At 74.7% G+C, this 55,570-nt stretch carries 54 protein-coding genes and 1 pseudogene (2 of these 55 running past the window's edge); 26 read left to right on the top strand and 29 right to left on the bottom strand.

Annotated elements, in window-relative coordinates:
- Together OU787_RS06475 and aroA are read left to right on the top strand one after the other, a co-directional pair.
- Positions 1-529, top strand: partial view of an ABC-F family ATP-binding cassette domain-containing protein gene (locus tag OU787_RS06475; protein ID WP_268658813.1) — the 3' end only. Its footprint begins 1,088 nt before the window's first position; only the last 529 of its 1,617 coding nucleotides appear in the window; its start codon lies off the left edge, out of view; it ends in the stop codon at positions 527-529.
- 170 nt (positions 530-699) lie between these two features.
- Positions 700-1,932 carry a 3-phosphoshikimate 1-carboxyvinyltransferase gene (gene aroA, locus OU787_RS06470; RefSeq protein ID WP_268658812.1) on the top strand — a complete coding sequence of 411 codons (1,233 nt, stop codon included), beginning with the start codon at positions 700-702 and terminating at the stop codon, positions 1,930-1,932.
- A 47-nt stretch (positions 1,933-1,979) separates the two neighbouring features.
- Here the strand turns inward: aroA and OU787_RS06465 are convergent, their stop codons facing one another.
- Genes OU787_RS06465 through OU787_RS06455 form a run of 3 tightly spaced genes read right to left on the bottom strand, consistent with a single transcriptional unit; the run spans position 1,980 to position 5,156 of the window.
- A complete protein-coding gene (locus OU787_RS06465; protein WP_442788427.1) occupies positions 1,980-2,852 on the bottom strand; it encodes a carbohydrate ABC transporter permease in 873 nt (290 codons plus the stop codon).
- A complete protein-coding gene (locus OU787_RS06460; protein ID WP_268658811.1) occupies positions 2,849-3,826 on the bottom strand; it encodes a carbohydrate ABC transporter permease in 978 nt (325 codons plus the stop codon). The genes OU787_RS06465 and OU787_RS06460 overlap by 4 nt, the downstream gene beginning before the upstream one ends.
- A gap of 31 nt (positions 3,827-3,857) precedes the next feature.
- Positions 3,858-5,156, bottom strand: a complete 1,299-nt coding sequence (locus OU787_RS06455; protein WP_268661817.1) for a sugar ABC transporter substrate-binding protein — start codon at positions 5,154-5,156, stop codon at positions 3,858-3,860.
- Between the two features lie 203 nt (positions 5,157-5,359).
- On the opposite strand from OU787_RS06455, the gene OU787_RS06450 reads away from it, so the two are divergent.
- Positions 5,360-6,172 (top strand): IclR family transcriptional regulator, encoded by an 813-nt coding sequence (locus OU787_RS06450; RefSeq protein ID WP_268658810.1) that lies wholly within the window; start codon positions 5,360-5,362, stop codon positions 6,170-6,172.
- 12 nt (positions 6,173-6,184) lie between these two features.
- On the opposite strand, the gene OU787_RS06445 is transcribed toward OU787_RS06450, so the two are convergent.
- The 6 genes from OU787_RS06445 to OU787_RS06420 form a co-directional block, all read right to left on the bottom strand.
- Positions 6,185-6,598 carry a DNA-binding protein gene (locus OU787_RS06445; protein WP_268658809.1) on the bottom strand — a complete coding sequence of 138 codons (414 nt, stop codon included), beginning with the start codon at positions 6,596-6,598 and terminating at the stop codon, positions 6,185-6,187.
- On the bottom strand, positions 6,580-6,864 hold the full coding sequence (locus tag OU787_RS06440; protein ID WP_268658808.1) for a hypothetical protein: 285 nt from the start codon (positions 6,862-6,864) through the stop codon (positions 6,580-6,582). The genes OU787_RS06445 and OU787_RS06440 overlap by 19 nt, the downstream gene beginning before the upstream one ends.
- A gap of 217 nt (positions 6,865-7,081) precedes the next feature.
- Complete coding sequence (locus OU787_RS06435; protein ID WP_268658807.1) at positions 7,082-7,735, bottom strand: Pr6Pr family membrane protein; 654 nt, start codon at positions 7,733-7,735, stop codon at positions 7,082-7,084.
- Between the two features lie 123 nt (positions 7,736-7,858).
- Entirely contained in the window at positions 7,859-8,122 is a 264-nt protein-coding gene (locus tag OU787_RS06430) for a DUF1876 domain-containing protein (protein ID WP_030462434.1), read from the bottom strand.
- 122 nt (positions 8,123-8,244) lie between these two features.
- Entirely contained in the window at positions 8,245-9,750 is a 1,506-nt protein-coding gene (locus tag OU787_RS06425; protein WP_268658806.1) for a flavin-containing monooxygenase, read from the bottom strand.
- 180 nt (positions 9,751-9,930) lie between these two features.
- Positions 9,931-10,638, bottom strand: a complete 708-nt coding sequence (locus OU787_RS06420; protein WP_268658805.1) for a GNAT family N-acetyltransferase — start codon at positions 10,636-10,638, stop codon at positions 9,931-9,933.
- 197 nt (positions 10,639-10,835) lie between these two features.
- Between OU787_RS06420 and OU787_RS06415 the strand changes: the two genes are divergently transcribed.
- From OU787_RS06415 to OU787_RS06395, 5 genes are all read left to right on the top strand, one after another.
- A complete protein-coding gene (locus tag OU787_RS06415; RefSeq protein WP_268658804.1) occupies positions 10,836-11,978 on the top strand; it encodes a CaiB/BaiF CoA transferase family protein in 1,143 nt (380 codons plus the stop codon).
- A 53-nt stretch (positions 11,979-12,031) separates the two neighbouring features.
- Positions 12,032-13,174: an acyl-CoA dehydrogenase family protein gene (locus tag OU787_RS06410; RefSeq protein ID WP_030461962.1), complete on the top strand. Its 1,143-nt coding sequence runs from the start codon at positions 12,032-12,034 to the stop codon at positions 13,172-13,174.
- A gap of 59 nt (positions 13,175-13,233) precedes the next feature.
- A complete protein-coding gene (locus tag OU787_RS06405) occupies positions 13,234-14,454 on the top strand; it encodes an acetyl-CoA C-acetyltransferase (protein WP_030461961.1) in 1,221 nt (406 codons plus the stop codon).
- Positions 14,455-14,495: 41 nt separating this feature from the next.
- Positions 14,496-16,664 (top strand): 3-hydroxyacyl-CoA dehydrogenase NAD-binding domain-containing protein, encoded by a 2,169-nt coding sequence (locus OU787_RS06400; protein WP_268658803.1) that lies wholly within the window; start codon positions 14,496-14,498, stop codon positions 16,662-16,664.
- A gap of 151 nt (positions 16,665-16,815) precedes the next feature.
- Positions 16,816-19,761, top strand: coding sequence for a helix-turn-helix transcriptional regulator (locus tag OU787_RS06395; protein WP_268658802.1), 2,946 nt, complete (start codon positions 16,816-16,818; stop codon positions 19,759-19,761).
- Positions 19,762-19,835: 74 nt separating this feature from the next.
- Here OU787_RS06395 and OU787_RS06390 read toward each other — a convergent pair whose 3' ends face one another.
- The gene (locus OU787_RS06390) at positions 19,836-22,094 is read right to left on the bottom strand and encodes a peptidase domain-containing ABC transporter (RefSeq protein ID WP_268658801.1); all 2,259 of its coding nucleotides are present in this window, start codon (positions 22,092-22,094) and stop codon (positions 19,836-19,838) included.
- A gap of 218 nt (positions 22,095-22,312) precedes the next feature.
- Here OU787_RS06390 and OU787_RS06385 point away from each other — a divergent pair, with 218 nt between their 5' ends.
- The 3 genes from OU787_RS06385 (at position 22,313) to OU787_RS06375 (ending at position 24,826) form a co-directional block, all read left to right on the top strand.
- The gene (locus tag OU787_RS06385) at positions 22,313-22,498 is read left to right on the top strand and encodes an LxmA leader domain family RiPP (RefSeq protein WP_030461957.1); all 186 of its coding nucleotides are present in this window, start codon (positions 22,313-22,315) and stop codon (positions 22,496-22,498) included.
- A 124-nt stretch (positions 22,499-22,622) separates the two neighbouring features.
- Positions 22,623-23,759 carry a class V lanthionine synthetase subunit LxmK gene (lxmK, locus tag OU787_RS06380; RefSeq protein WP_030461956.1) on the top strand — a complete coding sequence of 379 codons (1,137 nt, stop codon included), beginning with the start codon at positions 22,623-22,625 and terminating at the stop codon, positions 23,757-23,759.
- Positions 23,759-24,826, top strand: coding sequence for a T3SS effector HopA1 family protein (locus tag OU787_RS06375; RefSeq protein ID WP_051817283.1), 1,068 nt, complete (start codon positions 23,759-23,761; stop codon positions 24,824-24,826). The genes lxmK and OU787_RS06375 overlap by 1 nt, the downstream gene beginning before the upstream one ends.
- Positions 24,827-24,869: 43 nt before the next feature.
- Here the strand turns inward: OU787_RS06375 and OU787_RS06370 are convergent, their stop codons facing one another.
- The 5 genes from OU787_RS06370 to OU787_RS06355 form a co-directional block, all read right to left on the bottom strand.
- A complete protein-coding gene (locus OU787_RS06370; RefSeq protein ID WP_030461954.1) occupies positions 24,870-25,583 on the bottom strand; it encodes a MerR family transcriptional regulator in 714 nt (237 codons plus the stop codon).
- A gap of 108 nt (positions 25,584-25,691) precedes the next feature.
- Entirely contained in the window at positions 25,692-26,708 is a 1,017-nt protein-coding gene (locus tag OU787_RS06365) for an isopenicillin N synthase family dioxygenase (protein WP_030461953.1), read from the bottom strand.
- A 122-nt stretch (positions 26,709-26,830) separates the two neighbouring features.
- A complete protein-coding gene (locus OU787_RS34785; RefSeq protein WP_354644872.1) occupies positions 26,831-26,905 on the bottom strand; it encodes a putative leader peptide in 75 nt (24 codons plus the stop codon).
- Between the two features lie 64 nt (positions 26,906-26,969).
- Positions 26,970-27,527, bottom strand: coding sequence for a DinB family protein (locus OU787_RS06360; RefSeq protein WP_030461952.1), 558 nt, complete (start codon positions 27,525-27,527; stop codon positions 26,970-26,972).
- A gap of 170 nt (positions 27,528-27,697) precedes the next feature.
- Entirely contained in the window at positions 27,698-28,747 is a 1,050-nt protein-coding gene (locus OU787_RS06355; protein WP_030461951.1) for a zinc-binding alcohol dehydrogenase family protein, read from the bottom strand.
- A gap of 110 nt (positions 28,748-28,857) precedes the next feature.
- On the opposite strand from OU787_RS06355, the gene OU787_RS06350 reads away from it, so the two are divergent.
- The gene (locus tag OU787_RS06350) at positions 28,858-29,487 is read left to right on the top strand and encodes a TetR/AcrR family transcriptional regulator (RefSeq protein WP_030461950.1); all 630 of its coding nucleotides are present in this window, start codon (positions 28,858-28,860) and stop codon (positions 29,485-29,487) included.
- Between the two features lie 18 nt (positions 29,488-29,505).
- Here the strand turns inward: OU787_RS06350 and OU787_RS06345 are convergent, their stop codons facing one another.
- Positions 29,506-29,751: a hypothetical protein gene (locus tag OU787_RS06345; RefSeq protein WP_268658800.1), complete on the bottom strand. Its 246-nt coding sequence runs from the start codon at positions 29,749-29,751 to the stop codon at positions 29,506-29,508.
- A gap of 172 nt (positions 29,752-29,923) precedes the next feature.
- Entirely contained in the window at positions 29,924-30,565 is a 642-nt protein-coding gene (locus OU787_RS06340) for an NAD(P)-dependent oxidoreductase (RefSeq protein WP_268658799.1), read from the bottom strand.
- A gap of 96 nt (positions 30,566-30,661) precedes the next feature.
- Here OU787_RS06340 and OU787_RS06335 point away from each other — a divergent pair, with 96 nt between their 5' ends.
- Positions 30,662-30,994: a winged helix-turn-helix transcriptional regulator gene (locus OU787_RS06335; RefSeq protein ID WP_030461947.1), complete on the top strand. Its 333-nt coding sequence runs from the start codon at positions 30,662-30,664 to the stop codon at positions 30,992-30,994.
- Positions 30,995-31,022: 28 nt separating this feature from the next.
- On the opposite strand, the pseudogene OU787_RS06330 reads toward OU787_RS06335, so the two are convergent.
- Positions 31,023-31,580, bottom strand: a pseudogene (locus OU787_RS06330) (GNAT family N-acetyltransferase); the annotation flags it as partial.
- 65 nt (positions 31,581-31,645) lie between these two features.
- On the opposite strand from OU787_RS06330, the gene OU787_RS06325 reads away from it, so the two are divergent.
- Both OU787_RS06325 and OU787_RS06320 read left to right on the top strand, forming a co-directional pair.
- Positions 31,646-32,692: an MDR family NADP-dependent oxidoreductase gene (locus OU787_RS06325; RefSeq protein WP_268658798.1), complete on the top strand. Its 1,047-nt coding sequence runs from the start codon at positions 31,646-31,648 to the stop codon at positions 32,690-32,692.
- 106 nt (positions 32,693-32,798) lie between these two features.
- Complete coding sequence (locus OU787_RS06320) at positions 32,799-33,161, top strand: MerR family transcriptional regulator (protein WP_030461943.1); 363 nt, start codon at positions 32,799-32,801, stop codon at positions 33,159-33,161.
- A gap of 49 nt (positions 33,162-33,210) precedes the next feature.
- On the opposite strand, the gene OU787_RS06315 is transcribed toward OU787_RS06320, so the two are convergent.
- Both OU787_RS06315 and OU787_RS06310 read right to left on the bottom strand, forming a co-directional pair.
- Entirely contained in the window at positions 33,211-34,062 is an 852-nt protein-coding gene (locus OU787_RS06315; RefSeq protein ID WP_030461942.1) for a hypothetical protein, read from the bottom strand.
- A 255-nt stretch (positions 34,063-34,317) separates the two neighbouring features.
- Positions 34,318-36,741 carry an excinuclease ABC subunit UvrA gene (locus OU787_RS06310; RefSeq protein WP_268658797.1) on the bottom strand — a complete coding sequence of 808 codons (2,424 nt, stop codon included), beginning with the start codon at positions 36,739-36,741 and terminating at the stop codon, positions 34,318-34,320.
- Between the two features lie 136 nt (positions 36,742-36,877).
- On the opposite strand from OU787_RS06310, the gene OU787_RS06305 reads away from it, so the two are divergent.
- Together OU787_RS06305 and OU787_RS06300 are read left to right on the top strand one after the other, a co-directional pair.
- Positions 36,878-39,283: a hypothetical protein gene (locus tag OU787_RS06305; protein WP_268658796.1), complete on the top strand. Its 2,406-nt coding sequence runs from the start codon at positions 36,878-36,880 to the stop codon at positions 39,281-39,283.
- Entirely contained in the window at positions 39,273-40,658 is a 1,386-nt protein-coding gene (locus OU787_RS06300; RefSeq protein ID WP_268658795.1) for a hypothetical protein, read from the top strand. Before OU787_RS06305 ends, OU787_RS06300 begins: the two co-directional genes overlap by 11 nt.
- 69 nt (positions 40,659-40,727) lie before the next feature.
- Here OU787_RS06300 and OU787_RS06295 read toward each other — a convergent pair whose 3' ends face one another.
- Both OU787_RS06295 and OU787_RS06290 read right to left on the bottom strand, forming a co-directional pair.
- Positions 40,728-40,976 carry a DUF397 domain-containing protein gene (locus OU787_RS06295; protein WP_268658794.1) on the bottom strand — a complete coding sequence of 83 codons (249 nt, stop codon included), beginning with the start codon at positions 40,974-40,976 and terminating at the stop codon, positions 40,728-40,730.
- Complete coding sequence (locus OU787_RS06290) at positions 40,973-41,764, bottom strand: helix-turn-helix domain-containing protein (RefSeq protein WP_268658793.1); 792 nt, start codon at positions 41,762-41,764, stop codon at positions 40,973-40,975. Before OU787_RS06290 ends, OU787_RS06295 begins: the two co-directional genes overlap by 4 nt.
- A gap of 164 nt (positions 41,765-41,928) precedes the next feature.
- On the opposite strand from OU787_RS06290, the gene OU787_RS06285 reads away from it, so the two are divergent.
- Positions 41,929-42,129 (top strand): hypothetical protein, encoded by a 201-nt coding sequence (locus OU787_RS06285; RefSeq protein ID WP_268658792.1) that lies wholly within the window; start codon positions 41,929-41,931, stop codon positions 42,127-42,129.
- Positions 42,130-42,168: 39 nt separating this feature from the next.
- On the top strand, positions 42,169-42,528 hold the full coding sequence (locus OU787_RS06280; RefSeq protein ID WP_268658791.1) for a hypothetical protein: 360 nt from the start codon (positions 42,169-42,171) through the stop codon (positions 42,526-42,528).
- Positions 42,529-42,556: 28 nt separating this feature from the next.
- On the opposite strand, the gene OU787_RS06275 is transcribed toward OU787_RS06280, so the two are convergent.
- The gene (locus OU787_RS06275; RefSeq protein ID WP_268658790.1) at positions 42,557-44,017 is read right to left on the bottom strand and encodes a multicopper oxidase family protein; all 1,461 of its coding nucleotides are present in this window, start codon (positions 44,015-44,017) and stop codon (positions 42,557-42,559) included.
- 331 nt (positions 44,018-44,348) lie between these two features.
- Entirely contained in the window at positions 44,349-45,122 is a 774-nt protein-coding gene (locus OU787_RS06270) for a TIGR03084 family metal-binding protein (protein ID WP_268658789.1), read from the bottom strand.
- A gap of 464 nt (positions 45,123-45,586) precedes the next feature.
- On the opposite strand from OU787_RS06270, the gene OU787_RS06265 reads away from it, so the two are divergent.
- Complete coding sequence (locus OU787_RS06265; protein ID WP_268658788.1) at positions 45,587-46,228, top strand: NAD(P)-dependent oxidoreductase; 642 nt, start codon at positions 45,587-45,589, stop codon at positions 46,226-46,228.
- Between the two features lie 431 nt (positions 46,229-46,659).
- Here OU787_RS06265 and OU787_RS06260 read toward each other — a convergent pair whose 3' ends face one another.
- The 3 genes from OU787_RS06260 to OU787_RS06250 form a co-directional block, all read right to left on the bottom strand.
- Positions 46,660-47,922: an amidase domain-containing protein gene (locus tag OU787_RS06260; protein ID WP_268658787.1), complete on the bottom strand. Its 1,263-nt coding sequence runs from the start codon at positions 47,920-47,922 to the stop codon at positions 46,660-46,662.
- 3 nt (positions 47,923-47,925) lie between these two features.
- Complete coding sequence (locus tag OU787_RS06255; protein ID WP_268658786.1) at positions 47,926-48,246, bottom strand: type VII secretion target; 321 nt, start codon at positions 48,244-48,246, stop codon at positions 47,926-47,928.
- Positions 48,247-48,400: 154 nt separating this feature from the next.
- Positions 48,401-49,183 (bottom strand): dioxygenase family protein, encoded by a 783-nt coding sequence (locus tag OU787_RS06250; RefSeq protein ID WP_123818926.1) that lies wholly within the window; start codon positions 49,181-49,183, stop codon positions 48,401-48,403.
- A 120-nt stretch (positions 49,184-49,303) separates the two neighbouring features.
- Between OU787_RS06250 and OU787_RS06245 the strand changes: the two genes are divergently transcribed.
- Positions 49,304-49,768, top strand: coding sequence for a MarR family winged helix-turn-helix transcriptional regulator (locus OU787_RS06245; RefSeq protein ID WP_268658785.1), 465 nt, complete (start codon positions 49,304-49,306; stop codon positions 49,766-49,768).
- 36 nt (positions 49,769-49,804) lie between these two features.
- On the opposite strand, the gene OU787_RS06240 is transcribed toward OU787_RS06245, so the two are convergent.
- Positions 49,805-50,908: a WD40/YVTN/BNR-like repeat-containing protein gene (locus tag OU787_RS06240; protein ID WP_030460475.1), complete on the bottom strand. Its 1,104-nt coding sequence runs from the start codon at positions 50,906-50,908 to the stop codon at positions 49,805-49,807.
- A gap of 179 nt (positions 50,909-51,087) precedes the next feature.
- Here OU787_RS06240 and OU787_RS06235 point away from each other — a divergent pair, with 179 nt between their 5' ends.
- A complete protein-coding gene (locus OU787_RS06235; protein WP_030460474.1) occupies positions 51,088-51,843 on the top strand; it encodes a pirin family protein in 756 nt (251 codons plus the stop codon).
- Between the two features lie 114 nt (positions 51,844-51,957).
- Entirely contained in the window at positions 51,958-53,097 is a 1,140-nt protein-coding gene (locus OU787_RS06230; protein ID WP_268658784.1) for a Fic family protein, read from the top strand.
- Between the two features lie 150 nt (positions 53,098-53,247).
- On the opposite strand, the gene trxA is transcribed toward OU787_RS06230, so the two are convergent.
- Positions 53,248-53,631: a thioredoxin gene (gene trxA / locus OU787_RS06225; RefSeq protein WP_078914469.1), complete on the bottom strand. Its 384-nt coding sequence runs from the start codon at positions 53,629-53,631 to the stop codon at positions 53,248-53,250.
- A gap of 203 nt (positions 53,632-53,834) precedes the next feature.
- On the opposite strand from trxA, the gene OU787_RS06220 reads away from it, so the two are divergent.
- From OU787_RS06220 to OU787_RS06210, 3 genes are all read left to right on the top strand, one after another.
- Entirely contained in the window at positions 53,835-54,395 is a 561-nt protein-coding gene (locus OU787_RS06220; protein WP_268658783.1) for a hypothetical protein, read from the top strand.
- 383 nt (positions 54,396-54,778) lie between these two features.
- Positions 54,779-55,285 (top strand): sigma-70 family RNA polymerase sigma factor, encoded by a 507-nt coding sequence (locus OU787_RS06215; protein WP_030460471.1) that lies wholly within the window; start codon positions 54,779-54,781, stop codon positions 55,283-55,285.
- Positions 55,282-55,570 carry the start of an anti-sigma factor family protein gene (locus tag OU787_RS06210; protein WP_268658782.1) on the top strand. Its footprint extends 428 nt past the window's final position, so only the first 289 of its 717 coding nucleotides appear in the window; its start codon is at positions 55,282-55,284; its stop codon lies off the right edge, out of view. Before OU787_RS06215 ends, OU787_RS06210 begins: the two co-directional genes overlap by 4 nt.

Raw genomic sequence — 55,570 nt, 5'->3', positions numbered from 1 at the left:
CGGCCCCGAACGGGTCGCCCTGCTCGGCCGCAACGGCTCCGGCAAGAGCGCGCTGCTGCGCACCGTCGCCGGTGAACTCGCCCCCGCCGAGGGCATGGTCACCACCCCGGTGCAACTGCGGTACCTGCCACAGCGGTTGGACGTACTGGACGACGAGCAGACGGTCTTCCGGAACGTCAAGGCGCACGCCCCCGCCGCCACCGACAACGAGGTCCGGGCCCGGCTGGCCCGCTTCCTGTTCCGCGGCGCCCGCGCCGACCAGCCGGCCGGCACGCTCTCCGGCGGCGAGCGCTTCCGGGCCACCCTGGCCGCCCTGCTGCTGGCCGACCCGCCGCCGCAGCTCCTGCTGCTCGACGAACCCACCAACAACCTCGACTTGGCCAGCGTCCGCCAGCTCACCCAGGCCCTGGCCGGCTACCGGGGCACGCTGATCGTCGCCAGCCACGACTACCCCTTCCTCCGGGAGATCGGCATCACCCGCTGGCTGGAGTGGGACGGGGGTGACCTCCGCCCGACCGACCCGCGCTGACCGGCCCGCGCCGACCGGCCCTCGCGCACCACCGCGCCCCGCCGCCCAGGCCCGTCCGTCCCATTCCGGTGTCCGTACCGTGGGACGGCCGGGCCCGGGCGCCCGGCGGGAGGGCAGGATCGGGGGCGGTCCTGTTGTCGGTCTGTCGTTGTCCCGCTGGAGGGTGTGCCGTGGCGCTGGTCGAGATCCCCGGTTCGAAGTCGGTCACGGCGCGCGCGCTGTTCCTGGCCGCCGCGGCGGACGGGGTGACCACCCTGGTGCGGCCGCTGGTGTCGGACGACACCGAGGGCTTCGCCGAGGGCCTGCGCACGCTCGGGTACCGGGTGGAGCGCGAGCAGCGGGAGTGGCGGATCACCGGCCGCCCGCAGGGGCCGGGCGCCGACGGCGCCTCGGTGTTCTGCCGGGACGGCGCCACCACCGCGCGCTTCCTGCCGACGCTGGCCGCCGCCGGGCACGGCACCTTCCACTTCGACGCCTCCGAGCAGATGCGCCGCCGCCCGCTGGGCCCGCTCACCGCCGCGCTGCGCGACCTCGGCGTCGACCTGGAGCACCACGGCGCCGAGGGCCACCACCCGCTGAGCGTCCGCGCGGCCGGGGTCGAGGGCGGCGAGGTGGTGCTCGACGCCGGGCTGTCCTCGCAGTACCTGACGGCGCTGCTGCTGCTCGGCCCGCTCACCCGCACCGGCCTGCGGATCCGCGTCACCGACCTGGTCTCCGCGCCGTACGTCGAGATCACCCTCGCCATGATGCGCAGCTTCGGCGTCGAGGTGGCCCGCGAGGGGAACGTGTTCGACGTCCCGGCCGGCGGCTACACCGCCGCCCGGTACCCGGTCGAGCCGGACGCCTCCACCGCCTCGTACTTCTTCGCCGCCGCCGCGCTGACCGGCCGCGAGGTGACCGTCCCGGGCCTGGGTCGCGGCGCGCTCCAGGGCGACCTGAAGTTCGTCGAGGTGCTGGAGCGGCTCGGCGCGAAGGTCGAGATCGGGGCGGACGCCACCACCGTCACCGGCGGCACGCTCACCGGCGGCACCGTCAACATGCGCGACATCTCCGACACCATGCCGACGCTGGCGGCCATCGCCCCGTTCGCCTCCGGCCCGATCCGGATCGAGGACGTCTACAACACCCGGATCAAGGAGTGCGACCGGCTCGACGCCTGCGCGGAGAACCTGCGCCGCCAGGGCGTCGACGTCGCCACCGGCCGGGACTGGATCGAGATCCGCCCCGGCACCCCGAAGCCGGTCGAGATCGAGACCCACGGCGACCACCGGATCGTGATGTCCTTCGCCGTCGCCGGGCTGCGCACCCCCGGCACGACCTACGACGACCCGGGCTGCGTGCGCAAGACCTTCCCCGGCTTCCACGACGCGTTCGCCGCCTGGGCCGCCCAGCCGGAGGGCTGAGCCGCACGCAGACGGCGAACGGGGACGGGGGTGGTGCGGGGGAGGGGTCAGTCCTTCACCGCGCCGCCCAGGCCCGACACCATGTGCCGCTGGACCAGCACGAAGAAGACCAGCACCGGCACCGTCATCAGGGTCGAGGCCGCCATGATGCCGCCCCAGTCGTTCTCGTCCGGCTTGAAGAACACCATCAGCGCGGCGGGCAGCGTCTGGTGGTCGGTGTCCAGGATCAGCGTCTTCGCGAACACGAAGTCGTTCCACGCCGTGATGAAGGAGAACACGCTGGTCGCCGCCAGGCCGGGGGCGACCAGCGGGAACAGGATCCGCCACAGGATGGTGAACCGGCTCGCCCCGTCGATCCGGGCCGCCTCCTCCAGCGACTCCGGCACCGCGGCGACGAACCCGCGCAGCATCCACACCGCGAACGGCAGCGAGAACGCCAGGTTCACCAGCATCAGCGAGCCCAGCGAGGACAGGCCGAAGCCCGGCGCGACCGAGCCGATGTCCCGGACCAGGAAGAACAGCGGGATGGTCAGCGCCTCGACCGGCACCATCTGCGCCACCAGGAACATGATCAGGATGGTGGTCTTGAACCGGAACTTGAACCGGGACAGCGCCACCGCCGCCAGGAACGCGATCGCGGCCGACACCACCACCACGACCACCGCCACCGCCAGGCTGTTCAGGAAGTACCGCCCGAAGCCGGACACCCCCAGCGCGTTGCGGAAGTTCTCCAGCGTCGGCGCGAACGTCCACGGCCGCGGGTGCGCCGAGGTGATCTCGCCCTTCGGCTTCAGCGCCGACAGCACCATCCAGTACAGCGGGAACACCGTCAGCAGGGCCAGCACCACGGCGACGGTGTTCGCACCCTGCCGCAGCACCCGGTTGTCGCGGCGCCCGGCGGTGAAGGGCTTGCTGATCACAGTTCCTCCCCGGAGCGGCGCAGGCTGCGGACGTAGACGGCGGTGACGCCCAGCAGGATCAGCGTCATCAGGACGCCGATCGCGGCGCCCAGGCTGTAGTTCTCGGCGACGAACGCCTTCTGGTAGGCGTAGACGTTGAGGACCAGGTTCTGGCCGGCGATGCCGCCGCCCCCGGTCATCACGTAGATCTGGGTGAAGACCTTGAAGTCCCAGATGATCGACTGGATCACCACGATCACCAGCAGCGGCCGCAGCATCGGCAGCATGATCTTGCGGAAGACCGTGACCGTGCCGGCGCCGTCCAGGCGGGCGGCCTCCACCACGGAGTCCGGGATGGCCTGGATGCCCGCGTAGAGGGTGATCATCACGAACGGGAAGCTGTGCCAGACCACGACCACGGCGACCATCGCGAACGCCGACCACTTGTCGTACATCCAGTTGTGGCCCTGGGTGCCGAGGACCTCGTTGACCAGGCCGGAGTTGGTGTCCAGCAGGAACATCCACACCGTGGAGCCGGTCATCGCGGGCGCCGCCCAGGCGCCCAGCGCGCCGAACATCAGCATCAGCCGCGGCCACCTGCCGACCCGGGTCAGCAGCACCGCGCAGGTCGCGCCGACCGCCAGGGTGGCCAGCACGCAGAACGCGGCGAACGCCAGGGTCTGGCCGAGCACCGTCCAGAACTGGGCGTCGCCCAGCACGTCGGTGTAGTTCGACAGGCCGACGAACTCGGTCGGCACGCCGCCGGACGCCTGCGGCTGCCCGAACTTGAGCACCGACAGCAGGCCCAGCTGGTACAGCGGGTAGCCGAACAGCGGGATCAGCACCAGGGCGGCCGGCAGCAGCAGCCACAGCGGGACGGGGATCCGGGCCAGGAGCCCGGGGCGGCGGCGGGCCCCGGCGGGGGCGCCGCCCGCCGGGCGGACCGGGGAGGAGTCCCCGTGGTCCGCCCGGGCGGTGACGGTCGTGGCAGGCATCGACAACTTCCGGTTCTTCTACGGGACCTGGCTACTTGCCGCTGAACGAGGCGTTCATCGCGGCCGCGGCCTCCTTGGTGGCACCGGCCACGTCGGACTTGCCGGTGATGACCTTCTGCAGCATCGTCGGCACCACGTTCTGGGCGTCGATCTTGGCCCAGGCGGCGTCCTTCGGGACGAACTTGGTGCCCGCCGCGATGGTGTCGGTGAACGGCTTCAGCCACGGCTGCTTCTGCACCACCTCGGCGCGCGCCGAGGACAGCGTCGGCAGGTTGCCCATCGCGTCGAACAGCGCCAGCTGGTTCTTCTTCGACGCCAGCTCCTTCATGAAGTCGACCGCCAGGCTGCGGTGCTGGGTCGACTTCATGACGCCCAGGTCGTTGCCGCCGGAGAACGCCGGGGCGATCTTCCCGGCCGCGGTGCCCGGCAGCGGCACGATCGCGTACTTGCCCTTCGCCGCGCCCGCCTCCACCGCGCTGCGCGAGGAGTTCGGCAGGATCGCCATGCCGGCCTTGCCCGCCGCGAACGCCTCCACGGTCTTGCCGCCGGTCAGGTCGGCGCACTGCTGCGCCGGGCAGATCGCGTCCGTGAACAGGTCGGTGTACTGCTTCACGCCCGCCTGCGACTGCGCCGAGTCGATCGCCGAGGTGTACGCCGAGCCGCTCTGCGCGGCCAGGTCGCCGCCGTTGGCCCACACGAACGGCAGCGCGCCGAAGGTGTACTTGCCGCCGACCGCGATGCCCAGCAGGTCGCCGTGCGCGGCCCGGACCTTCTCCGCCGCCGACTTCAGCTCGTCGTACGTGGTCGGCGCCTGCAGGCCCAGCTCGGTGAACACGTCGGTGCGGTAGTACAGCGCGCGCACGCCCAGCCACCACGGCAGGCCGTACGTCTTGCCGTCGACCACCGCGGTGTCCTTCAGGTCCTGCGGCAGGTCCTTGCCCTCCTCCCAGCCGGACAGGTCGGAGGTGATGTCGGCCAGGCCGCCCGAGGCGGTGTAGCCGAACAGGTCGGTGTTGCCGAACTCCACCACGTCCGGCGCCGAGGACGGGTCGTTGAACGCGCCCTTCATCTTCTCGGCGCGCGGACCGGCGTCGGTCGGGATGTACGACACCTCGACCTCGACGCCCGCGTGCTTCGCCTTGAAGTCGGCGACGGCCTGCGCCACCACCTGCTCCTTCGGCGCCCGGTTCGCCTCGTCGTACAGCCAGACCTTCACGGTGCCGGTCTGCTTGTCCGCGGACGTCGCGGTCTTCGCGGTGCCCGGCGCGCACGCCGTGGCCACGGTGCCGGCCAGCACGGCAAGGGCGGCACCACGGGCCAGCTTCTTCATGCTCAACGTCATCTCCTCGCCGCAGCGGGACGCACCTGCGCGCCCCGGGACGAACCGGGACATGCAGTGGGGGGATCGGTGTGAGCGGGACGTTAGGAACTCGCCGGGCACGGCGACAAGAGCAGACCGCGAAAGTTCTGCACTGCAAAACGATGTGCTGCGGAACTGGCACCGGGGCGCTCCCCGCCGTAGCGTCACACCCCATGACCAGCACCGCCGCCGAGAGCCGGACCCCCGAGGGCCGGCCGGAACGCAACCAGTCCGCGTCGCTGCGCCGCGCCCTCGCGGTGCTCGAACACGTCCGGGACCACGCGGCGGCCGGCACCGACCTCAGCCTCACCGCGCTCGCCGACGGCCTGGAGATGTCCAAGTCCACCGTGCTGCGCCTGGCCGCCCCGCTGGTCGACGCCCAACTCCTCGCCCGCGACCGCGACAGCGGCCACTTCCGGCTCGGCCCCGGCGCCCTCCGGCTCGGCCAGGCCTACCTCGCCACCCTCGACCTGCGCACCGCCGCCTCCGAGGAGGCCCACCAGCTGATGCGCGAGGTCGGCGGCACCGTCCACCTGTGCGTCCCCGACGCCCCGTACGTCGTCTACGTCGACAAGGTCGAGAACGAGACCGCCGTCCGGATGGCCTCCCGGATCGGCAGCCGCGCCCCCATGTACTGCACCGCCGTCGGCAAGGCCATGCTCGCCTGGATGCCCGAGGACGCCTTCGCCACCGTCGTCGCCGACGGCCTCCCCGCCATCACCACCCGCACCCTCACCTCCGCCGCCGCCCTGCGCACCGAACTCACCCGGATCCGCACCCGCGGCTACGCCGTCGACGACCGCGAGAACGAACCCGAGGTCCGCTGCATCGCCGCCCCCGTCTTCGACCACAACAACACCGTCATCGGCGCCATCTCCACCTCCGCCCTCACCTCCCGCATCACCGCCGCCCGCGCCCGCGAACTCGGCCCCGTCGTCGCCGCCACCGCCGCCCGCGTCTCCCGCACCATGGGCTCCACCCGCTGACGCCGCCGCGGGCTACACGGCGACCAGCCGGACCCCGCCGCCGCAGAGCTTGGTGAGATCGTCGACGTCCGAGGTCAGCACCACCACCGGCCGCTGTTGCCGGAGGGCGAGTTCGGCCACCGCGGCGTCGATCGCGTACTTGTGCCCGTGCAGGCCGGCCGCGAGCAGCAGGGCGGACGCGGCCTTGGCCTCCTCGTCGCCCACAGGAGCGATCCGCAGGCCGGAGAGGAGCCAGCGCAGCCGGGCCCGGTCGGTACGGGGGTGGACCGCCTCGATGATGGTCAGTGCGCTGATCACCACCTCCATACCCCGGGCACGGGCCTCCGCGACCAGCGCGACCACGGGCTCGCGGTCGGCCAGCAGTTGGGAGAGGCCCTCGGAGTCCAGGACCAGGGTGCCTTCGTGGCTCAGCTTGCGGCGGGCCATTCGCTCTCCCCGGCGAACACCTCGTCGAACACCTCGCGGGCACGGTCCTGCGCGGCTGCCGCGACCGGCCCGTTGCGACGCTCGTAGTCGGCCAGATACTCGTCCAGTATCCGGCCGCGGAGTTCGCGTTCGACGGCCGCGGTGATGAACGCCGAGAACTCGCGCTTCCCGACCCGCTCCCGGATCGCGGCCGCGGTGCCCTCGGGCAGCGAGAGACTGACCCGGGTGGCCGGGCCGTCGCCGATGTTGTACGCGCTCTCGGTCATGGAACGAGATTATCAAGGAAGTGGGAAACCGGCTCCCGACACCTCCGCGCCGGGCCCGGAGCCCGCGCCTCCGGGCCCCGCTTCCCGACGGACGGTCAACTCCGTTCGCACAGGCGGAACTCGTCACGCGAGACCGCGTCGAGCAGCCAGGGGCCGGGGTGCGCGCGGTGCGCCAGGGCCGACTCGTCGGCCATCGCGTCGGCTCCCCTCCGTCCGGTCAGGCCTCGGCGGTCTTGGCCGTCGGGGTGCGGCGGAGTTTGGTGCCGAGGCGGTCGAGGCCGATGACCAGGGCGCCGAGGACGGCGAACTCGGCGACGAGTTGGACCATTTGGAGGCCGACCCAGGCGTAGCCCTTCTCGGTGGGGTCGAGGAAGAAGTAGGGGTAGCGGACGGGGAAGTCCGGGAAGAGGACGGCGCGGGTCTCGGTGAGGACGGCGTAGCCGAGGGGGTAGGAGAGCCAGAGCGGGAGGTCGCGCCAGCGGGAGGCGTTGCGGGGGGAGCAGGACAGCCACTCGGCCAGGACCAGCACGGGGGTGGTGTAGTGCAGGAAGAAGCTGGACCAGTGCTGGAGGCGGTCGGGGCCGGAGACCAGGCCGGGGAGCGGGTTCTCGCCGTGGTTGAGCAGGACGTGCGCGACGATGCCGGTGATGGTGATGTACAGGACGGCGGCGCCGCGCAGCCGGGGGGCCGGGGCGTCGGTGGTGCCGCGCCTGGCCGTCCAGTAGAGCGCGGCGAGGAAGTAGCCGAGCACGATCACGTTGCTCTGGATGGTGAAGTACACCAGGGAGCTGTTGCTGAGGAAGATCCCCAGGAACGCGGACAGGACGATGGTGCAGCGCCACCAGGTGGCGGGACGGGTCCAGACGGTCATGCGGTCACCGGACGTTCGTTTCGGCGGTGCCCCCCGTGGGCACGACAGATCGCCGCACTCTACCCGCCGGTTCGGTGGTCGGAAAAGATCACCGGTCGGGGGCGGTGCGGGCCGGGCCGGGCGTCAGAAGGACAGCTGCGCGGGGGTGTGGGTGTGGCCCTCGATGCCCGTCGCGGCGCGGCCGATCAGCTGCTGGGCGAGGTCGTTGCAGGCCCGGGCGGCGGCCAGCTCCTCGCCGATCGCGGTGTCGGCGTCGTCGCCGGGGTTGCGGCGGGCCGTGCCGGTGCCGCGGGCGCCGGGGGCGCTGAACCCGCTGAGCGCGGCGGTGCAGGTGGTGCGGGACTCGTCCTCGTCGAAGGTCAGGTCGACGACCCAGTGGTTCTGCATGGCGGTTCACCTTCCGGGTGCGCACCGCGCACAGGCGGCCGGTGCGCCTGACTCCCTCCCAGGGTCCGCCCGGGCGCGGCGGGCGTCAACGTGCGGCCGCGCCCGGACGGCGGGGCGGGGGCTCAGGCGGAGAAGTGCAGTTCGGGGTCGGTGACCGGCCCGGCGCCGAGCAGCCGGGTGTCCTCGCGGTAGCCGGCCGGTGCCCGCCAGGGGAAGCGGTCGCCCTGGCGGGGGAGCAGCGGGGCGCCCCGCCGGAGGTAGCCGGCGGCGAAGTCGAGCAGCGGCCGCAGCGGCATCGCGGGGTCGGCGACCTCGGGGCGGCAGATCCGGTGGCCGTGCCGGTCCATGTGGGCGAGCAGCCGGGCGAAGTGCGCGCACAGCAGGTCGACCTTGAGGGTCCAGGAGGCGTTCGGGTAGCCCAGCGCGTACACGAAGTTGGGGACGCCGGAGAGCATCACGCCCTTGTAGGCGACGGTCTCGGCGGGCCGCACCGGCACCCCGTCGACCCGCAGCGGGATGCCGCCGAAGGCCCGCACCTCCAGTCCGGTGGCGGTGACCACCAGGTCGGCGGCGAGTTCCCGGCCGGAGGCCAGGCGGACGCCGTGCTCGGTGAAGCGGCTGATCCGGTCGGTGACCACGGACGCCCGGCCGTCGCTGATCGCGGTGAACAGGTCGCCGTCGGGGGCGGCGCACAGCCGCTGGTCCCACGGGTCGTACGGCGGGGCGAAGTGTTCGTCGACGGGGTAACCGGGCGGCAGGCGGCGGACGTTGGCCCGGCGGATGATCCGCCGGGCGGCCCGCGGGTGGCGTCGGCAGAACGCCCAGACGGCGTGCTGCCGGACGATGTTGCGGCGGCGCACCAGCGCGTGGCCGCGCCGCTCGCCGAGCAGCCGGCGCAGCAGGGCGGCGAGGGCGTCGCGCCGGGGCACCGGCATCACGTAGCCGGGGGTGCGCTGCAGCATGGTGACGTGCGCGGCCCGCTCGGCCAGCGCCGGGACGAGGGTGACGGCGGTCGCGCCGCTGCCCACCACCAGGACCCGCCGGCCGGTGTGGTCGAGGTCGGCGGGCCAGTGCTGCGGGTGGACGACCGGCCCGGCGAACCGTTCCAGCCCGGCCAGCGGCGGGGTGTGGCCCCGGTCGTAGCGGTAGTAGCCGGCCGCGCAGAACAGCCAGCCGCAGGTCAGGGTGGTGCGCCGGCCGGTGCCGACGTGCTCGACCTCGACCGTCCAGCGGGCCCGCTCGGTCGACCAGGACGCGCCGACCACCCGCTGCCGGTAGCGGATCCGCGGCTCCAGGCCGTGCTCCCGGACGGTCTCGCGCAGGTAGGCGAGGATCTGCGGGCCGCGGGCCAGCGACTCCCGGTGGCGCCACGGCTTGAACGCGTAGCCGAAGGTGTACAGGTCGGAGTCGGAGCGGACGCCCGGGTAGCGGAACAGGTCCCAGGTGCCGCCGCAGCCGTCCCGGGCCTCCAGCAGCGCGAAGCTCCGGCCGGGGCGCTCGGCGGCCAGCCGGCAGCCCGCGCCGATGCCGGACATCCCGGCGCCGACGATCAGCACGTCCAGGTGCTCGGGGGCTGGTGCGGGGCCGGAGGCAGGGCCGGGGACGGTGGCGTCCGGGGCGGTGGGCACGGGGGCTCCCTGGCGGTGGGCGGACGGGTCGCTCCATGATCGCCAACGCCGTCCGGCCGCCGCCAGGCCGGAAGGTCACAACGCGCGGCCCGGCGGGGTGTGGCCTCCGCGCAGCGCCCGTGGTCAGGCGGGCGGCGGCGAGGGGCGACGGAGGGCGGCGGCGACGGACGGGGAGGTGCGTCAGGGGGTGCGGAAGCCGCGGAAGACCACCTCGGCGCGGCGGACGAAGCCCAGCCGCTCGTACAGCGCGAGCGCGCCGGTGTTGGCGGCGGCGACGTGCAGGAACGGGCGCTCGCCGCGGGCGGTGATCCGGGCCGCCAGCTCGCCGACCAGGTGCGCGGCCAGGCCCCGGCCGCGGGCCTCGGGGGCGGTGCAGACGGCGGAGACCTCGGTGAAGCCGGGCGGGTGCAGGCGCTCGCCGGCCATGGCGAGCAGCGTCCCGTCGGGGGCGTGGACGCCCAGGTAGGTGCCGAGTTCACGGGTGCGCGGCCGGAACGGGCCGGGGCGGGTCCGCTCCACCAGCTCCAGCATGGCGGGCACGTCGGCGGCGCCCAGCTCGACCACCCGCAGGCCCGCGGGCGCGGCCGGGCGGACCGGCTGCGCCTGCACCAACTGGTGCCCGGCCAGGGTGAATTCGGGCTCCCAGCGGGCGGGCGGCAGCGCCGGGCAGTTGAACAGGTCGGCGAACTCGCCCGCCCCCAGCAGCTCGGCCAGGTCCGTCCAGGCCCCCGGCCCGGGCCGGGCGGTGACACTGCTGAAGCTCGCCACCTCGGGGTCGTACCGCACCGCCTGCCCGTGCCGCCGGGCCAGGTGGGCGTGTGCCCCGTGCAGCGAGGCGGCCACGGGGTCGTCCAGTACGGCGGTGGCGGCGGCGTCGAGATCGCGCATGGGCTCCGGTCCCTCCCGGTCGATCGGTCCACCCCATGATCGCGCACCCGGGCCGCCGGGTCCCGCAATCCCGGCGGCTCGTGCAGGGCGGGCGCCGGGGCGGGAACGGGTGCGGGCGGGCTCTTGTTACCGGTGAGTCACGTCCCTATCATCGCCACTGTGACAGCTTCACTGTCAAACCTGGGAGGCGGTCGACGATGACCCCCGCAACACCCCCTTCCGGCCCCCTGGCGGGGGTCCGGGTGCTGGAGCTCGCGGGCATCGGCCCCGGGCCGTTCGCCGCGATGCTGCTGGCCGACCTCGGGGCGGACGTGGTGCGGGTCGACCGGCCCGGCGGGCAGGGCCTCGGGCCGGATCCGGCCCGGGACCTGACGAACCGGAACAAGCGCTCGGTGCTGGTGGACCTGAAGGACGACGGGGGCGCGGCCGTCGTGCGGGACCTCGCCGCCCGGGCCGACCTGCTGATCGAGGGCTGGCGCCCCGGGGTGGCCGAGCGGCTCGGGGTCGGTCCGCAGGACTGCCTGGCCCGCAACCCGGCGCTGGTGTACGGCCGGATGACCGGCTGGGGGCAGGACGGTCCGCTCGCGGAGCGGGCCGGGCACGACGTCACCTACCTGGCGGCCGCCGGCCTGCTCGGGCTGATCGGCCCGGCCGACGGGCCCCCGGCGATCCCGGCCAACCTGCTGGGCGATTACGCGGGCGGTTCGCTCTACCTGGTGGTCGGCCTGCTCGCGGCCCTGCACCACGCCCGCGCGACCGGCACCGGCCAGGTGGTGGACGCCGCGATCGTGGACGGCGCCGCGCACCTGTCGACCATGCTGTGGGGGCTGATGGACGCGGGGCTGTGGCAGGACCGCCGGGGCGTCAACCTGCTGGACGGCGGCGCCCCCTGGTACGGGACGTACGAGACGTCCGACGGCCGGTGGATGGCGGTCGGCCCGCTGGAGCCGCGCTTCTACGCCGAGTTCGCCCGGCTGCTGGAGCTGGACGCGGACGCCCCCGAGCAGTACGACCTGACGCGCTGGCCCGAGCTGCGGAAGGCCGTCGCGGCCCGGTTCGCCACCCGCACCCAGGCCGAGTGGACCGCCCGGTTCGAGGGCCACGACGCCTGCGTGGCACCGGTGCTGACGCTCCGTCAGGCCGCCGCGCACCCGCACCTGGCGGCCCGCGGCAGCTACACCGAACGGGACGGCACCCCGCAGCCCGCCCCGGCCCCGCGCTTCTCCGCCACCCCCGGCGCGCTGCGCACCCCGCCCGCCGTCCCCGGCGCGCACACCGCCGAGGTGGCCCGCGACTGGGACGTGCCCGCACTCGACCGCCCCGCCCCGCCGGCCTCCTGAACGCACCCGCCGCCCTCCTGAACGAACCCGCCAGCGCCCCGAAGGGAACGCCCGTGCAGCGCGAGCTCTACACCGAGGAACACGAGGACTTCCGCACCACCGTCCGGGCCTTCCTCGCCCGGGAGGTCGTCCCGCACCACGCCCGCTGGGAGCAGCAGGGCATCGTGGACCGCTCCGCCTGGCTGGCCGCCGGGAAGGCCGGGCTGCTGGGCACCGCCGTGGACGAGCGGTACGGCGGCGGGGGCAGCCCGGACTTCCGGTTCGCCGCGGTGCTGGCGGAGGAGTTCGTCCGGGCGGGGGCCAGCGGGCTGGCGGTCGGCCTGCACAACGACATCATCGGCCCGTACCTGACCGGTCTGGCCACCGAGGAGCAGAAGGAGCGCTGGCTGCCCGGGTTCTGCTCCGGCGAGCTGATCACCGCGATCGCGATGACCGAGCCGGACACCGGTTCGGACCTGCAGGCGATCCGCACCACCGCCGTCGACGCGGGCGACCACTACCTGCTGAACGGCGCGAAGACCTTCATCTCCAACGGCATCCTGGCGGACCTGGTCGTGGTGGTGGCGAAGACCACCGCGGAGGGCGGCGCGCACGGGCTGAGCCTGCTGGTGGTGGAGCGCGGCATGCCGGGCTTCGAGCGCGGCCGCAACCTCGACAAGATCGGGCAGAAGGCGCAGGACACCGCCGAGCTGTTCTTCCGCGACGTGCGGGTCCCGAAGGCCAACCTGCTGGGCGAGGAGCACCAGGGCTTCCTGTACCTGATGCGCAACCTGGCGCAGGAGCGGCTGGCCATCGCGGTGGCCGCGATCGCCGCCGCCGAGCAGCTGGTGGAGGAGACCACCGGGTACGTGAAGCAGCGCACCGCGTTCGGCCGGCCGCTGGCCAAGCTGCAGCACGTCCGGTTCGAGATCGCCGAGCTGGCCACCGAGTGCGCCGTCACCCGGGCCTTCGTGGATCGCTGCGTGAGCGAGCACAACAGGTACGCGCTGACCCCGGTGGACGCCTCGATGGCCAAGTGGTGGGCCACCGAGCTGCAGAAGCGCACCGCCGACCGCTGCCTGCAACTGCACGGCGGCTCCGGTTACATGAGTGACAGCGCGGTCGCCCGGGCGTTCACCGACGGGCGCGTCCAGACCATCTACGGCGGCACCACGGAGATCATGAAAGAGATCATCGGCCGCTCCCTGCTCGCCTGAAGTCCGCCAGCCCGCCAGTCCGCCAGCCCCCGACCCTCCGCCCGAAAGGCATCCCCACCGTGACCACCGAAGCGTACGTCTACGACGCGATCCGCACCCCGCGCGGGCGCGGCAAGCAGACCGGCTCCCTGCACGGCACCAAGCCGATCGACCTGGTGGTCGGTCTGATCCACGAACTGCGGCGCCGCTTCCCGTCGTTGGACCCGGCGGCGATCGACGACATCGTGCTCGGCGTGGTCAGCCCGATCGGCGACCAGGGCTCCGACATCGCCCGGGTCGCGGCGATCGCCGCCGGGCTGCCCGACACCGTCGCGGGCGTGCAGGAGAACCGCTTCTGCGCGTCCGGCCTGGAGGCGGTCAACCTGGCGGCGGCGAAGGTCCGTTCGGGCTGGGAGGACCTGATCCTGGCGGGCGGCGTCGAGTCGATGTCCCGGGTCAAGATGGGCTCGGACGGCGGCGCCTGGTTCGCCGACCCGATGACCGCCTACGAGACCGGCTTCGTCCCGCAGGGCATCGGCGCCGACCTGATCGCCACCGTCGAGGGCCTGTCCCGCACCGACGTGGACGCGTTCGCCGCCGAGTCGCAGGCCCGCGCCGCCAAGGCCCAGGCCGACGGGCTGTTCGACCGCTCGGTGGTGCCGGTGCGCGACCGCAACGGGCTGGTGGTGCTGGGCCGCGACGAGTTCATCCGCCCCGGCACCACGGTGGAGTCGCTGGCCGGGCTGAAGCCGTCCTTCGCGGACATCGGCGAGCTCGGCGGCTTCGACGCCGTCGCGCTGCAGAAGTACCACTGGGTGGAGTCCATCGACCACGTCCACCACGCCGGCAACTCCTCCGGCATCGTGGACGGCGCCGCGCTGGTCGCCATCGGGTCGAAGGAGATCGGCGAGCGCTACGGCCTCACCCCGCGGGCCCGGATCGTCTCCGCCGCGGTCTCCGGCTCCGAGCCGACCATCATGCTCACCGGCCCCGCCCCCGCCACCCGCAAGGCGCTCGCCAAGGCCGGGCTGAGCGCCGCCGACATCGACCTGGTCGAGATCAACGAGGCGTTCGCCGCCGTCGCGCTCCGCTTCATGCGCGAACTCGGCTTCCGGCACGACCAGGTGAACGTCAACGGCGGCGCGATCGCGCTCGGCCACCCGCTCGGCGCGACCGGCGCGATGCTGATCGGCACCCTGATCGACGAACTGGAGCGCCGCGACCTGCGCTACGGCCTGGCCACCCTGTGCGTGGGCGGCGGCATGGGCATCGCCACCGTGATCGAACGCATCAACGCCTGACCACCCGTCAACTCACGTACTCACCCAAGGACTTCGCAGACATGACCGACGTGAGCAGCCCCATCCGCTGGGAGCAGGACCAGGACGGCGTGGTCACCCTCGTCCTCGACGACCCGGCCCAGTCCGCCAACACCATGAACGCCGGCTTCACCGACGCGCTCGAAGCGGTCGTCGAACGGCTCGCCGCCACCGAGGAGTTGGCCGGCGTCATCGTCACCTCCGCGAAGAAGACCTTCTTCGCGGGCGGCGACCTCAAACTGCTGTCCTCGGTCGGGCCGGACGACGCCGAGCAGGTGTTCGCCGACTCGATGCGGATCAAGCGCGCGCTGCGCCGCCTGGAGACCCTCGGACGGCCGGTGGTCGCCGCGATCAACGGCGCCGCGCTCGGCGGCGGCCTGGAGATCGCGCTGGCCTGCCACCACCGGATCGCGCTGGACGCGCCCGGGAGCAGGATCGGCCTGCCCGAGGTCACCCTCGGCCTGCTGCCCGGCGGCGGCGGAGTGGTGCGCACGGTACGGATGCTCGGCATCACCGACGCCCTGCTCAAGGTGCTGCTGCAGGGCCGGCAGTACCGTCCGGCGCAGGCCCTGGAGCACGGCCTGGTGCACGAACTCGCCGCCACCGCCGAGGAGATGGACGCCAAGGCGCGCGCGTTCATCGCCGCCCACCCGACCAGCCTGCAGCCCTGGGACGCCAAGGGGTACAAGATCCCCGGCGGCACGCCCAGCACCCCCGCGTTCGCCGCCAACCTGCCCGCCTTCCCGGCCAACCTGCGCAAGCAGCTGAACGGCGCGCCCTACCCGGCGCCGCGCAACATCCTGGCGGCCGCCGTGGAGAGCTCCCAGGTCGACGTGGACACCGCGTTCGCCATCGAGGCCCGGTACTTCACCGAGCTGGCCTGCGGGCCCACCTCCAAGAACATGATCCAGGCCTTCTTCTTCGACATGCAGGCCGTCAACTCCGGTGCCTCCCGCCCGAGTTCGGTGCCCGCGTGGAAGGCGTCGAAGGTCGCGGTGCTGGGCGCGGGCATGATGGGCGCGGGCATCGCGTACTCCTGCGCCAAGGCGGGCCTGGAGGTCCTGCTCAAGGACGTCACCCAGGAGGCCGCCGACCGCGGCAAGGCGTACAGCGCGGGCCTGCTGGACAAGCAGGTGGCACGCGGCCGGATGACCGAGGACGAGCGCGCCGCGTTCCTGGCCCGGATCACCCCCACCGCGGACGCCGCCGACCTGGCCGGCTGCGACACCGTCATCGAGGCGGTCTTCGAGAACCCCGAGCTCAAGCACAAGGTGTTCCAGGAGGTCCAGCACGTGGTCGCCCCCGACGCGCTGCTCTGCTCCAACACCTCCACCCTGCCGATCGGCCTGCTCGCCGAAGGCGTCGACCGGCCCGCCGACTTCGTCGGCCTGCACTTCTTCTCGCCGGTCGACAAGATGCCGCTGGTCGAGATCATCCGCGGCCCGGGCAGCGGCGACGAGGCCCTCGCCCGGGCCTTCGACCTGGTCCGGCAGATCCGCAAGACCCCGATCGTGGTCAACGACTCCCGCGGCTTCTTCACCTCCCGCGTCATCGGCCAGTTCCTCAACGAGGGCGTCGCCATGATCGGCGAGGGCCTCGACCCGTCCTCCGTCGAACAGGCCGCCGCCCAGGCCGGCTACCCCGCCAAGGTCCTCGCCCTGCTGGACGAGCTCACCCTCACCCTGCCCCGCAAGATCCGCAACGAGACCCGCCGCGCCGTCGAGGAGGCCGGCGGCACCTGGACCTCCCACCCCGGCGAGGCCGTCATGGACCGGATGCTCGACGAGTTCGACCGCCCCGGCCGCAGCGGCGGCGCCGGCTTCTACGAGTACGAGAACGGCCGCCGCACCCGGCTCTGGCCCGGCCTGCGCGAGCACTTCGTCAGGCCCGGGGCGGAGATCCCGTTCGAGGACATGAAGGAGCGGATGCTGTTCGCCGAGGCGCTCGACTCGATCCGCTGCCTCGACGAGCACGTCCTCACCTCGGTCGCCGACGCCAACATCGGCTCGATCCTCGGCATCGGCTTCCCCGCCTGGACCGGCGGCGTCCTGCAGTACGTCAACGGCTACCCCGGCGGCCCGGCCGGCTTCACCGCCCGCGCCCGCGAACTCGCCGCCGCCTACGGCGACCGCTTCACCCCGCCCGCCTCGCTGACCGCCCTCGCCGAGAACGGCGGACGGTACGCCGACTGACGACCCGCCCGCGGCCCGCGCCGCACCGGCGGACCGGCCGAACCCCTGGTTCCGGCCGGTCCGCCCGTGGTGGAATGCCCCCGCCGCGCACCGATCACCCACGGCGCACGGCCGACCACACAGACCACGGCGTGCGGAGGGGAACACCGGCGTGCACACCAGCGCACTCGACGAACGGCACGGGGGGCGGACCGCCACCACGCCGCCGATCGAACGGGAACGGGAGCTGAGACGGCTCACCGACCTGCTCGACGGCACCGGACAGCGCCACCTGGCGGTGATCGACGGACCGCCCGGCATCGGCAAGACCCGGCTGCTCCAGGAACTCCACCGGCACGCCACCGCGGCCGGCTGGCGGGTCCACCACGGCCACGGCTCACCCGCCGACCAGCACGTCCGGCACGGCCTGTTACTCGAAGCCCTGCACGACACCGACGCCGCCACCGCCCTCACCGCCGACGAACCGGCCGGCCCCGCCGCCGACCAGTGGCGGCTGCGCCACCGCCAGACCTGCGCCGAAGCCGTCCGCGCCGCCCTCGCCGCCCCCCGCACCCTCCTGCTGCTCGACGACGTCCAGTGGGCCGACGCCAACACCCTCGCCGTCCTCGACCGGCTCCTGCGCACCCCCGGCGCCCCGCCGCTGCTGCTCGCCTACCGGCGCGGCGAGTGCCCCGACACCCTGGCCCGCACCCTCGGCTCCGCCGACGCCCTGCACCTGCCGCTGCGCCCGCTCGACGAGGACCAGCAGGCCCGGCTCGTCCCCGACGCCGACCCCGCCACCCGCGCCCTGCTGGCCGGCCTCAGCCGCGGCAACCCCCGCCACCTGCGGCTGCTTGCCGAACTCCCGCCCGCCCGGCTGGCCGCGCTCGCCGCCGCCTACCCCCGGCACAGCGGCCGCACCGCCGCCGACTGGGACGACCCCGACCAGCCCACCTGGCTGCCCGCCGACCCCGGCCCCGGCACCCCCCAGGACACCGGCGCCGACACCGCGATCCGCTGGGAACTCGAGACCCTCCCGCCGGAGGCCCGGCACGTGCTGTGCGCCGCCGCCGTGCTCGGCCCCGAAGCCGCCCCGCGCGAGATCGCCGCCGTCGCCCAGCGCCCCGCCGACGAGACCGGCCCCCAGCTCGACCTGCTGGTGCGGCGCGGCTACCTGGAGAGCGGCGGCGGCCGGTTCCGGTTCGTCCACCCGCTGGCCCACCTCGCCGCCTACCGGCTCTCCGGCCCCTCCTGGCGGGCCGCCGCCCACCGCCGGGCCGCCGCCCACCTGGTCGAGCACCACCCCTCGCCGTGGCGCTGGGCCGCCCAGATCGAACACGCCCTGCCCGACGTGCGCACCGCCGAACTCGTCCGGCTCGCCCGGGCCGCAGCCACCGCCCTGCCGCTCGCCCCCGAACTCAGCGCCCGCTGGCTGCGCAAGGGCCTCCAGGCCGTCCGCCACCAGGGCGACCGCACCCCGCTCCAGCACGAGTTCGCGGCCGGCCTCGGCCGCGCCCTGATCGTCCGCGGCGAGTACGCGGCCGCCCGCGCCGTGCTGCGCCCCACCGTCTCCGCCCCCGGCGCGCCCGGCCGCCGCGCCCTCGCCCTGCTCGCCCTCGCCGACCGGCTGGAGGGCCGCGCCGACCACGCCTACCAGCGGCTCGCCGAGTTCGCCGACTACCGGCCCGCCGACCCGCCCGCCCCCGCCGACCCGCCCGGCCGCACCGGACCCGCCCTCCCCGGCCCGGCCGACCTGCCCAACGGCGACCTCCCGCACGGCGACGGCGTCGGACTGGAACTCGCCCGGATCGAGCTGATGAACGGCCGCTACGAGCAGGCCGCCCGGCGGGCCGCCGCCTGCGCCGACCGCAGCACCGGCACCGAGGAGTCGGTGGCCGCCGGGATCATCACCGCGATGTGCGCGGTGGCCGGCGGCGACCTGCGGGCCGCCCGGCACGGCACCGGGGCCGCCACCCGGATGCTGGAGACGCTCAGCGAACCCGCCTGGCTGCGGGTGCTCAGCGTGGTCCCCGAGTACGCCTGGTGCTGCTTCTTCCTGGAACAGCACGCCACCGCCAAGCACCGCGTCGACCTGGCCCTCGCCGACGCCGACCGGCACGGCCAGCGCTACCTGCTGCCGCACCTGCACACCGTCCGGGCCTGCCTGTCCGGGTTCACCGACGAGCTCGACCGGGCGATCGCCTCCGCCGACCTGGCCATCGACCTCTCGCACCGGGCCGGCTGCGCCGAGATCTCCGCCTTCTCCGCCGCGTTCCGGGTCCGCCCGCTGCTGTGGACCGCGGGCCCGGCCGCCGCCGCGGACGCCCTGGCCCTGCTGCACGACCTGCCCGAGCCGCCGGTCGCCTGGTGGCAGGGCGTGGTCCGGCACACCGAGACCGAAGTCGCCCTGGCCTGCGGCCACCCGGTGAGCGGCGACCGGGCCGAGACCGCCCTCGGCCTGCGCAACCCCGGCGTCCGCGACCCGATGCTGCCCTACCGGTGCGAACTCGCCGCCGCCGCCCACCTCGCCGACGGCGCCGAACCGGCCGCCGCCGCCCTGGTCGCCCGCGCCGAGGACGCCGCCCGCACCTCCGGCCTGCGCGGCGCCCGGGCGATCGCCGCCCAGGCCCGGGCCCGGCTGCTCGCCCACCGCGGCGACCACCCGGCCGCGCTGGCCGCCTTCCACGCCGCCGCCGACGGCCTGGAAGCCTCCGGCCAGCCGGTCCGGGCCGGACAGGCCCTGCTGCTCGCCGCCGCCCTGCCCGACCCCGGCCGCCCCCGCACCGAGACCGCCCGCGCCCGGACGCTGTTCGCCCGCGCCGGGGCGCACGCGCTGACCGCCGCCCTGGACGCCGGCCCGGCCGACCCGGCCGACCCGCCGCGGACGGCACCGGCCCCGGCACCGGCCCCGCGACCGGCCGCCCGCCCGGCCCCGCACCCCGCGCTGTCCCGGCGCGAGCAGCAGGTCGCCGAACTCGCCGCCGACGGGCTGTCCAACCAGGACGTGGCCGCCCGGCTGTTCGTCAGCGTCCGCACCGTCGAGTCCCATCTCACCAGCGCCTACCAGAAGTTGGGCATCCGCTCGCGGGCCGCCCTGGCCCGCGCCCTGGACCGCTGACCGCTGGACCGCTGACTGCTGGACGCTGACTGCTGGACGCTGGACGCGCACCGGGCCGTCGGACGCCCGGCCGGTCAGGACGCCACGCCCACCGGCCGGGCCGCACCCTCGGCGCCTCCGGCGCCTCCGGTCCGCTCGCCGAACAGGTCCCGGTACAGGCCCGGCCGGGAGAGCAGTTCCAGGTGGGTGCCGGAGTCGACCACCCGGCCGCCGTCCAGCACCAGCGTCCGGTCCGCGTTGCGGATCGCCGACAGGCGGTGCGACACCACGACCCGGGTCACCCGCAGCTCGCCCAGGGCCGCGTCCACCTGCTGCTCGGTCAGGGCGTCCAGGTGGCTGGTCGCCTCGTCCAGCAGCAGCAGCCGGGGCCGGCTGACCAGGGCCCGGGCCAGCGCGACCCGCTGGCGCTGGCCCGCCGAGAGGGCCGCGCCGCCCTCGCCGACCGGGGTGTCGTACGCCATCGGCAGCCGGACCACGTCCTGGTGCAGGCCCGCCACCCGGCAGGCCCGCTCCACCTCCTCGGGGGAGGCGTCCGGCCGGCCCAGCAGCAGGTTGTCCCGGATGCTGCCGCTGAACAGCCGCAGCTCCTGCAGCACCGCCCCGAAGCCGGCCCGCAGCCGGGCCGGGTCGACGTCCTGCACCCGCACCCCGTCCAGCCGCACCTCGCCCTGCTGCGGGGCGAGCAGGCCCAGCATCACCAGGCCCAGGGTGCTCTTGCCGGAGCCGGTGCGGCCCACGACGCCGAGCTTGCCGCCGGCCGGCAGCTCGGCGCTGATCCCGTCCAACACCGGCGGCCCGTCCTCGTGGTACGCGAACCGCAGGTCGCGCAGCGACAGCGCGAGCGGGCCCGAGCCGGGCAGGTCGGCGGTGCCCGGCTCCAGCGGCGGGGTGTCCAGCACGTCGTAGACCCGCTCGATCTGGGCCCGCATGGTGGAGAAGCTCTGCGAGGCCGTCACCAGGGTCTGCACCGGGGCCAGCACCGACAGCGCCAGCGAGTTCGCGGCCAGCATGGTGCCCAGCGACAGCTCCCCGGCCAGCACGAACCGCAGCCCGAACCAGAGCAGCACCAGCGGCGCCAGCACCGCCAGCGTCGACTGGGCGGCCTGCACCCAGGCCGCGGTGCCCGCCCGGGCCGCCATCGCCCGCTGGTAGCCGTCGAACAGGCCCCGCCAGTGCCGGCGCACCCGCTCCCCGGCCCCGTTCGCCCGCACCGGCACCATCGCGTCCAGGCTCTCCACCAGGTAGCCCTGCTCCTCCGAACGCGCCGTCAGCTCCCGCTGCGCCAGCCGCCGCAGCCGGGTGTACGAGCCGAGCAGCACCGTGCCCTGCAGCGCCCCCAGCACCGCCACCGCGGGCAGGTAGCCGGGCACCAGGACGGTCAGCACCGCCGTGTAGATCACCAGCGTCGCGCCGTCCAGGGTGCAGCTCAGCAGGTGCTGGGTCAGCACCTCCCGGGTGCTGGAGACGCTCTGCACCCGCAGCAGCAGGTCGCCCCGCGAGCGCTGCAGGAAGAACCGGACCGGCAGCCGCCACAGGTGGTCGATGAAGCCCTCGGTCAGCTCGGCGTCCGACCGCACCCGCAGCCGCACCGTCAGCAGCAGCCGCAGCAGCGACAGCACCCCGTGCAGCAGCACCGTGCCGGCCAGCGCCGCGGTCAGCGCGGGCATCGCGCCGAAGCCGCCGGCCGGCAGCACCCGGTCCACCGCGACCCGGGTGGCCAGCGGCAGCGCCAGGCCCAGCACCTGGAGCAGCCCGGCGATCGCGGCCACCGAGGCGAGCATCCGCCGGTTGGCCGGCGCGGCCACGAAGTCCCGCAGGTAGCGCAGCAGCGGGGCCTGCCGCCACGGCATCCGGCGCCGCTCGAAGTCCGGCCCCGGACGCATCGCCAGCGCGATCCCGCCGAACGCCCGCCGGAACTCCGCCCGGTCCTGCCGGTACCGGCCGAGCGCCGGGTCCGCCACCCGCACCCCGCGCCGGGTCACCGCCTCCACCACCACCAGGTGGTGCCGGGCCAGCAGCGCGACGGCCGGCAGCTCGCCCAACTCCGGCAGGGCGTCCGGCCGTTCGCCCGCCCCGTCCGTTCCGCCGGTCGGCGGGGGCGAGCGGTGCACCGCCACCTCCAGCCCGTACTCCCGGGCCACCCGCACCAGCCGGGTCAGCCCCACCCCGTCCCGGCCCGGACCCAGCCGCTCCCGGCACTCGGCGACCGGCGCGTGCCGGCCGTGCGCGCCCAGCACCATCGACAGGCAGGCGGCCGCGCACTCGGTCGGGGTGAGCTGCTGCCGGAACGGCACCCGGGCCGCTTTCCGGCTCCGGGAGAGCGTGAGGCGCATGGGCGGGACTCCAGTGCTGGGGGCGCGTCGCCCGCCCGGCCGGGCGGTGCGCTCGATCCTGCGGCCCGCCGCCGCCCCGCCGCATCGTGGTTTCCCGCACTCCCCGGCCCGCGGCCGGACTGCGGGATTCCCGGATCCGCCCGCCGCCCGCCCCCGGCCAGGATCGGCCCCGGCGCCGCGACCGCGACGCCGACCGACGAGTCCCATCGGAGGACCCCGTGCAGGACGACCTGTTCGCCACTGACGAGCTGCTGGCCGGCTACAGCACCTACACCGCGCCCGAGGAGCTGGTCGCGGCCGGTGCCGCCCCGCAGATCATCGGCACCATCACCATGACCGAGACCGGTCTGACGATCCTCACCCCGGAGACCTCGGTCACCAGCATCCCCTGCTACCTGGCCTGATCCCGCGCCGGGGCGAACACGGTGCCGCACACCGCCGCGGGTGTGCGGCACCGTTCCGCCCGGCGCGGCCACCAGCCGCGCCACTCTGTCCGTGACGCCGCCCGACCCGAGGGGAAGACCCGCGATGCCCGCTCCGGCCACCGGCCGCACCGTCCTGGAACCGCCGCCGCTCGCCGCCGCGCCGGAGGTCGCCGACCTGCTCGCCGAGCTCGGACTGGGCGCCCTGCTGGAGGAGCAGGCCGGGGCCTACCAGGGCCGCAACGACAACTGGTTCGGCCCCACCACCGGCGGCGGCCGGGTGTTCGTCAAACGGCTCGGCGGCCGCGACGTGCCGCAGCGGCTGGCCCGGATGGCCCGGTTCGACCGGGTGCTGGCCCGGGCCCGGCAGGACGGCGCCCCGCTCGGCTGGGACACCCCCGAACTGCTCGGCGTGCGGGCCGACACCGCACTGGTGGTCTTCGCCCACCTGGACGGCGCCGAACCGCTCTGCGACCTGGCCCCCGACGGGGAACTCCCCGCCGACCTGGCCCGCGCCCTGGGCCGCACCCTCGCCGAGGTGCACGCCCTGCCCCGCCCCGACGACGCCGACGCCGAGCCCGACGAGGAGCCCGGGCCGCCGGCCGGCCCGTCCCGGCTGGGCTTCCTGGACTTCCTCAGCGAGAAGGCCTGGCAGGCCGCCAGCGCCGCCGAACTCGAACTCTGGGCGCTGCTCCAGCACGACACCGAACTCGCCGCCGCCGTCCGCACCCTGCTGCACGGCGACGCCGGGACGCCCGTCCGGGTGCCCAGCCACGGCGACCTGCGGCTCGACCAGTTCCTGCGGCACGACGGCCGGCTGCACCTCACCGACTGGGAGGAGTTCCGGCTCGCCCCGCCCGAACGCGACCTGGGCAGCCTGACCGGCGAGTTCGTGCACCGCGCGGTCCGCCGCCTGGCCACCGGCCTGGACGAGGACCCCGCGCTCGACGACCCGCGGGCCGCGCACGCCGCGATCATGCGGCAGGGCCGGCTCGCCCTGGAGGGCATCCGGCCCACCGTGCGGGCCGTCCTGGCCGGCTACCGGGCGCACGCCCCCGCCCCCGTCGACCTGCACCGGGTCGCCGCGCTGGCCGGCTGGCACCTGTTCGACCGGATCCTGGCCGGCGCCCGGCACGCCAACCGGCTGCACCCCCTCGACCGGGCCCAGGCCGGCATCGGCCGGACCCTGATCCTCGCCCCGCAGCGCTCCGCCGCCGCGATCGGACTCACGGAGGCCCCCTGATGCCCGCCCCGACCACGACCGCGCCCCTCCCGCCCCCGGCCGGCCTCCCCCCGCTGGCCGGACCGGTGGCCGACCTGCTCGACACCGTCGTCCTCACCCCCGGCACGGTCGCGGTCGGCGAGCGCAGCTTCGACCTGGAACGGCCGGAGCACGCCCGCACCGTGCTGCGCGACGCCCTGTACGAGTCCTGGCACGCGGGCATCGTGCCGCCCCCGCCGGACGCCCGGCGGCCCGGCCGCCCGCGCGGCGGCGGCGACCTCGAACGCACGCTGATGCGGGCCGTCCCGCACCGGCGCACCCGGGTCACCGCCACCGTGGTCGGCCCCGCCCCGGCCGTCCCCGGGGAGCTCCCGGCCGTGGTGGTCGCGCACGGCGGCGTCCGGCTGGCCGTCCCGGTCACCGCCGTCACCGCAGTCGCCGCCGTCAACGCCGTCAACGCCGTCAACGCCGTCAACGCCTCCGACCCGGCGGCCGAGGGCGGCACCGTGCTGGCGGCGGGCAGCACCGTGCTGGCCGACGTCCCGGCGCTGCGCCCCTGGCTGTCGCCCGGCTTCCTGCTGGTGCACGGCTCGGCGGGCGGCGCGCAGCCGGCCGGCGGGCTGCTCCGGGTCTACCTGCACGTGGCCCGGCCGGAGGCGGCCGAGGCGGTCTGGACGGCGGTGCTCGGCGCGCTGGAGGCGGACGGCGTCCGCTACCAGGCCAAGATCCTCTCGGAGCCCCGGCACTACCCCCGGCGGGACGCCATGGTGGTCTACCTCGGCGCCGGGCAGGCCGCTGCCGCGCACACCGTGGTGGCCGCCACGGCCGGCCTCCGGGGCGGCGAACTCGCCCCGGCCGCCTCGGTGTTCACCGCCCCGCTGGCCCCCGGCACGGCCCTCGCCTGGGAGCCCGCCGACCCGCGGCCGGGCCGCCGCGGCCTCAGCTTCGGCCAGCACCGGGCCGCCGCCGTCGCCGACGGCCTGCTCGACCACCACCGCGACCCCGGCGCCGGCACCAGGGCCGAGGCCGTCGCCCGGGCCATGCACCGGGCCGGCATCCGCCCGGACGCGCCCGAGCGCAACCGCTGACCGCCCCCGCCGGCGGCCCCGTCGACCGCCCCGCCCGGCGGCCTCACTCCGCCGGGCGGGCCAGCTCCTCCGCCAGCGAGCGCTGGAACGCCGTCACCAGCGCCTGCACCACCATCGGCTGGATCCGGTCGGTCAGCTCCCGCATCCGCTCCAGCTCCGCGGGCGCCGGGCCGCTCTCCCGGTACGGGCGCCACACGGTGTCCCGGAACAGCCGGTGCAGGTCGTGCGCCGTCGCCCGGCTGTGCAGCCGCACCACCGCCCGGGCCGCCAACAGCGTCTCCAGCGGGATCGGCACGTCCAGCACCCGCACCCCCAGCGGCAGCAGGCCCGGGTCGACCTTGAACACGTCCGGGTCGCCGGTGCGGTGCAGCGCGCCCATCGCCGCCAGCGAGTCCAGGTCCGCGTCCGACAGCGCCCGCCCGGCGCGCCGCTCCACCTGCTCCCGGCTCGCCTCCTCGGCCGACTCCGGCGTCCAGGACGCCACCAGCGCCCGGTGGATCGCCAGGTCCAACTCGCCGATGTCCTGCGGAAGTTGCGCCAGGTAGCGGTCGATCGCGGCCAGCGTCAGCCCCTGCCGCTGCAACTCCTCGATCAGCTCCAGCCGCCCCAGGTGCTCCGCCCCGTACCACCCCACCCGCCGGGCCCCCAGCTCCGGCGGCGGCAGCAGCCCCTTCGCCCCGTAGAACCGCAGCGTCCGCACCGTCACCCCGGCCCGGTCCGCCAGCTCCTCCACCGTCCACCGCGGCCCGTCGACCACACCCGACCCCTCACCCAGACCCCACTGTGACACCGGCAGTGTCGCACCCGCCGCCGCCCCCGCACCAGGACACCCGGGGACGGCCGGCGCGGGCCGAGCGGGGTCCGGTCAGCCGCTGGTGAGCAGTTCGGCGTGGTGGCGGCGGGTGACCTCGGGGTGGGCGCGGCTGTAGCCCTTCAGCTCGTTGGTGCCGAACTCGGCGTGCAGCGGGTTGGTGGGGTCCCGGGTGATGCCGGGGGCGTGGTGGGCGTGCGGGAAGTCGAGCGGGGTGATGTGGGCGTCCAGGCGCGGGTTGTAGAAGAACGGGACGGAGAAGCGCTCGCGGGCGCCGGGCGGGGAGAGCACGCGGTGGGAGGTGGCCTTGAGGTAGCCGTCGGTGGCGACCTCCAGCAGCTCGCCGAGATTGACGACGAAGGCGCCGTCCAGCGGGGGGACGTCCAGGAAGGTGCCGTCGGGGCGTTCGACCTGGAGGCCGCCGACGGTGTCCTGGAGGAGCAGGGTGATGAAGCCGTAGTCCTTGTGGGTGCCGACGCCCTGCGGGGGGCCGTCGGGGGCGCTGCCCGGGTAACGGACCAGCTTGAGGTGCAGGTGGGGGTGCGGGGCGAAGGCGTCGTCGTAGAAGTCGGGGCGGGCGCCGATCGAGGCGAGCAGCTCGTGCAGCAGGCGGCGGCCGACGCCGTCGAGGCGGTCGATCCAGTGCAGGGCGGCGGTGCGCAGCCCGGGCAGGGCGGCGGGCCACTGGTTGGGTCCCTCCAGCCACCAGTAGGCGGGCTCGCCGGGGGCCGGGACGTGCGGCGGCAGTTCGGGGCCGATGTCGAGCTGGTCGCGCCAGTCGCGGCGGCCGCCGGTGCGCTCGTCGCCGGTGCGGGTGTAGCCGCGGAAGTGCGGGGAGTTGAGGTTGCTGACCGCCAGCCGGTCGGCCTCGGGGAGGGCGAAGAAGGCCCGCATCGCGGAGGTCAGCGCGGCGGTCTCGGCGGGGGTGACGCCGTGCCCGGTGAGCTGGAAGAAGCCGACGCCGGTGGCGGCCGCGCGCAGGTCGCGGTGCAGGCGTTCCCGGTCGGCGGGGGTGCCGTCGGCGAGCGAGAGGTCGATGACGGGGAGGGAGGTGGGGTGCTGCTGCGTCATGGGGGTGCGTCCGCGGTGGTGAAGACCCCGGCGGGGACGGCGGATCACGCCGGACGGGCCGGGGAGACGGGGGCCCGCGCGTCCCGGTGGGGGAGGGCGGGGGCCGGAGGGGAGGGGTGAGGTCAGCCGGAGCGTCGACAGGACATGCTCGTGACGCGGAGCAGGTCCACGTGGCGACGGCTGACGAGTAGGAGCACCCCCCCAGGCTACAACCCCCCGCCCGGAAGCCCCCGGACGGCACCGGCGGCGCCGCGGGGCCCGTCAGTACCCGGTGGCTCCGTCGATCCGTTCGCGCAGCAGGTCCGCGTGCCCGTTGTGGCGGGCGTACTCGGCGAGCAGGTGCACCAGGATGCGGCGCAGCGACACCGGCTGCCCGGTGGCCTTGTGGGTGCCGGTGGCGTCCAGCGAGGGCGCCTCGGCGACGATCCGGCGGGAGGTCTCGACCTGGGCGCGCCAGGTGGCCAGGGCCTGGTCGAAGTCCCCGTCGAGGCGTTCGAAGTCCTGCTCGGGGTCGTCGTCCGAGTAGTACACCAGCGGCCGGGACTCGTCCCCGGCGAACTGGATCTGCAGCCACCACTGCTCGACCCCCGCCAGGTGCCGGACCAGCCCGTGCAGGGTCAGCCCGGACGGTGGCACCAGGAACTCCGACAGCCGCTCGGTCGGGACGCCCGCGCACTTCAGCGCGAAGGTCTCGCGGTGGAACTCCAGGTAGGAGAGCAGGATCTCCCGCTCGTCGCCGACCAGCGGCGGATCGGCCCGGCCCGCGGTGCCGGCCCAGGCGGGCGAGAAGTTCTGCGGCGAGGTGGTGGGTTCACTCATCGGGCCAGCCTGTCAGCTGCCTGTGACAGCGCCCGGACCGGACGCGCCGGACGCGCCGGGAGCGCCGGGAGCCGTCGCGGGGGCGGGCCCGGGATCCGTCGCGGGGGCGGGCCCGGGATCCGTCGCGGGGGCGGGCCCGGGGACCGGGACCGGCGCGGGCCGCGCGGGTTTCACAGCGTCACCACCAGCTTCTTCGCGTGCACTCCGCGCTTCAACTCCCGCAGGGCGTCGGGGATCCGGTCGAGGCCGTGGCCGACGACGGCGGCGTCCGGTGCGGCCCGGTAGGCGCCGGTGGCCAGCGCGGCCGGCAGGAAGCCGGTGTAGACGGCGGGCCCGACCTCGTTGTCCTTCAGGGTGCCGCCCCAGACGCCGCTGACCCGGACGCCGCGTCGGCGCGCGCGCAGGGCCGGGAGGCGGACGAGGACCGCGGGCTGGGTGGAGGCGATCCGCCCGCTGCCCGTCGCGCGGGCCGCGATCGGGACCGTCCGGCGCAGCGAACCGGCCCCGATCGCCAGGGTGCCCGCGAGCGGGCCGCCGTCGAGCAGTTCCAGGACCCGCTCGACGGCGTCGGGGGCGGTGCGGTCGACGGCGTGCGCGGCGCCCAGGGCGCGGACGTGGTCGAAGCCGGCCGGCGAGGCGGTGGCCACCACCCGGTAGCCGGCATTGCGGGCGAGCTGGATCGCGTTGCTCCCGACGCTCGTCGCGCCGCCCCAGACCAGCACCGTCTCCCCACGGTCGGCGGGCCGGGCGGAGGGCAGCGCGAGGCCGAGGTGGTCCTGCTGGAACAGGCCGGTGGCGGCGGTCGAGAGGGCCAGCGGGAGCACGGCCGCCCGGGAGAAGGGGAGCGTGTCGGGCAGCGGGGCGACCATGTGCTCCAGGAGCACGGTGTAGTGCTGGAAGGCGCTCTCGGCCGGGCGGTTGCGGGACTCGTCGACGCCGAACGCGTGCCCGAGGACGCGGTCCCCCGGGCGCAGCCGGGTCACGCCCGGGCCCGTCTCGACGACCTCGCCCGCGACGTCCGAGCCCACGACGGCGGGGAAGGCCAGCCAGGGCAGCGCCAGGCGGTACAGGAAGCCCGGGAGGCCGTCGATCGGGTTCACGGCGACCGCCCGCACCCGGACGACGACCTCGCCCGCCGCCGGGGGCGTGTAGGGCGCGGGGCCGACGGTGAAGGGCGCGCTCCGCTTCAGCAGCCACAGCGCGGTGTTCGGGTGGGTCATCTGGGGCCCTGCTCCCTGGAGTTGGCGGTCCGGTACGTCGGTGTCCGACACCCAGAGACTAGGCAGTGCCTAGAAACTAGTCAATGACTAGTTTTGAGTAGGATGAGGCCATGTCCCACCGGCCCTTCCACCACGGCAACCTCCGCGCCGTGCTGCTCGAACAGGCGGAGAAGGTGCTCCGCGAGCGCGGACTCGACGCGCTCTCCCTCCGCGAACTGGCCCGCGAGGCCGGCGTCAGCCACGGCGCCCCGCGCAGCCACTTCCCCGACCGGGGCGCCCTGCTCGACGCGCTCGCGGAACGCGGCTTCCTGCGCCTCGCCGACGAGATCCGCCGGGCCGCCGCCCGGGCCCGCGACGACCTCGCCCCCGACCGCACCCCCGACGCCGCCCACGACCAGGTGCGCACCCTGCGTGCGGCGGCCCGGGCGTACGTGGAGTTCGCCGTCCGGGAACCGGCGCTGCTCGACCTGATGTTCACGACGAAGGCCGAAGAGCCCTCCGCGGCGGTGAGCGGCGCCGCGGAGCGCCTGTTCGCCGCCCTGGCCGACCTCATGGCCGCGGGCGTCGCGTCGGGCGCCTACCCGGCGTCCGACGTCGGCCGGCTCTCCCTCCTCCTGTCCGCGACCGTCCAGGGCGCCTCGGCACTCGTCACCTCCCGCCGGATCACGCCCGCCCAGGGCGAGGCCCTCGTCGACGACGCGATCGCCCTCCTCCTCGCCGGAGCGGCAGCCGGGGCCTGACCGGCCGCCGGGCCGCGCTCACGGGCGCTCCGGCTGTTCCGGGTGCGGGTCCCGGTCGGCCGGGGCGGGTGCGCCGGTGCGGCGGGCGGCGTCGGCGGTCGCGTCGTACCCCTCCTGCGGGCCGCGGACGTCCGGGTCCGGCTCGCGGGTCGGCCGGACGTCGGCGGCCCGGTCCCCGTACCGGCGGTCGCCCTCGCCGCTCCGCCGGCCCGTGCTGCGGTCCGCGTTCCGGTCCTCGGGTGCGGGGTCGCGGCGTGCGGTCATCGGTGCCTCCTCGGGCTCGGGACGTGCGGTCCCGGCCTCCCGGCTACCCGTCCGGCCGCCGCGCAATCCGCCCGGCCGTTCCGCCGCGTCCGGCCGATGCGCCGCGCCCGCCGTGCCCGGCCGTTCTGCCGCGTCCGCCGCGTCCGGCGGTTCCGTCGTGCCCGGTGGGCCGTCAGTGCGAGACGGCGAGCTGGACGGCGTGGTGGCGCGGGGACTCGATCTCCTCCAGCAGGGCGACGGCCAGGTCGGCGTGCGAGATCCGGCCGGTGCCGGTGACGGTGCCGACCGCGCTGGTGTACCGGCCGGTGGCCGGTGCGTCCGGGGTCAGGTCCATCGGCGGCACCACCATCAGCCAGTCCAGCGGGCCCGCCTCCGCGGCCAGCAGCTCGAACTCGGCGACGTGGCCCTGCGAGAACGCCCGGTACTCGGCCGGGAACTGCGGATCGTCCATGATCCGCACGCCCGGCGCGGTCTCCAGCGTGGTGGCGATCCCCAGCACCAGCAGCCGGCCCACCCCCGCCCGGCCCAGGCCGTCCAGCAGGGCCCGCGCGGCGGCGGTGAAGTGCTCGACGGACGGGACGTCGAGCCGCGCCGTGGCGTTGACCGCCGCGTCGTGCCCGGCCGCCGCCGCGGCCACCGCCGCCTGATCGGTCACGTCGCCCCGCACCACCGCGACCCCCGCCGCCGCGGCCAGCTCCGGGTGCCGGTCGGGGTCGCGCACCACTGCCGTGACGGCGTGCCCGCGCCGCACCGCCTCCGCGACGGCCGCCCGGCCGACCCGCCCGCCCGCGCCGAAAACCACGATCCTCGCCATGCGTCCTCCTCGGTCCGTACCGACGCCGCAGACGGTAGGACGGGCACCCCCGGTTACTGCAACGGAACCGGCCCCGACGGCGGCTATCGTCGGTGCATGGCCATTCCCCGGGACGCCGTCGTGTTCGACCCGCACTGCGCGCGCAGCTCGCCGATCCGGATCGGCGACAAGTGGTCCGGCCTGGTGCTGCGCTGCCTCCAGGACGGCCCGCACCGCTTCACCGAGCTCAAGGCCCGGCTGCGCGGCGTCAGCCCGAAGGTCCTCACCGAGACGCTCCGCGCCATGGAGCGCGACCACTGGCTCACCCGCACCGACCACGGCGGCAACCCCCCGCACGTCGAGTACGCCCTCACCGCCCTCGGCACCTCCCTGCTCGACGTCCTCGACACCGCCTGCGACTGGGCCCGCGCCCACCTCGCCGAGAACTGACCCGCCCGTCTGCTGACGGTTCGTCAATTCACTTGTGTACCAATGGGTTTGCAGAACCATCGGGGCGGAGCTCGCGGCGGTACACCTGCCGGGAACCGCCCTCCGGCCCCGGGGCCGCGGGCTCGGCGGGGGAGAAGCCCAGCCGCTCGTAGAAGACCCGGGCGCCGCCGGCCGTCGCGCCCGGATGGTCCGCACCGAACGTCACCACCTCCACCGTCCGCACCTCCGCCGGGCAGCGGGCCAGCGCCTCGGCGACCAGGGCCCGACCGATGCCCAGGCCGCGGGCGGCGGCGTCCACCACCAGCCAGTGCAGGTGGCAGACCGGCGGCCGCCGGCCGACCAGCAGACCGCCCAGCAGCCCGGCCCCACCGACGGCCACCAGGGCCTGGCCGCAGGCGAGTTGGCGCTCCACGGCGGCGTGGAAGCCCGGTTCGCCGACCATCGGCCCGAACCACTGCTCGACCTGCCCGGCCAGCCGCACCAGCCCGGCCGCGTCCGGCGGCCGCCCCGTCCGCACCCGCACCCGCCCGTCCATCTCCCGCTCCCCTCCGCGCAGTCGGCGCGACGCGCGCCGACGTGCTTGACCCTGACCCGCGGGTCAAGGGCTAGCTTTCCGGCACCTGCCGTCCGGTACTCCCCGAGGAGCCGTCCATGAGCGTGCCCGAAACCGTCCGCGAGATCCACCTCGCCCGCCGCCCGCAGGGCCGTCCGGTCGCCGCCGACCTGGTGGTGGTCGAGACGCCCGCCCCGAAGCCCGCGGCGGGCCAAGTCCTGCTGCGCAACCGGTGGTTCCTGCTGTTCACCGGGCTGGCGACGCTGCTCGGCGACACCCCGCCGGGCACGCCGTTCCCGCCGATCGAACCCGGCGACACCCTGTTCGGGCCGGCCGTCGCCGAGGTGCTCGACGCCCCGGCGGGCAGCGGGCTGCGCCCCGGCGACCTGGTCGTCCACTCCCGGGGCTGGCGCGAGTACGCGGTGGCCGACCCGGCCGAACTCACCCCGCTGGTCGAGGAGTTGGCCGATCCGGCGGCCCACCTCGCACCCGGCTCGGTCGGCTACGGGGTGCTCACCCGCACCGCGCCGGTCCGCCCCGGCGACACCGTGCTGGTCACCGGCGCGGCCGGAGGCGTCGGCACCCTGGCCGGCCAGACCGCCCGGCTGCTCGGCGCGGGCACCGTCATCGGCACCACCGGCTCCCCGGCCAAGGCCGAGCGGCTGCGCGAACTCGGCTACGACGCCGTGCTGGTGGACGAGCGGACGGGCGACGGGCCCGGCCGCGCCGAGCGCTTCGCCCGGCAGCTCGCCGAGGCCGCGCCCGACGGCATCGACCTGCTGATCGACAACGTCGGCGGCCACCAGGCCGAGGCGGCCCTCGCCGCCACCCGCCCCGGCGCCCGCGCCGCCTTGGTCGGCGTGCTCTCCGGACAGCTCGGCGACACCCCGTCCGCGCACCCCTCGCTGCGCCTGGACGCCTTCCAACTCATCATCAAGGGCGTTCAGTTGATCGGCTGCGGGAGTGCCGGTCAGGCCGAGGCGGAGGCCGCGTGGCGGCCCCGCTTCGGCGAGTGGCTGCGGGAGGGCCGGATCGCCTTCCCGCACGTCCGGGTGAGCGGCCTGGAACGGGCCCCGCAGGCCTTCCAGGAGATGACCGAGGGCCGGTACTTCGGCACGGTGCTGGTGGAACTGCCCGCGGAATGACCGGGCGGCGCCGGCGGTTCCAAGGACCACCGGCCGCCGTCCACCGGCCGCCGTCCACCGGCGGCCGGGCACCGGCCACCGGGGAGGACGCACGGACATGACGCTGATGCGGATCGGGGACGCGGCAGCCGCCGCCGGAGCCACGCCCAGGGCGCTGCGCCTGTACGAGCAGCGCGGTCTGCTGCCGCCGCCCGCCCGCAGCACCAGCGGACAGCGCTGCTACGACAGTACGGACGTGGCCCGGGTCCGGGTGATCCGCACCCTGCTCTCCCTCGGGCTGACCATCGAGGACCTGCGCGGCCACGCCGAGTCCTTCGACCTGCTGGCCGCCGACCCGGCCCGCCGCTGCGCGGGTGCCTCCGGCGGGCCGGTGGTCCGGCGCCGCCTCGCCGCGCTGGACGCCGAGATCGCCCGGCTCACCCGGCTGCGGGCCGCGCTCGCGCACGCCGCCGGTCCGGCCGCGGGGTGAGCGGCCGTCAGGCGCCGCGGTGCCGGGGCGGGGATCGGCTGACGGTCGGTCAGGATCCGCCGTGGTACCGGGCCAGCAGGACGGCCTCCCGGCGCAGCGCCTCGTCGCCGGTGCGGTCGGCCGCGGCGAGCAGGTGGCCGGGGTAGGCGGACTGCAGGTCGGGGCGGTGCGCCAGCAGCCCGTACACGGACCAGAGCAGGTGCTCGCGGGTCAGCGGGCCGGGGCGGTGCGCCGGGTACCAGACGTCGTCGAAGCGGGGGCGCAGCGCGGGGTCGGTGAGCAGGGTGAGCAGCCGGTCGAGGTGGCGGACCGGCAGGTCGGGGTCGTGGCCGGCGGAGGCGTGCACGGCGGCGACGTACAGCGCGGGGTGGTCCTCGGTGAGGGTCTCGGCGAGGACGGCGCGGGCGCCGGTGGTGGCGGTGCCGGCCAGCGCGAGCAGCAGGGAGAGCCGGACGGACGGGTCGGTCTCGGTGCGCCACAGGCCGAGCAGGCAGCCTGGGTCGGGGGCGAGCGGCAGGGCGGCGCGGCGGACCGCCGGGTCCGGGTCGGTGAGCAGCGGCAGGGCCCGGGAGCGGTGCCGTTCGGGCAGGTCGGGGGCGGCGGTCAGCAGGCGGGCCAGCAGGGCGGTGAGCGGTCCGCGGGCGGCGCCGGTGGCGGGGTCGGCGGCCAGTGCGAGCAGGAACGGCAGGGCGACGGGGGTTGCGGACGGGACGGGCCGCCCGGGTTCGGGGATCAGGCAGTACAGCAGTTCGCAGTCCTCGGGGCGGCCGCCGTCGGGCCCGGCGGCGGCCAGCCGGTGCAGCACCCGCGGCACCATCGTCGCGGGGCTGGACCAGTGCGCGGTCTCCAGCCCCTCCCACCGCGTGGCGTCCAGTTCCGTCAGCGGGATTTCCGTGGTCATGCGCTCCCCCGTACTCGGCCGTGCCCCGTGAAGATCACGGACATTCTGGGGCGGAGCCGTCGCGCTGTCGTGGGGATTTTCCGCCCGGGACGAAAACTTTGCCGAGGCGATGCGGGGGAGTGATGGAGGGTCACGGAAGGGATCGGCCCGGTGGCCGACCGTCGCCGTGACCTGCGTTTCCGTGGTCCGGCGGCGACGGTCGGTGACTCCCGTTCGGTGACTCCCGTTCGGTGACGCCCGATCAGTGACGCCCGGTCAGGCGTCGGCGCGCGCCCCGACGTACGCGGCGAGGTGACGGCCGGTCAGCGTGCTGCCGTCGGCGACCAGTGCGGCGGGGGTGCCCTCGAAGACGATCCGGCCGCCGTCGTGGCCGGCGCCCGGGCCGAGGTCGATGATCCAGTCGGCGTGCGCCATCACCGCCTGGTGGTGCTCGACCACGATCACCGACTTGCCGGAGTCGACCAGCCGGTCCAGCAGGCCGAGCAGCTGCTCGACGTCGGCCAGGTGCAGTCCGGCGGTCGGCTCGTCCAGCACGTACACGCCGCCCTTCTCGGCCATCTGCGCGGCCAGCTTGAGGCGTTGGCGCTCGCCGCCGGAGAGCGTGGTGAGCGGCTGGCCGAGCGTCAGGTAGCCGAGGCCGACGTCGGAGAGCCGCTTGAGGACGGTGTGCGCGGCGGGCGTGCGGGCCTCGCCGGCGCCGAAGAACTCCTGGGCCGCGTCGACGGACATCGCCAGCACCTCGGCGATGTTCCGGCCGCCGAGCCGGTACTCCAGCACCGCGGCCTGGAAGCGCCTGCCCTCGCACTCCTCGCAGACCGTCGCCACCCCGGCCATCATGCCCAGGTCGGTGTAGACCACGCCCGCGCCGTTGCAGGCCGGGCAGGCGCCCTCCGAGTTGGCGCTGAACAGGGCGGGCTTCACCCCGTTCGCCTTGGCGAAGGCCTTGCGGATCGGCTCCAGCAGGCCCGAGTAGGTGGCCGGGTTGGAGCGCCGCGAGCCCCGGATCGGGCTCTGGTCGATCGCCACCACGCCCTCCGGCACCCCGCCCGCCAGCGCCTTCCCGCTGACCAGCGAGCCGTGCACCAGCGAGCTCTTCCCGGAGCCCGCCACGCCCGTCACCACCGCCAGCACGCCCAGCGGCACGTCCACGTCGACCTTGCGCAGGTTGTGCGCGTCGGCCCCGCGGATCTCCAACACGCCGGTGGGGGTGCGGACTTCGGGCTTGAGCGCGGCCCGGTCGTTGAAGTGCCGGCCGGTGACGGTGCCGCTGGCCCGCAGCCCGGCCACGCTGCCCTCGAAGCACACCTCGCCGCCCGCCGAGCCGGCCCCCGGGCCGAGGTCGACCACGTGGTCGGCGATCTCGATGGTCTCCGGCTTGTGCTCCACCACCAGCACCGTGTTGCCCTTGTCGCGCAGCTGCCGCAGCAGCCCGTTCATCCGCTGGATGTCGTGCGGGTGCAGCCCGGTGGTCGGCTCGTCGAAGACGTACGTGACGTCGGTCAGCGAGGAGCCCAGGTGCCGGATCATCTTCACCCGCTGCGCCTCGCCGCCGGACAGCGTCCCGGCCGGGCGGTCCAGCGACAGGTAGCCGAGGCCGATCGCGGTGAACGAGTCCAGCAGCTGGCGCAGCGAGGCCAGCAGCGGGGCCACCGTCGGCTCGTCCAACTCCCGTACCCAGTCGGCGAGATCGCTGATCTGCAGGGCGCAGGCGTCGGCGATCGAGACGCCCCTGATCTTGGAGGCGCGGGCGCCCGGACCGAGCCGGGTGCCGTCGCACTTGGGGCAGGTGGCGAAGGCGACGGCCCGGTCCACGAACTCGCGGACGTGCGGCTGGAGGGCGGCCCGGTCCTTGGCCAGCATGGACTTCCGGATCCGCAGCACCAGGCCCTCGTAGGTCATGTTGATGCCGGCGATCTTCATCCGGACCGGTTCCCGGTACAGGAAGTCGTGCCGCTCCTGCTCGCCGTACGCGTCGATCGCCTTGTCCGGGTCGACCAGGCCGGACTCGGTGTACAGCCGGTAGTTCCAGCCGCCGGGCTTGTAGCCGGGGATGGTCAGCGCGCCCTCGTTCAGCGACTTTGCGCCGTCGTACAGCTGCCCCAGGTCGATGTCCGAGACGCTGCCCCGCCCCTCGCAGCGCGGGCACATCCCGCCGGTCCGCCCGAACGTCCGCTCCTCGGTCGTCGTGCCCTCGCCGCGCTCCACCGTGATCGCGCCCGCGCCGGACACCGTCGGCACGTTGAAGGAGAACGCGGGCGGCGGCCCGAGGTACGGGTCGCCGAGCCGGCTGAACAGGATCCGCAGCATCGCGTTGGCGTCCGTCGCGGTGCCCACCGTCGAGCGCGGGTCGGCGCCCATCCGCTGCTGGTCGACGACGATCGCGGTGGTCAGGCCGTCCAGCACGTCCACCTCGGGGCGGCTCAGCGACGGCATGAAACCCTGCACGAAGGCGCTGTACGTCTCGTTGATCAGCCGCTGCGACTCCGCCGCGACCGTCCCGAACACCAGCGAGCTCTTGCCCGAACCGGACACCCCGGTGAACACCGTCAGCCTGCGCTTGGGCAGTTCCACGCTGACGTCCTTCAGGTTGTTCACCCGGGCCCCGTGCACCCGGATCAGGTCGTGGCTGTCCGCCGGGTGCCGCCCGTCCGCACCGCTCGCCGCCGCCGTGCCGCTCATCGTCCTCGTCCCTCCGTCCGGCGGCGCCCGTGGCGACCCCGCGGCCCCGATCCAACCACCGGGAACCGACGGGCAGCGGTTCTCGTCCCCATAAAGCGCGGGTAAAGTGACCGGCCGAACCACCCGGGAGGCACCCATGCGGACACAGAAGCGGACGGCGGACCGGAGCCGGTCGGCCACGCCGGTGGCCCCGGGAGCCCCGCTGGCCGCCGCCGCCCTGGCCGTGCTGGCGCTGCTCACCGCCGCCGCCCCGGCGACCGCCGCCGACCCGACCGCCGGGCCCACCGCCGCGACCGCGCCCGCCGCGCCCGCTGCCTCCGGCTCCGCTGCCTCCGCGCCCGCAGCGACTGCACCCGCCGCCTCCGCGCCCGCCGCCGGCTCCGCCGCCTCCGCGCCCGCCGCCGGCTCCGCGGCCGGGCTGCTGCCCGCCGAGGCCACCCAGGCCGAGCGGCTGGCCGCCGAGCTGCGCAAGGACCCCGTCTACATCTCCGCCGACCAGCCGCGCCAGGTGCCCCGCTCGCTCGGCCCGGAGTTCGCCGCCGTCGCCCGCCGGACCGGCGTCCCCACCTACGTGCTGGTGCTGCCCGACGCCGACCGGACGCTGCTCGCCCAGGTGCACGACCGGCTCGGCGCCGACGGCCTGTACGTGCTGGTGCAGAAGTACGGCGGCCTGACCGTCTCCACGTTCGGCGTCGACCTCCCCGCCGAGGACGCCGCCCGGATCGCCAACCACGTCACCCCGTACGACGCCGGGCCGCTGGCCGGGTTCACCGTCTTCGCCGACAAGGTCGTCCAGGGCAAGGACCGGGTCGCCGCCGAGGCCGAGGCGGTGTACCGGGACCACGGCGACCTCCCCCGGACGTACATCTCCGCCACCGACCGGCAGAACCAGAACCTGACGCTCGGCCTGGCCGTCGTGGTGCTCCCCGGCCTGCTGCTCGCCCTCGGCCTGCGGCTCTCCCGCCGCCGCGGCCTCCCGCGCCCCACCGAACCGGCCTCCGCCGCGCGCCGGCCCGGGGCCGTCGACCTGGGCAAGCAGCCGGCCGTCGCCCTCGCCAAGGCCAAGAACCCCGCCGCCAAGGGCCCTGCCGCCAAGAGCCCCGCCAAGAGCACCGCGAAGAGCACCGTCGCGAAGAACCCCAAGAAGAAGGCCGGGCAGCCCGCCCCCGCGCCGCTGCGCCGCACCGTGCTCGCGGTGACCCTGCTGGCCACGGTCGCCGCCGTGCTCGGCGTGGTGCTCGCCGCCCCCAAGGTCTTCCCGCAGACCCTCGACGACCCCGACCTCACCGTCACCCAGGCCGACCTGGACGCCCGCACCACCGAGGCCGCCGCCGCGCTCGCCGCCGACGGGATCTACCAGGACCCCTCCGCCCCGACCGCGCTGACGCCCGCCCAACTGGCCGCCGTCCGGCAGCGGACGGCCGAGCTGGCCGCCAAGACCCCGGTGTACCTGCTGTTCACCGGGTCCGACAGCGACGACGAGAGCGGCGGCAGCAGCACCACCCTGCTCGCCCAGGTGCACCAGCGCACCGGCCGGGACGGCGTGTACGTGCAGGTCGACCCGGTGGGCGGCTACTTCGAACTCGCCGAGTTCGGTCCGGCCGGCACCGACGCCCCCACCCGGTTCCGGCGCGCCGACCTGCGCTACCCCGACCGCAGCACCGCCTCCGACGACCTGCGCATCCCGGACCGGCTGAACAGCGTCCTGGACACCGTGGCCGCCGCCCAGCCGACCGGCGAACCGGCCTACGGCAACGGCCCCACCGCCCTGCCCGAACTGCGCAGCAACAAGCTCCCGCCGCTGTTCAGCAGCGACTTCGGCCCCGGCCTGATGCTCGGCTTCATGCTGTACGGCGTCCTGCTGCTGCTCGCCTGGGCCGCGATCGCCGTCACCCGGGCGGTGGTCCGCTCCCGGCGCGCCCTGGCCGCCGACCCGACCCCGCCGCAGCACGCCGCCACCGGCCCCCGGCGCACCGCCGCCCAGCCGTCCGCCCGCCAACTGCGCGGCTGGGCCGCCGAGGACACCCGGGCGCTGGCCGTCCGGCTCGCCGCCGCCGACCAGGACGCCCCCGGCCGGACCCGCGCCTGGGACTGCCTGGACGCCGCCGAACTCCTGCTCGGCGAGGACGGCGGCCGCACCGCCGACCCGTCCGACCTGGCCGCCGCCACCGCCCTCGCCCGGGCCGGGTTCGACGCCCTGCACGGCAGCCGGGAGGCCCGGCTGTGCCGGCTCAACCCGCTGCACGGCGCGGCCGACGGCGGCAAGGTCCCGTCCTGGTTCCCCGTCGTCGACCTCGGCACCGGCACCGCCAGCCTGTGCACCGACTGCCGGGACGCCCTCCAGCGCGGCGGCGCCAACCGCCCCGCCGCCGACCGGACCGCCCGCCGCGCCGAGGCCGACAAACTGCTGCTCCGGGTGCCCGGCGCGGACGGCCGCACCGAGGCCACCGTCTGGGACCGGTCCGGCCAGGTCCTGCCCGCCGCGCTCGAGAACCTCGACGCACTCGTCCTCAGGGCCAGGGAGTCCGCCAGTGTCCAGTGACCGCACCACCATCGCCGCGCCCGCCGCGACCACCACCATCGCCGCGACCACCACGACCGCCGCGCCCGCTGCCCCGCGCCACCGCCTATTGCCGGCCCTGCTGGCCGTCCTGCTGCTGGCCTGCGCCGCCTTGCTCGGCACCGGCGCCCCGGCCCGCGCCGACGCCACCCCCGCCACCACGGCGACCGGCGAGAGCATCGCCGCGGCGCTCAAGACCTCCCCGGTGTACGTCGACCCGGCCTTCGCCGCCGCCGTCACCCCCGCCCAGCAGCAGCAGATCGCCGAGCAGATCGCCGCCACCGGACTGCCGATCAAGGTGGTGCTGGTGCCGCTGCAGCAGGGCGACGCCTTCGGCGGCCGCGCCAAGGGGCTGTCCGCCGTGGTGCAGGAGCGCCTCGGCCAGTCACCGCTGATCATGATCACCAGCGACGACTACGGCAGCTGGCTGAACGGTTACGAGTGGCCCTCCGACACCCACCAGGTCCGCGACTCGGCCAATGCCGTCAGCCTGCTCAAGGAACTCAAGGACGCCGGCCTGGCCGCCAAGGTCGGCCGGGCGATCGAACTGATCAGCACCGGCAAGGGCACCGAGGTCTACAAGGCCGAGGCCGACCGGGTCGACCGCGAGTACTCGGCCCGCCCGCACACCGACGACACCGCCGGCGCCCCCGGCTCCTCCTCGTCCTCCACCGGCCTGTTCGCCCTCGCCGCCGTCCTGGTGCTCGCCCTGGTGATCGGCGCCGCCCTGGTGGCCCGCAGCCGCCGCCGCCCCCGCCACACCGCCTTCACCTTCCCCGACGCGGTGTTCGCCGCCGACCGGGCCGCCGACGAGGCCGGCCTGCGCCGCCAGGCCGCCGACGAGGTGCTCGCCCTCGGCACCCTCCTGGACGGCGCCGACGGCAGCACCACCCCCGGCCTCGGCCGCGCCCTGGACGCCTACGACGCGGCCGGACGGGTCCTGGACGCCGCCGACGGCCTCCCCGACCTGGCGGGCGTCCTCGCCCTGGCCGCCGAGGGCCGCGCCGCGCTCGCCACCGAGCCCCGGCTCCCGCTCTGCTTCTTCGACCCCCGCCACGGCACCGCCGCCCGCCGCACCACCTGGCGCCCGCTCGGCCGCCGCGAACGCGTCGACGTCGCCGTCTGCGAGGACTGCGCCCAGGCCCTCAAGGCCCGCCGCTCCCCCCAGGTCCTCGCCGTCCGCGACCAGGGCCGCACCGTCCCCTACTTCGAAGTCCCCGCCGACCGCAGCCTCTGGGCCGCCACCGGCTACGGCTCCCTCCTCTCCGGCCCCGACGACACCCTCGCCGCCCGCGTCACCACCGGCGCCTTCACCCGCACCACCAACCGCCGCCGCCCCACCGACCCCGAGGACTGACCCCGGCCCACCCGGAAAACCGGAAGCCCCCTGCACGAGGGGGCTTCCGACATCGGTTCCGACGTCGCGTCAGACCGTCCCGAACTCGCCCGCCGCCGCGGCGGCCGCGAAGGCGTGCCAGGCGTCGACGGGGACGACGAGGGGGCGGCCGGCGGGGTTCTTGCTGTCGCGGATGGCGATCACGCCGTGGGTGGCGGCGTACGCCTCGGCGATCTCGATGCAGTCGCCCTGGCCCTGGTTGTCGGAGTAGCTGGACTTCCGCCAGGCGATGCGGCTCGGTTCCAGGTCGGAGGTGGACAGACGGGGCACAGTGCTCATGTTCGGAGTTCCTCCATTGCGCTTCGGAGCCACAGCTTCGACTCCTCCGGTGACAGGGCTGCCGCCTGGAGGAGATCGTAGGCCAGGGCGGCGGCCTGTACTTCGGCTGGGTTTTCCAGGAGTTGACCTGTGACGTACCCCTCCGCGTACACGACGCGCGGAGCATCGAGGAAATCGAGCAGCGTTATCGAACTCCCCATGACTCCGTGCCCGCCGACCGAGAACGGGAGTATCTGCACGACGGCGTGAGGTCCTTCCGCCAGATCCAGCACGTGCGCGATCTGTCGCGCCATGACCGCGGGGCCGCCGATCTGTCGACGGACGACGCTCTCGTCCAACACGACCCACATGAAAGGCGGATCGTCGCGGTGCAGAAGGGACTGGCGGGCTGCTCGGGCGAACCAGACGCGCTCGATTTCGTCGGCGTCGGCGCGCGGTAGTCCCAATCTGAGCGCAGCCATGCCGTACTCCTCGGTCTGCCATAGACCGGGAAAAGATCCAGCAGCGTACTTCCACACATGGGAAGCGAGCGGTTCGAGTTCCATGAACCGCCGCGACCAGTCCGGGAACGCCTCCAGGTAGGAGAGTTTGAACAGGTGCCCGAAGATCCCCCCGGCGTCGAAGAACTCGTCGAGTTCCTCCGGGAGTCCTCGCGGGATCGGGCGGTGGGCCGTCTCGACGTCGGCCAGGACGGTCTTGCCGTGCATGAGTTCCGCCGCGAGGTCGGCGAGCGAGAGTCCTCGTTCCTTGCGCATCCGGCGGAGGTGGAATCCGAACAGGTCGCGCACTGAACGCTCCGGGTGGAGCGTCCGCTCATGGGCTCCCACAGGTACCTCCATCTCCGAATCCGGGCTGCGGACATGTCCTGCCTTCTCAGCGTAGCGCCGAATGGTGACGCTTGAAGTGCAGAAAGTCACCCTCGTCAGGGCAATCGCACCACGGAGCAACGATCATGACGACCAGTCAGCCACCACAAGGCGCGCACGGATACCCGGGCCCGGCCGCGAAGTTGACGATCCGCGTCTACACGGTGCGGGCCGACGGGGCCAGGGTGCAGGTCTCGTCCTGCACGTCCGACGAGGATCTCGTTCCGCCGCTGGTCTCGGCGCTGATCTGGCCGGCCTGCGCGTGCCCGCGCTGCGCCGCCGCCTGAACCCTCCCGGTCCCTCGCCGCCCCCATGAAAGGAATCAAGTGCTGTACACCGAACACCCGTTGACGGCGGATACGCCCCGCGACGGCGCGAACGGCCGCTCGGATCCGGCCGCGGGCGCGGAGGGGCGCGGGGATGCCTGGGCCCGGGCCTGGGCGATCGCCGAGCGACTGGCGAGAGCCGGTGGCGGCAGGACGCGGCTGGCCGGGACCGGTGGCGGCTACCGGATCGAACTGCACCTGACCGGCCCCACGTCGAACGAGGTCGAGGTGGTGAACGTCATTGCGCTGGGCGACCGTTGGGGCCACCGGTACTCGTCCCCGGCGCGCAACGACGGTGTGGAGAAGCACTGCGTGTGGAGCGAGGTGCACCAGAAGCCGGCCGAACCAACCGGAAACTGATGGACCGTCAGATTGGCGTCTTCCGAGCTCAACCCTCCACGTACTCCACGCTCTGCATCATGCCGAGGTCCTCGTGGTGCAGCTGGTGGCAGTGCGCGATGGCCCGGCCGGTGAAGTCCTCGTAGCGGACCAGGAAGGTCACCGACTCGCCGGGGTGCCCGCCCGCCAGGCCGACGGTGTCGTGCCAGACCGGCGGGTCCAGCCGGACGCCGTTCCGGTGGGTGACCAGGAACGGGTTGGTGTGCAGGTGGAAGGGGTGGTTGAAGCCGGGGGAGGTCTCGCCGGTGCGCACCGTCCAGCGTTCGGTGCGGCCCAGCGGGAGCAGGTGGTTGACGTAGTCGGGGTCGTACAGGCCGTACGCCGGGTCGTGGCGCAGGTCGCCGCCGGGGCGGGCGGGCGGGGTGGGGTGGTTGCCCAGGACCCGGAAGGCGTCCGGGAACGGCTGCGGGAAGACTCCGGGGTCGACGTGGAAGACCACCTCCCGGTCCGGGCCGGTCACGTCCCGCTCGTCGAGGGGCGGGCGGCCCGGCGGCAGCGCGGCCGGCAGGCCCATCGGCGGGTCGACCGGCTCGCCCGCCACCTCGACGGTCAGCAGCGGCTGCTCGACCCGCTCGGCCCGCAGCTCGTACCGCCCGGGCGCGCCGCCCCGGACCAGGACGTCCACCCGGTTGCCCATCACCAGTTCCACCGTTCCCGCGGCCACCGGCGCGGGCAGCGTCACCCCGTCCTGGGCGATCCGGTGCATGGTCAACTCGCCTTCCGATCCCGTGAGTCGAAGCTTCAGTGCGGTGAACGCGGTGGCCCCGACCAGCCGCCACCGCTGCACCTCGCCGGGCCGCAGCGCCAGCACCGGGTTGACCGCGCCGTTGACGGTGAACACCGACGGCACCCCGGTCAGCCAGGCCCCGGAGGTGAACGCGGGCACCCGGCCGTCGCGCAGCTTCAACTCGTTGACGCAGACCACCACGTCGGCGGCGGCCCGGATCTCCGGCACCTCGTCGACGTCCCCCTCCACCACGATCACCCCCGCCAGGCCGCCCGCGAGCTGCTCGGCGGTCGAGCCGTGCAGGTGCGGGTGGTACCAGTACGTCCCGGCGGGGTGGTCGGCCGGGACGTGCACCACCGTCCGGTAGTGCGGCTCCGGGTCGCCCGCCGCCGCGCGCGGCGCGAACTCCCGCAGCACGTTGTCGGCGTGCCCGGACGGGGAGACGTGCATCCCGTGGGTGTGCAGGTTGAAGCTGTTGGGGCGGTGCGGCATCCGGGGCCCGTGGTCGGACCCGGCCGGGTTCGGCGGCAGCCCGTTGACGTGCGTGAGCAGCAGGGTGTCCCCGGCCCGCACCCGCAGCGTCGGTCCCGGCAGCGCCCCGTTGTAGGCCCGGGTGGTGATCCGCCCGTGCCCCGGCACCTCGACCTCGGCGAACCGGACGTCCAGCACCTGCTCCAGCACCGACGGCACCCGCCCCGGCACCGGCCGCCGCCACACCGTCACCGGCTGCGGGAACCTTCCCGTAGCCGCGACCCCCGCCGCGACCCCCGTCCCCGCCCCGGCCGTTCCCGCCACCGCCGTGAGACCGGCGACGGCGGCCGCCCTGAGCACTGTCCGCCGACCGATCGAGCCACTGTCTCCCATAGCCGGGCAATCTATGTCAAACCGGACGAGTCGCCGAGCCCGCCGCACCGCAGGCCCGCACTCGAACATCGTTGCTACGGCCACCCGGTGACCGCGGACTCCCGCCCCGGGAGCGCCCGACTCGGCCACGCACGAGCCGCGTTCGACGCAAGGGCCGACGCCCGGTCAGCGGCCGACCCCGCCCCCGGCCTCACCCCCGCAGCGGCTTCCGCCCCTCCCCGGGCGGACCGGCGAACGCCTGGGCGATCGGCAGCCAGGCCCGCGCGGTGGCGCCCTCCGCCGTCAGTGACAGGTCGTCGCGGTGCCGGCGCTGGGTGACCAGCAGGCAGAAGTCCAGCGCCGGTCCGCTCACCCGGTCGGCCGCGTCCTCCGGCCCCCAGCACCACAACTCGCCTCCGGGGGAACGCAGTTCGAACCTGATCGGCACCTCCGGCGCGGGCCGCCCGTGCGCGGCGAACGCGAAGCCGACGGTCCGCACCCCGAGGTGCGCGACGTGCCGTAGGCGGTCGGTCGGGACGCGTTCCACCCCGAGCCCGTCCGCGATGTCCTGCCCGTGCGCCCAGGTCTCCATCAGCCGCGCCGTCAGCATCGACCGCGCCTTCATCGGCGGCCCGAACCACGGCACCCGCACCTCCGGCGACACCCCCGCCAATGCCTCCGCGACCTCCGCCCGCCCCGCCCGCCACCGCCCCACCAGTGCCGCCGGATCCTCCCCGACCCCCTCCGCGGCCCCCCGGTCCACCGCCGCCATCCCCGCCGCGAACTCCCGCCCCACCGCAACCGCGAACCCCGCCGGGTCCCGCACCGCCAGCAACGTCCACCGATCCGTCCACGCCAGGTGCGCCACCTGGTGCGCCACCGTCCACCCCACCGCCGGAGTCCCCACCTCCATCACCCCCGCCCCACCCACCAGCGCCTCCACGTCCTCCCCCTCCGCCACCAGATCCGCCACCAGCCCGTCCATCCGTCCCACCCCTTCTCCCCACCCGACAACCCGACCCCCACCCCTACCCCGAACCCCACCCCCCGCATCCCACCCCACCCCCTTCGAAGCCCGCCCGGCGGCCCCACACCCCACCCGCCGCCCGGCCCCGCGCAGCGGCTCCCACGTCGCGCCCCCGCACCCCGCCCGGCGGCCTCCCCCTTGCCCACTCAATCCTTCCTCGCCCCCAGCTCCGCGCAGCGGCTCCCGCCCCCACCCGCCACCCGGCGCCCCGCACCCCGCCCGGCGGCCTCCCACCCCGCCCGGCGGCCTCCCCCCTTGCCCACTCAATCCTTCCTCGCCCCCAGCTCCGCGCAGCGGCTCCCGCCCCCCACGCCCCGCCCGGCGCCCCCGCACCCCGCCCGGCGGCCTCCCACCCCACCCGGCGTCCGCGTGTTCTGATGAAACGTCGGATTCCCGGACGCGGAGAGCGAGGCTGGTCGAGCATGCGGATCGCGGTCATCGGAGCGAACGGCGGCATCGGCCGGTGCGTGGTGACCGAGGCGCTGGCGCGGGGGCACCTGGTGACGGCGGTGGTGCGGCGGCCGGAGGAGTACCAGGGGCTGGCGATCAGGGTGGAGCGCGGGGACGTGCTGGATCCGGCGGACGTGGCCCGGGTCGCGGAGGGGCAGCAGGCGGTGGTGAGCGCGGTCGGCGGCGGGGACGGCCCCGGCCGGGGGCGGCTGGTGGAGCCCGCCGCGCACGCGCTGGTCGCGGGGCTGCGGCAGCTCGCGGACGCGGCTCCGCGCCTGCTGGTGGTCGGCAGCGCGGGCAGTCTCACCACCGCTGCGGGCACGCCGCTGTGGGACGACCCGGCGGTGACGCCGCGTCAGTTCGAGCTGATGCGGGCCCACGGCCGGGCCCTGGACTACCTGCGCACCGTCCGCGACCTCGACTGGACGGTGCTCAGCCCGCCGCAGAGCCTGCTGCCGGGCGAGCGCACCGGCGCCTACCGCTCTGACACCGACGCCCTGGTGGAGACCCCGGACGGCCTGTCCACCCTCTCCCTCCCGGACCTCGCCGTCGCCCTGGTCGACGAACTCGAGCACCCCGCCCACCACGGCGAACGCTTCACCTGCGCCTACTGACGCCGCCGCGGGCGCTACCGGAGGACCGCCGCGGCCCCCACACAGGGACTCCGCTGCGGTCCGAACTCGTCCGAAGCGGTCCCTTCCAACGCGACCTGGAAGACCAGCCCGACCGCGGCCACCGGCATCAACAGACACAGGAGCGCATGCCCCCGACTCGGTCGGCGGCTCCGTGGGCGCAGGACCGCGAACAGCTGGACCGCCCCCCAGAGAGCCGCGGCGCCACCGAGTGCGACCCCGGCTACGGAGAGCGCCATCACGTAGCCGGGCAGCCCGGGCCCGTCCAGGCACCGCTTCGCGGCGTCGGTCACCCGCGCATCGGCCGGGAGCACCGGCAGGGTGCAGGCCCAGCCGACGACCAAAGCGGCGATAGGGTACCTGGCCCGGAACCAGTGGGCCTCGGCGGTTTCCGTCATTCGGGTCTCCGGTTCTCAGTACCAGTCGGGCGAGACGCGCACGAAGTGCAGCTTCTGCTGGCCCCGGTGCTCCTGGAAGGCGTCGATCCGACCGTCGACGCTGGCGTTCTGCTGGCCGCCGCTGTGCTGGGTGTACTTGATGTCGCCGGTGGGGGTCACGGCTGTGACTACCGCTGTGTGGTGGATGACGTTCTTTCCGGTTTCGCCGTCCTGGTCGGACTCCTCCTCGTAGTAGACGATGTCCCCGGGCCGTACCTGGTCGGGGGAGAGCTCCTGCCCCCCGTGGTGCACCATGAAGTCGTGCATGTTCTGGGCGCCGGCCCATGACTTGGAGTAGTCCAGCCGCTGGGAGAGCCAGTCCTTGCCGCTGTCGTCGCTGCGGCCCCAGGTGTCGTCGCCCCGCCACCCCCAGAGCGAGTCGCCCTTCGCGTGCAGGCCGCCCTGGTGCAGTGCTTCGGAAGCGAAGTTGGTGCAGTTGTCGTCGAAGCGGTCGACGCTGGTGTCGTCCCAGTGCTCCAGTGCCCACTGGACGGTCTTCACCGGGTCGTACTTGGCGTTCGGACCGCCGTGCAGTTCGAGTTTGACGCTGTCGGGGATGCCGGGCAGGTTGGCGAGCGTCACCGGGTCGGACCGCATGAGCTGCTGGTGCTGGCTTTCCGGCAGGGCGTTCCACCAGTCGGTCACCAGCCGGGGGTCGCTCCCGTCGGGGATGCTGCCGGAGTACATGTTGATCTCGATCCGGGATGCTTCGCCCTGGTAGTCGTCCAGAGCGCGCTGCGGATCGGTCTCGCAGGTCGCGGCCCCGAGCTTGCGTAGTTCTGCGGCGGCCTGGGCGTCGGCTTGGGCCGCTTCGCGCAAGGCCTCCCTCAGCATGGCGTTGATCTCCTGGACGGCGTTGTCCGTGGACGAGTCCGGAGTTCCCGAGCCGTTGTGGACCAGCCCGGTGGCCCGGTCCACGGTCAGGCCGTACTGGTTCGCCATGTCGAGTGCGGCATTCATGGTGATCTTGGCGCGAGCCACGTTGGAGCCGAGGCCGTCGAGGATCATGGCGACGGCGCGGGTGAGGTCTGCGCCCGTTTCCAGAATGCGGGCCTGTTCTTCCAGCTTCTGGCCGGCGCTGGCTCCGACCTTGTCCTTCCAATTCTCCTTCAGCGGATCCACGCCGTTGGCGTGGATGTCGTTCACGGCTTTCCAGGATTCCCTGGACAGAGTGAGCCAGCCGTTGGCGGCGGAATCCAGGGCGATGCTGTTCGCGGCGGCGAGTGCGTCGAGGTCCACGGGTCAGGCCTCCCTCGAACCGAGATCGGCGAGCGCAGCGCTGATACGGCGGGTGGACTCCTGCTCGGCGGTGGTGTAGGAATGCGCAGATTGTCGCAACTTATCTGCATATTCCTGGAGTTGGCGGACGGTTCCCAACATGTGGGTCTGCCAGGCGTCGGCACAGTCGCGCAGGGCGGCGCCGGACTCCCAGCCGTTCAGCGTCGACGCGGCGGTGAAACTGTCGTCGAGCCAGTGTCCGGCCCGCCCCATGTGTTCCGCGACGCCCTGCATTCCGTCCGCTGAAAGGTTCAGCGCGTTCGGCTCGACGTGGATGTCATTCATTTTTCCCCCCTAGCGGCGCGGGTTGCCCTGCCGCGCCACCGAGGATTGTTTCAAACGCAAAGCAAAATCGGGGCAAAATACTTTCGGAGAAGGCGAGATCCGTCACTTTTGCAGAGATTCCTCCCGAAGTATTCTGCGGCGGGGATGTGGGCCGTCAGCCCAGCTGGATCGAGCGCTTGGCCAGGCCCATCCAGAAGCCGTCGATGACGCTGCGCTGCGCGCCGAGGTCGGCCTCGCCGGCGCCGAGGGTGACGAAGAGCGGGGCGAAGTGCTCGGTGCGGGGGTGGGCGAGGCGTCCGGCGGGGGCCTTGTGCTCGAAGTCGAGCAGGGCGTCGAGGTCGCGTGCGTCCAGGGCGCGGCGGCCCCAGTCGTCGAACTCGGCCATCACGGAGGTGATCCGGCCGTCGGGGGAGAGGGCGCGTAGGTTGTGGGTGAAGAAGCCGGAGCCGACGATCAGCACGCCCTCGTCGCGCAGCGGGGCGAGCTTGCGGCCGATCTCCAGGAGCTGCTGCGGGTCGAGGGTGGGGAGGGAGACCTGCAGGACGGGGATGTCCGCGTCCGGGTACATCTCGACCAGCGGGACGTACGCGCCGTGGTCGAGACCGCGGTCCGGCACGTCCTGCACGGGGGTGCCGGGCGCGCGCAGCAGCTTGCGGACGGATTCGGCGAGCTCGGGCGCGCCGGGGGCGGCGTACCGCACCTGGTAGTAGTGCTCGGGGAAGCCCCAGAAGTCGTAGACCAGCGGGAGGGTGCGCACCGCGCCGATCGCCAGCGGGGCCTCCTCCCAGTGCGCGGAGACCATCAGGATCGCCTTGGGGCGGGGCAGGTCGGCGGACCAGGCGGCGAGTTCGCCGGGCCAGACCGGGTCGTCGGCGAGCGGGGGCGCGCCGTGCGAGAGGTAGAGGGCGGGCATGCGCTCGGTGGTGGGGGTGCTCATGGGTCCGTCCTCCTGGTGCCGGGGCCGCCGGCGGCTGCCGACCTGTAGTTCAAATTTGAACCTTGCGCCTCCGAAGGTACACCCGAGTTCGAATTTGAACAACCGGAGTAGACTGCGGGCATGGACGAACCCCGCTGGCTCAACGAGACCGAGATGGCCGCCTGGCGCGGGTTCGTCGCGGCCACCAACCTGGTCGCCCGCCGGCTGGAGCGCCAGCTCAAGGAGGACGCGGGGCTCTCCCACACCCAGTACGAGATCCTGGTGCAGCTGTCCGCCGCCCCCGGCGGCTCGCTGCGGATGACCGACCTGGCCGACCGCCTGGTCACTTCCAAGAGCGGCCTCACCTACCAGGTCACCCAGCTGGAGAAGGCCGGCCTGGTCGGCCGCCGCTCCTGCCCGAGCGACGTGCGCGGCGTCTTCGCCGAGCTCACCGACCAGGGCTGGGCGGCGCTGCGGGCCGCCGCCCCGGGGCACGTCGCCGCCGTCCGCGAGGCGCTGATCGACGTGCTCACCCCGGAGCAGCTCGCCGCCCTGGCCGACGTCCTGGGCACCGTCAGCGACCGCCTGCGGGCCGCCGACTCCTGAGCCGGCCCGGCCCGCGGGCGCCGCGGGGCCCGCGGGTCAGAGCGCCGCGGCCCGCACGCACAGCACGTCCGGCAGGTGCGAGACGAGCAGCGACCAGTGCTCGCCGCCGTCGGGGGAGCCGTACACCTCGCCGTTGCGGTTGCCGAAGTAGACGCCCGCCGGGTCGGCGTCGTCGGTGCACAGGGCGTCGCGCAGCACCACGCCGTAGTGCTGCTCGGTGGGCAGCCCGGCGTCCAGCGGCTGCCAGGTGTCGCCCGCGTCGGTGGTCCGGAAGACCCGGCAGCGGCGGTCGACGGGCAGCCGGGCGTAGTCGGCGTCCAGCGGGAACAGGTAGGCGGTGTCCGGGTCGTGCGGGTGCGCGGCGACGCCGAAGCCGAAGTCGGCGGGCAGGCCGTCGGCGACCGACTTCCACGTCCGCCCGGCGTCGTCGCTGCGGTAGACCCCGCCGTGGTTCTGCAGGTACAGCCGGTCGGGGTCGACCGCGTCCCGGGCGATCTTGTGCACGCACTGGCCGAACTCGGGGAACCGCTCGGGCAGGAAGTCGGTGCGGATGCCGGTGTTGGACGGCTCCCAGCTGGCCCCGCCGTCCGCGCTGCGGTACGCGCCGCCGGAGGAGACCGCGACCAGCAGCGCGTCCGGGTCGCGCGGGTCGGTGAGGATCGTGTGCATGCCCTGGCCGCCGAAGCCCGCGCCCCAGTGCTCGCGCTGCGGGTGGTCCCACAGTGCGTCGACCAGCTCGAAGCTCTCGCCGCCGTCGGCGGAGCGGAACAGCGCGGCGGGCTCGGTGCCCGCGTACACCACGCCCGGGGCCTCCTCGCCGGCCGGCTGCAGCTGCCACACCCGCTCCAGCGAGGCGCCCGTCCGCTCGGGGAACCTCACCGCGGGCCGCGCGGGCTCCTGCCAGCTGGCGCCCAGGTCGTCCGACCACCACACCGACGGGCCCCAGTGGCTGCTGTCCGCCCCGACCAGCAGCCGGGTGCGGCCGCCGCGGCGGTCGATGCCCACCGCGTAGACCGCGTTCATCTGGAAGTGCGGCCCGCTGAACTCCCACCTCCCGCGGTCCGAACTGCGGCCCAGGAACAGGCCCTTCTGCGTGCCGACGGCCAGCAGGACATCCCGTGCATCCCGTACATCGTTCATCGTCGAACCCACCCGGAGACTCGGTCGTACGCGGTCCCGAAGCAGTGTGCTCCCGGCCACTGACACCCGCACGCCACCGCGCCGAGCGGTCGGGGAATGCCTGCCGCCCCCCGAATGGTTTACGATTCAACAATACGGTGGACGACACCGTGCACGTCCCCGACGGAGGAGGGCCCCCGATGGCATCCACGATCGACCTGCGCCGCGCCGACGAGCGCTACCACACCCGCGCCGGCTGGCTGGACTCCAAGCACTCCTTCTCGTTCTCGCACCACTGGGACCCGGCCAACACCCACTTCGGCCTGCTGCTGGTCTCCAACGACGACACCGTCGCCCCCGGCACCGGCTTCGACACCCACCCGCACCGGGACATGGAGATCATCACCTGGGTGCTCGACGGCGGCCTGGTCCACCAGGACTCCGAAGGCCACAACGGCGTCATCTACCCCGGCCTGGCCCAGCGGATGAGCGCCGGCAGCGGCATCCTGCACAGCGAGAAGAACGACTCCTGGACGCTCACCGGCGAGCCCGCCCACCGGGATCCGGTCCACTTCATCCAGATGTGGACCATCCCCGACACCGCCGGCATCGCCCCCGGCTACGAGCAGCTCGACATCAACGACCAGCTCACCCGGGGCGGTTGGACCACCCTCGCCTCCGGCATGGCCAAGCACGCCGACCAGCGAGCCATCGGCATCCGGCAGAAGCACGCCGCCCTGCACGTCGCCCGCCTGCGCCCCGACGAGACCCTCGAACTCGCCACCGCCCCCTTCGTCCACCTCTACGTCGCCCGCGGCGAAGCCGCCGTCGAAGGCGCCGGCCTGCTCCACCAGGGCGACGCCCTGCGCATCACCGCCGCCGAAGGCCAGCGCGTCACCGCCGGCCCCGAGGGCGCCGAACTCCTCCAGTGGGAAATGACCGCCGCCCTCAACTGACCCCCACCCCTCGGAGGCCCGCCCACCCGGCGGGCCTCCGTCGTGCCCGGGCGCGCTGCGGCCGACGGCCGGTGACCCTTTGACGTGATGGAACCGTCATGGTGTCATTTCTTCATGCTCTACCAGACTCCCGCGCTGCACGACATCGACGAAGCCGTTCTCGCGGAGATCGACGACATGCGGAACCGGCTACGCCTGCACCTGCGGGCATCGCGCCGTTGGGAGGGCCAACTCCGGCGCAACCTCACGGCCCGGGCGATCGCCGGATCGAACACGATCGAGGGCTACGCGGCGAGCGTCTCGGACGTCGAGGACATCATGGTCGGCGAGACCCCGATCGAGGCGAACGACACCGTCGCCGTCGAGATCGAGGGCTACCGGCAGGCGATGACCTACATCCAGCGCCTGGCCGAGGCCGGAGACGACTTCTCCTTCAGCAAGGAACTGCTCAACGCCCTGCACTTCATGATGCAGGGCCACCACCTGCTCAAGCGCCCGGGCTGGTGGCGCACCGGCCCGGTGTGCGTCACCTCGGCCGAGGACCCCGCCATCGCCGCCTACACCGCGCCCGACGCCGACTCGGTCCCCGCGCTCACCGCGGAGTTGGTCGCATGGCTCAACACCGGAGACCTGGGCGCGCCGGGGCTGGTCCGGGCCTCGATGGCGCACCTCAACCTGGTCTCGATCCACCCCTGGTCGGACGGCAACGGCCGGATGTCCCGCGCCCTGCACACCCTGGTACTGGCCCGGGAAGGCGTCGTGGCACCGGAGTTCTCCAGCATCGAGGAGTGGCTGGGCCGGGCCCGCAACACCTACCGCTACTACGACGTCCTCGCCGAGGTCGGTGGACCGGTGTGGACCCCGGAGCGCGACACCCTGGCCTGGATCCGTTTCTGCCTGCGGGCCCACCACCAGCAGGCCCAGGCCGTCGAACGCCAGGTGGAGACCACCCGCGAAGTCTGGACCGCCCTGGACGAGGCCGTCGAGCGGAGCGGCCGGCCCGACCGCATGCTCTACGCCCTCTACCCGGCCGCCATGGGCAACCGGGTCCGCCGGGCCACCTACCAGGCCGACGCCGGCCTGAGTGAGCAACAGGCCCAGCGCGACATCCGCGAACTCGTCCGGGCCGGCTGGCTCGCCGCCAAGGGCGAGGCCCAGGGGCGCTACTACACCGCGGGCGCCGACCTGCCCGAGGACATCACCGGCGGAGCGCGCCGGCCCAGGCCGCTGCGCGAGCCGTACCGGGAGAGCTGACCGGGTCCGGCCGCACCGGACGGGCAGCCGAAAGGGGCGCTCGGAGAAGTGGTTCTCCGGGCGCCCCTTTTCGGGTGCCGCAGGTGCCCCAGGTGTCGTGGGTACTGCGGGTGCCGCGTGGCCGTCAGGGCAACTGCCCTGCGGGGGCGGTCAGTTCTGGGCGGCCTTCTTGGCCTCGACGCCGGCGTGGACCTCGGCCATGTCGAGCTTCCGGGCCTGGTCGATCAGGTTCTCCAGGGCGGCTTCGGGGAGCGCTCCGGGCTGGGCGAAGACCAGGACGCCCTCGCGGATGATCGCCAGGGTCGGAATCGACCGGATGTCGAACGCCGCGGCCAGCTCCTGCTGGGCCTCGGTGTCGACCTTCGCGAAGGTGATGTCCCCGTGCTTCTCGGACGCACGCTCGAAGACCGGCGCGAACTGGCGGCAGGGGCCGCACCAGGCCGCCCAGAAGTCGATCAGGACGAAGCCCTTGCCGTCCTCGCCCTGGACCACCTCGTCGAAGTTGTCCTTGGTCAATTCCACCGTGCTCATCATCGCCACCTGCCTCTCGCAGACCTGGCCCCGCCGATCGGGCCCTTCGCCCCGCACAACCCCGCCACCTGCGGAACTATTCCGGGGGCCGCGGGCACGTGAACGCCCGGGACCCGCCGTACGTACCCCCGGGCGAACCGGTCGAACCCCGGCCCGCGGGCCGGGCGGGACGACCGGACCGCACCCTCCCGGACGGGAGCACCCCGATGACCACCACCGGCCGGACGGCCCCCAGCGGCCGCCGCCTCACCCTGCTCGCCGCCGGCGCCCTGGCCGCCGCGGCCCTGGTCGCCGGCTGCGGCAGCAGCGGCGGCGGAAGCAGCAGCAGTTCCGCGGGCCACACCGGCAATTCCGGACAGAGCCAGGGCACCCTGATGACCGGGCACGACGCCACCCTCGGCACCCTGGTCACCGACGGCCAGGGCTTCACCCTGTACCGCTTCGACCAGGACACCAGCAACCCCCCGGCCACCCACTGCACCGACGCCTGCGCCAGTCTGTGGCCGCCCGAACTGGCGAACGGCAGCGGCAGCGCCGACCTCAAGGGCATCGACGCCAAGCTGGTCTCCACCGTCACCCGCCCCGACGGCAGCCACCAACTCACCCTCAACGGCTGGCCGCTGTACCGCTACGCCCCCGACACCAAGCCCGGCGAGACCAAGGGCCAGGGCGTCGACGGCACCTGGTTCGCGGCCACCCCGACCGGCGACAAGGCGATGCCCGCCGGCGGCGGCATGCCCAGCACGCCGTCCGGCGGCGGCTACTGAGCGCCCGGCGCCGGGACGGAACGGCGCAGGACGGAACGGCGCAGGACGGGACGACACCAGGACGGGACGACACCAGGACGGGACGAGACGGGAGGGGAGGGAACGGGCCGTGGAGCGCGGGACCGGGCCGCACCCGGGAGAACTGCCGGCAGAGGCAGAGGGGGTGCGGCGCTGGCGCCCGAGCCGCACCCCCGCAACGGTTATCGACACGAGCCGCCCCGGACTTGAGAGCCCGCGCCCGCCCCGCGCCCCCGCCCGCCGCGCCCGATCGCCCCGCCCCGGCCCGCGCGCGAGGATGGCGCCGTGGCCGACCCCCGCGCAGCACCGGCCCCCGCAGCACCGGCCCCCGAAGCACCGGACACCCCGCCGCCGAGGACCGGCTGATGCGTGCCCTGTACCGGGAGCACGCCGGGCCGCTGTACGGGCTGGTGCTGCACCTGGTCGGCGGCGACCGGCAGCGTGCCGAGGACGTCGTGCAGGAGACCCTGGTGCGCGCCTGGCGCCACCTCGACCGGCTCGACCCGGCCCGCGGCAGCCTGCGGCCCTGGCTGGCCACCGTCGCCCGCCGGATCGTCATCGACGGCCACCGCAGCGCCCGGGCCCGCCCCCGGGAGGTCCCGGAGAGCGCGCTCGACCGGCTCCCGGACGCCGAGGCCCCCGTCGCCGAGGACGAACTCGACCGCGCGCTGCGGCTGATGACGCTCACCGACGCGCTCGACTCGCTGTCCGCCGCGCACCGCGCCGCGATCACCGAGACCTACCTGCGCGGCCGCACCGCCACCGAGGCCGCCGCCGTCCTCGGCGTGCCGCCCGGCACCGTCCGGTCCCGGCTGCACTACGCCCTGCGGGCCCTGCGGCTCGCGCTGGAGGAACGGGGTGAGACCCGATGACCGTCGTCCCGGACCGGCCGGAGGACCCGCACGCCGACCTCGGCGCGCACCTGCTCGGCGTGCTCGAACCCGACCGCGCGGCCCGGTTCGCCGAGCACCTCGCGCACTGCCCGCGCTGCACCGCCGAGGCCGCCGAACTCGCCCCCACCACCGCGCTGCTCGCCGAACTCGCCGCCGACGTGCGCACCCCGCGGGAGGACGGGCCGGAGCCGGTCGAGCGGCTGCTCGGCCGGGTGGCCGGCGAGCGGCGGCGGGCCCGGGTGCGGCGGCTGGTGCTGGCGGCCG

The organism is Kitasatospora sp. YST-16 (assembly GCF_026802215.1).
In the GTDB taxonomy this organism is placed as follows: Bacteria; Actinomycetota; Actinomycetes; order Streptomycetales; family Streptomycetaceae; genus Kitasatospora; species Kitasatospora cineracea.
The sequence above is the reverse complement of the archived record's forward strand: the minus strand, read 5'-3'. Positions and strand labels throughout refer to the sequence as shown.

What these genes read in the sequence shown, in the direction of transcription:
- OU787_RS06215 (WP_030460471.1), top strand. Translation starts at nt 54,779, where the DNA reads ATGCGTGCCCTGTACCGGGAGCACGCCGGGCCGCTGTACGGGCTGGTG.
- OU787_RS06305 (WP_268658796.1), top strand. Translation starts at nt 36,878, where the DNA reads ATGCGGACACAGAAGCGGACGGCGGACCGGAGCCGGTCGGCCACGCCG.
- OU787_RS06325 (WP_268658798.1), top strand. Translation starts at nt 31,646, where the DNA reads ATGAGCGTGCCCGAAACCGTCCGCGAGATCCACCTCGCCCGCCGCCCG.
- OU787_RS06230 (WP_268658784.1), top strand. Translation starts at nt 51,958, where the DNA reads ATGCTCTACCAGACTCCCGCGCTGCACGACATCGACGAAGCCGTTCTC.
- OU787_RS06265 (WP_268658788.1), top strand. Translation starts at nt 45,587, where the DNA reads ATGCGGATCGCGGTCATCGGAGCGAACGGCGGCATCGGCCGGTGCGTG.
- OU787_RS06460 (WP_268658811.1), bottom strand. Translation starts at nt 3,826, where the DNA reads ATGCCTGCCACGACCGTCACCGCCCGGGCGGACCACGGGGACTCCTCC.
- OU787_RS06355 (WP_030461951.1), bottom strand. Translation starts at nt 28,747, where the DNA reads ATGACCCACCCGAACACCGCGCTGTGGCTGCTGAAGCGGAGCGCGCCC.
- OU787_RS06430 (WP_030462434.1), bottom strand. Translation starts at nt 8,122, where the DNA reads ATGCAGAACCACTGGGTCGTCGACCTGACCTTCGACGAGGACGAGTCC.
- OU787_RS06255 (WP_268658786.1), bottom strand. Translation starts at nt 48,246, where the DNA reads ATGAATGACATCCACGTCGAGCCGAACGCGCTGAACCTTTCAGCGGAC.
- OU787_RS06440 (WP_268658808.1), bottom strand. Translation starts at nt 6,864, where the DNA reads ATGACCGAGAGCGCGTACAACATCGGCGACGGCCCGGCCACCCGGGTC.
- OU787_RS06415 (WP_268658804.1), top strand. Translation starts at nt 10,836, where the DNA reads ATGACCCCCGCAACACCCCCTTCCGGCCCCCTGGCGGGGGTCCGGGTG.
- OU787_RS06235 (WP_030460474.1), top strand. Translation starts at nt 51,088, where the DNA reads ATGGCATCCACGATCGACCTGCGCCGCGCCGACGAGCGCTACCACACC.
- OU787_RS06390 (WP_268658801.1), bottom strand. Translation starts at nt 22,094, where the DNA reads ATGCGCCTCACGCTCTCCCGGAGCCGGAAAGCGGCCCGGGTGCCGTTC.
- OU787_RS06445 (WP_268658809.1), bottom strand. Translation starts at nt 6,598, where the DNA reads ATGGCCCGCCGCAAGCTGAGCCACGAAGGCACCCTGGTCCTGGACTCC.
- OU787_RS06340 (WP_268658799.1), bottom strand. Translation starts at nt 30,565, where the DNA reads ATGGCGAGGATCGTGGTTTTCGGCGCGGGCGGGCGGGTCGGCCGGGCG.
- OU787_RS06360 (WP_030461952.1), bottom strand. Translation starts at nt 27,527, where the DNA reads ATGAGTGAACCCACCACCTCGCCGCAGAACTTCTCGCCCGCCTGGGCC.
- OU787_RS06375 (WP_051817283.1), top strand. Translation starts at nt 23,759, where the DNA reads ATGCCCGCCCCGACCACGACCGCGCCCCTCCCGCCCCCGGCCGGCCTC.
- OU787_RS06400 (WP_268658803.1), top strand. Translation starts at nt 14,496, where the DNA reads ATGACCGACGTGAGCAGCCCCATCCGCTGGGAGCAGGACCAGGACGGC.
- OU787_RS06250 (WP_123818926.1), bottom strand. Translation starts at nt 49,183, where the DNA reads ATGAGCACCCCCACCACCGAGCGCATGCCCGCCCTCTACCTCTCGCAC.
- OU787_RS06285 (WP_268658792.1), top strand. Translation starts at nt 41,929, where the DNA reads ATGACGACCAGTCAGCCACCACAAGGCGCGCACGGATACCCGGGCCCG.
- OU787_RS06240 (WP_030460475.1), bottom strand. Translation starts at nt 50,908, where the DNA reads ATGAACGATGTACGGGATGCACGGGATGTCCTGCTGGCCGTCGGCACG.
- lxmK (WP_030461956.1), top strand. Translation starts at nt 22,623, where the DNA reads ATGCCCGCTCCGGCCACCGGCCGCACCGTCCTGGAACCGCCGCCGCTC.
- OU787_RS06365 (WP_030461953.1), bottom strand. Translation starts at nt 26,708, where the DNA reads ATGACGCAGCAGCACCCCACCTCCCTCCCCGTCATCGACCTCTCGCTC.
- OU787_RS06435 (WP_268658807.1), bottom strand. Translation starts at nt 7,735, where the DNA reads ATGACCGTCTGGACCCGTCCCGCCACCTGGTGGCGCTGCACCATCGTC.
- OU787_RS06345 (WP_268658800.1), bottom strand. Translation starts at nt 29,751, where the DNA reads ATGACCGCACGCCGCGACCCCGCACCCGAGGACCGGAACGCGGACCGC.
- OU787_RS06455 (WP_268661817.1), bottom strand. Translation starts at nt 5,156, where the DNA reads ATGAAGAAGCTGGCCCGTGGTGCCGCCCTTGCCGTGCTGGCCGGCACC.
- OU787_RS06245 (WP_268658785.1), top strand. Translation starts at nt 49,304, where the DNA reads ATGGACGAACCCCGCTGGCTCAACGAGACCGAGATGGCCGCCTGGCGC.
- OU787_RS06315 (WP_030461942.1), bottom strand. Translation starts at nt 34,062, where the DNA reads ATGACCACGGAAATCCCGCTGACGGAACTGGACGCCACGCGGTGGGAG.
- OU787_RS06295 (WP_268658794.1), bottom strand. Translation starts at nt 40,976, where the DNA reads ATGAGCACTGTGCCCCGTCTGTCCACCTCCGACCTGGAACCGAGCCGC.
- OU787_RS06320 (WP_030461943.1), top strand. Translation starts at nt 32,799, where the DNA reads ATGCGGATCGGGGACGCGGCAGCCGCCGCCGGAGCCACGCCCAGGGCG.
- OU787_RS06270 (WP_268658789.1), bottom strand. Translation starts at nt 45,122, where the DNA reads ATGGACGGGCTGGTGGCGGATCTGGTGGCGGAGGGGGAGGACGTGGAG.
- trxA (WP_078914469.1), bottom strand. Translation starts at nt 53,631, where the DNA reads ATGATGAGCACGGTGGAATTGACCAAGGACAACTTCGACGAGGTGGTC.
- OU787_RS06335 (WP_030461947.1), top strand. Translation starts at nt 30,662, where the DNA reads ATGGCCATTCCCCGGGACGCCGTCGTGTTCGACCCGCACTGCGCGCGC.
- OU787_RS06310 (WP_268658797.1), bottom strand. Translation starts at nt 36,741, where the DNA reads ATGAGCGGCACGGCGGCGGCGAGCGGTGCGGACGGGCGGCACCCGGCG.
- OU787_RS06450 (WP_268658810.1), top strand. Translation starts at nt 5,360, where the DNA reads ATGACCAGCACCGCCGCCGAGAGCCGGACCCCCGAGGGCCGGCCGGAA.
- OU787_RS06420 (WP_268658805.1), bottom strand. Translation starts at nt 10,638, where the DNA reads ATGCGCGATCTCGACGCCGCCGCCACCGCCGTACTGGACGACCCCGTG.
- OU787_RS06350 (WP_030461950.1), top strand. Translation starts at nt 28,858, where the DNA reads ATGTCCCACCGGCCCTTCCACCACGGCAACCTCCGCGCCGTGCTGCTC.
- OU787_RS06220 (WP_268658783.1), top strand. Translation starts at nt 53,835, where the DNA reads ATGACCACCACCGGCCGGACGGCCCCCAGCGGCCGCCGCCTCACCCTG.